The sequence below is a fragment of the Rhizobium hidalgonense genome, from assembly GCF_005862185.2.
GTDB lineage: Bacteria > Pseudomonadota > Alphaproteobacteria > Rhizobiales > Rhizobiaceae > Rhizobium > Rhizobium hidalgonense.
In genome coordinates this window covers 2,809,286-2,865,953 of sequence record NZ_CP054027.1, presented here as the reverse complement: position 1 = coordinate 2,865,953, position 56,668 = coordinate 2,809,286, and the positions used below count along the sequence as shown (strand labels likewise).

The 56,668-nt window shown below is 61.3% G+C and carries 52 protein-coding genes (2 of these 52 cut by a window edge); 20 read left to right on the top strand and 32 right to left on the bottom strand.

The window, feature by feature from the left end; all coding sequences use genetic code 11:
* The 4 genes from FFM81_RS13810 to FFM81_RS13795 form a co-directional block, all read right to left on the bottom strand.
* Window positions 1-1,087, bottom strand: the beginning of a protein-coding gene (locus FFM81_RS13810) for an LPS-assembly protein LptD (protein ID WP_138384824.1). 1,241 nt of this gene lie to the left of the window's left edge; 1,087 of the gene's 2,328 nt are visible here — the first part of the coding sequence; the start codon lies at window positions 1,085-1,087; its stop codon lies beyond the left edge, outside the window.
* The gene (gene lptG / locus FFM81_RS13805) at window positions 1,087-2,175 is read right to left on the bottom strand and encodes an LPS export ABC transporter permease LptG (protein ID WP_003574161.1); all 1,089 of its coding nucleotides are present in this window, start codon (window positions 2,173-2,175) and stop codon (window positions 1,087-1,089) included. The genes FFM81_RS13810 and lptG overlap by 1 nt, the downstream gene beginning before the upstream one ends.
* On the bottom strand, window positions 2,172-3,353 hold the full coding sequence (lptF, locus tag FFM81_RS13800; protein WP_003574159.1) for an LPS export ABC transporter permease LptF: 1,182 nt from the start codon (window positions 3,351-3,353) through the stop codon (window positions 2,172-2,174). The genes lptG and lptF overlap by 4 nt, the downstream gene beginning before the upstream one ends.
* Window positions 3,354-3,453: 100 nt before the next feature.
* Complete coding sequence (locus FFM81_RS13795) at window positions 3,454-4,227, bottom strand: phosphatase PAP2 family protein (protein WP_025415805.1); 774 nt, start codon at window positions 4,225-4,227, stop codon at window positions 3,454-3,456.
* 144 nt (window positions 4,228-4,371) lie between these two features.
* Here FFM81_RS13795 and FFM81_RS13790 point away from each other — a divergent pair, with 144 nt between their 5' ends.
* Both FFM81_RS13790 and FFM81_RS13785 read left to right on the top strand, forming a co-directional pair.
* The gene (locus FFM81_RS13790) at window positions 4,372-5,862 is read left to right on the top strand and encodes a leucyl aminopeptidase (RefSeq protein WP_138384825.1); all 1,491 of its coding nucleotides are present in this window, start codon (window positions 4,372-4,374) and stop codon (window positions 5,860-5,862) included.
* Window positions 5,862-6,311, top strand: coding sequence for a DNA polymerase III subunit chi (locus tag FFM81_RS13785; protein WP_003574154.1), 450 nt, complete (start codon window positions 5,862-5,864; stop codon window positions 6,309-6,311). Before FFM81_RS13790 ends, FFM81_RS13785 begins: the two co-directional genes overlap by 1 nt.
* A gap of 9 nt (window positions 6,312-6,320) precedes the next feature.
* Here FFM81_RS13785 and FFM81_RS13780 read toward each other — a convergent pair whose 3' ends face one another.
* The 7 genes from FFM81_RS13780 to FFM81_RS13750 form a co-directional block, all read right to left on the bottom strand.
* A complete protein-coding gene (locus FFM81_RS13780) occupies window positions 6,321-6,869 on the bottom strand; it encodes a GrpB family protein (RefSeq protein WP_097536830.1) in 549 nt (182 codons plus the stop codon).
* A gap of 167 nt (window positions 6,870-7,036) precedes the next feature.
* A complete protein-coding gene (locus FFM81_RS13775) occupies window positions 7,037-7,960 on the bottom strand; it encodes a Gfo/Idh/MocA family protein (RefSeq protein ID WP_025415806.1) in 924 nt (307 codons plus the stop codon).
* 113 nt (window positions 7,961-8,073) lie between these two features.
* Window positions 8,074-10,107 (bottom strand): prolyl oligopeptidase family serine peptidase, encoded by a 2,034-nt coding sequence (locus tag FFM81_RS13770; protein WP_138384826.1) that lies wholly within the window; start codon window positions 10,105-10,107, stop codon window positions 8,074-8,076.
* Window positions 10,108-10,176: 69 nt separating this feature from the next.
* Window positions 10,177-11,019, bottom strand: a complete 843-nt coding sequence (locus FFM81_RS13765) for a polysaccharide deacetylase family protein (protein WP_097536832.1) — start codon at window positions 11,017-11,019, stop codon at window positions 10,177-10,179.
* Between the two features lie 187 nt (window positions 11,020-11,206).
* Window positions 11,207-13,090: an ABC-F family ATP-binding cassette domain-containing protein gene (locus FFM81_RS13760; protein ID WP_138384827.1), complete on the bottom strand. Its 1,884-nt coding sequence runs from the start codon at window positions 13,088-13,090 to the stop codon at window positions 11,207-11,209.
* Window positions 13,091-13,180: 90 nt separating this feature from the next.
* Window positions 13,181-14,230, bottom strand: coding sequence for a GGDEF domain-containing protein (locus tag FFM81_RS13755; RefSeq protein ID WP_003574144.1), 1,050 nt, complete (start codon window positions 14,228-14,230; stop codon window positions 13,181-13,183).
* A 144-nt stretch (window positions 14,231-14,374) separates the two neighbouring features.
* The gene (locus tag FFM81_RS13750) at window positions 14,375-14,884 is read right to left on the bottom strand and encodes a DinB family protein (RefSeq protein WP_097536834.1); all 510 of its coding nucleotides are present in this window, start codon (window positions 14,882-14,884) and stop codon (window positions 14,375-14,377) included.
* A gap of 139 nt (window positions 14,885-15,023) precedes the next feature.
* Between FFM81_RS13750 and FFM81_RS13745 the strand changes: the two genes are divergently transcribed.
* Together FFM81_RS13745 and ndk are read left to right on the top strand one after the other, a co-directional pair.
* Window positions 15,024-15,713: a glutathione S-transferase family protein gene (locus tag FFM81_RS13745; protein ID WP_097536835.1), complete on the top strand. Its 690-nt coding sequence runs from the start codon at window positions 15,024-15,026 to the stop codon at window positions 15,711-15,713.
* 81 nt (window positions 15,714-15,794) lie between these two features.
* The gene (gene ndk / locus FFM81_RS13740) at window positions 15,795-16,217 is read left to right on the top strand and encodes a nucleoside-diphosphate kinase (protein ID WP_003574140.1); all 423 of its coding nucleotides are present in this window, start codon (window positions 15,795-15,797) and stop codon (window positions 16,215-16,217) included.
* 87 nt (window positions 16,218-16,304) lie between these two features.
* Here ndk and FFM81_RS13735 read toward each other — a convergent pair whose 3' ends face one another.
* Complete coding sequence (locus FFM81_RS13735) at window positions 16,305-16,808, bottom strand: hypothetical protein (RefSeq protein WP_097536836.1); 504 nt, start codon at window positions 16,806-16,808, stop codon at window positions 16,305-16,307.
* Window positions 16,805-17,350: a CGNR zinc finger domain-containing protein gene (locus tag FFM81_RS13730; RefSeq protein WP_097536837.1), complete on the bottom strand. Its 546-nt coding sequence runs from the start codon at window positions 17,348-17,350 to the stop codon at window positions 16,805-16,807. The genes FFM81_RS13735 and FFM81_RS13730 overlap by 4 nt, the downstream gene beginning before the upstream one ends.
* A 66-nt stretch (window positions 17,351-17,416) precedes the next feature.
* Between FFM81_RS13730 and FFM81_RS13725 the strand changes: the two genes are divergently transcribed.
* A complete protein-coding gene (locus FFM81_RS13725; RefSeq protein ID WP_025415811.1) occupies window positions 17,417-18,313 on the top strand; it encodes a branched-chain amino acid ABC transporter permease in 897 nt (298 codons plus the stop codon).
* A gap of 103 nt (window positions 18,314-18,416) precedes the next feature.
* Here the strand turns inward: FFM81_RS13725 and FFM81_RS13720 are convergent, their stop codons facing one another.
* The 5 genes from FFM81_RS13720 to FFM81_RS13700 form a co-directional block, all read right to left on the bottom strand.
* Window positions 18,417-18,878 carry a molybdenum cofactor biosynthesis protein MoaE gene (locus FFM81_RS13720; RefSeq protein WP_097536838.1) on the bottom strand — a complete coding sequence of 154 codons (462 nt, stop codon included), beginning with the start codon at window positions 18,876-18,878 and terminating at the stop codon, window positions 18,417-18,419.
* A 294-nt stretch (window positions 18,879-19,172) separates the two neighbouring features.
* Complete coding sequence (gene moaD / locus FFM81_RS13715) at window positions 19,173-19,427, bottom strand: molybdopterin converting factor subunit 1 (protein ID WP_097536839.1); 255 nt, start codon at window positions 19,425-19,427, stop codon at window positions 19,173-19,175.
* A complete protein-coding gene (gene pgsA, locus FFM81_RS13710) occupies window positions 19,424-20,014 on the bottom strand; it encodes a CDP-diacylglycerol--glycerol-3-phosphate 3-phosphatidyltransferase (protein WP_003574129.1) in 591 nt (196 codons plus the stop codon). Before pgsA ends, moaD begins: the two co-directional genes overlap by 4 nt.
* A 163-nt stretch (window positions 20,015-20,177) precedes the next feature.
* Window positions 20,178-22,220, bottom strand: coding sequence for an excinuclease ABC subunit UvrC (uvrC, locus tag FFM81_RS13705; RefSeq protein ID WP_138384828.1), 2,043 nt, complete (start codon window positions 22,218-22,220; stop codon window positions 20,178-20,180).
* A complete protein-coding gene (locus FFM81_RS13700; RefSeq protein WP_003574125.1) occupies window positions 22,217-22,984 on the bottom strand; it encodes an SDR family oxidoreductase in 768 nt (255 codons plus the stop codon). The genes uvrC and FFM81_RS13700 overlap by 4 nt, the downstream gene beginning before the upstream one ends.
* Before the next feature lie 365 nt (window positions 22,985-23,349).
* Between FFM81_RS13700 and FFM81_RS13695 the strand changes: the two genes are divergently transcribed.
* Window positions 23,350-23,985 carry an outer membrane protein gene (locus FFM81_RS13695; RefSeq protein WP_025415814.1) on the top strand — a complete coding sequence of 212 codons (636 nt, stop codon included), beginning with the start codon at window positions 23,350-23,352 and terminating at the stop codon, window positions 23,983-23,985.
* Between the two features lie 82 nt (window positions 23,986-24,067).
* Here the strand turns inward: FFM81_RS13695 and FFM81_RS13690 are convergent, their stop codons facing one another.
* Together FFM81_RS13690 and FFM81_RS13685 are read right to left on the bottom strand one after the other, a co-directional pair.
* The gene (locus tag FFM81_RS13690; RefSeq protein WP_128399350.1) at window positions 24,068-24,664 is read right to left on the bottom strand and encodes a glutathione S-transferase; all 597 of its coding nucleotides are present in this window, start codon (window positions 24,662-24,664) and stop codon (window positions 24,068-24,070) included.
* A 62-nt stretch (window positions 24,665-24,726) separates the two neighbouring features.
* Entirely contained in the window at window positions 24,727-25,596 is an 870-nt protein-coding gene (locus tag FFM81_RS13685; RefSeq protein WP_138384829.1) for a 23S rRNA (adenine(2030)-N(6))-methyltransferase RlmJ, read from the bottom strand.
* Window positions 25,597-25,612: 16 nt separating this feature from the next.
* On the opposite strand from FFM81_RS13685, the gene FFM81_RS13680 reads away from it, so the two are divergent.
* From FFM81_RS13680 to FFM81_RS13665, 4 genes are all read left to right on the top strand, one after another.
* Complete coding sequence (locus FFM81_RS13680) at window positions 25,613-27,817, top strand: molybdopterin-containing oxidoreductase family protein (RefSeq protein ID WP_097536843.1); 2,205 nt, start codon at window positions 25,613-25,615, stop codon at window positions 27,815-27,817.
* Window positions 27,814-28,404, top strand: coding sequence for an NUDIX domain-containing protein (locus FFM81_RS13675; RefSeq protein ID WP_003574117.1), 591 nt, complete (start codon window positions 27,814-27,816; stop codon window positions 28,402-28,404). Before FFM81_RS13680 ends, FFM81_RS13675 begins: the two co-directional genes overlap by 4 nt.
* Before the next feature lie 148 nt (window positions 28,405-28,552).
* Window positions 28,553-29,722 (top strand): alpha-D-ribose 1-methylphosphonate 5-triphosphate diphosphatase, encoded by a 1,170-nt coding sequence (locus tag FFM81_RS13670; protein ID WP_138384830.1) that lies wholly within the window; start codon window positions 28,553-28,555, stop codon window positions 29,720-29,722.
* Between the two features lie 302 nt (window positions 29,723-30,024).
* Window positions 30,025-30,738 (top strand): hypothetical protein, encoded by a 714-nt coding sequence (locus FFM81_RS13665; protein WP_173883785.1) that lies wholly within the window; start codon window positions 30,025-30,027, stop codon window positions 30,736-30,738.
* Window positions 30,739-30,815: 77 nt separating this feature from the next.
* Here the strand turns inward: FFM81_RS13665 and purN are convergent, their stop codons facing one another.
* Window positions 30,816-31,487 (bottom strand): phosphoribosylglycinamide formyltransferase, encoded by a 672-nt coding sequence (purN, locus tag FFM81_RS13660; protein ID WP_128398456.1) that lies wholly within the window; start codon window positions 31,485-31,487, stop codon window positions 30,816-30,818.
* Complete coding sequence (gene purM, locus FFM81_RS13655; protein WP_025415820.1) at window positions 31,484-32,557, bottom strand: phosphoribosylformylglycinamidine cyclo-ligase; 1,074 nt, start codon at window positions 32,555-32,557, stop codon at window positions 31,484-31,486. Before purM ends, purN begins: the two co-directional genes overlap by 4 nt.
* 247 nt (window positions 32,558-32,804) lie before the next feature.
* Between purM and FFM81_RS13650 the strand changes: the two genes are divergently transcribed.
* From FFM81_RS13650 to ppx, 4 genes are all read left to right on the top strand, one after another.
* Window positions 32,805-33,929 (top strand): AI-2E family transporter, encoded by a 1,125-nt coding sequence (locus FFM81_RS13650; protein ID WP_025415821.1) that lies wholly within the window; start codon window positions 32,805-32,807, stop codon window positions 33,927-33,929.
* A complete protein-coding gene (hdaA, locus tag FFM81_RS13645) occupies window positions 33,922-34,635 on the top strand; it encodes a DnaA regulatory inactivator HdaA (protein ID WP_097536847.1) in 714 nt (237 codons plus the stop codon). Before FFM81_RS13650 ends, hdaA begins: the two co-directional genes overlap by 8 nt.
* A 62-nt stretch (window positions 34,636-34,697) precedes the next feature.
* Entirely contained in the window at window positions 34,698-36,902 is a 2,205-nt protein-coding gene (locus tag FFM81_RS13640; RefSeq protein WP_003578402.1) for an RNA degradosome polyphosphate kinase, read from the top strand.
* Between the two features lie 12 nt (window positions 36,903-36,914).
* Entirely contained in the window at window positions 36,915-38,435 is a 1,521-nt protein-coding gene (gene ppx, locus FFM81_RS13635; protein ID WP_003574103.1) for an exopolyphosphatase, read from the top strand.
* Between the two features lie 258 nt (window positions 38,436-38,693).
* On the opposite strand, the gene FFM81_RS13630 is transcribed toward ppx, so the two are convergent.
* The 4 genes from FFM81_RS13630 to FFM81_RS13615 form a co-directional block, all read right to left on the bottom strand.
* Window positions 38,694-40,052: an esterase-like activity of phytase family protein gene (locus FFM81_RS13630; RefSeq protein WP_128398458.1), complete on the bottom strand. Its 1,359-nt coding sequence runs from the start codon at window positions 40,050-40,052 to the stop codon at window positions 38,694-38,696.
* A 105-nt stretch (window positions 40,053-40,157) separates the two neighbouring features.
* Window positions 40,158-41,219, bottom strand: coding sequence for an adenylate/guanylate cyclase domain-containing protein (locus FFM81_RS13625; protein ID WP_003574099.1), 1,062 nt, complete (start codon window positions 41,217-41,219; stop codon window positions 40,158-40,160).
* A 77-nt stretch (window positions 41,220-41,296) separates the two neighbouring features.
* A complete protein-coding gene (rnd, locus tag FFM81_RS13620; RefSeq protein WP_025415825.1) occupies window positions 41,297-42,442 on the bottom strand; it encodes a ribonuclease D in 1,146 nt (381 codons plus the stop codon).
* A 130-nt stretch (window positions 42,443-42,572) separates the two neighbouring features.
* Window positions 42,573-43,964, bottom strand: coding sequence for a multicopper oxidase family protein (locus FFM81_RS13615; RefSeq protein WP_097535565.1), 1,392 nt, complete (start codon window positions 43,962-43,964; stop codon window positions 42,573-42,575).
* Window positions 43,965-44,218: 254 nt separating this feature from the next.
* On the opposite strand from FFM81_RS13615, the gene aspS reads away from it, so the two are divergent.
* On the top strand, window positions 44,219-46,009 hold the full coding sequence (aspS, locus tag FFM81_RS13610; protein ID WP_128398459.1) for an aspartate--tRNA ligase: 1,791 nt from the start codon (window positions 44,219-44,221) through the stop codon (window positions 46,007-46,009).
* Between the two features lie 135 nt (window positions 46,010-46,144).
* Here aspS and FFM81_RS13605 read toward each other — a convergent pair whose 3' ends face one another.
* Window positions 46,145-47,332 (bottom strand): YdgA family protein, encoded by a 1,188-nt coding sequence (locus FFM81_RS13605; RefSeq protein ID WP_025415828.1) that lies wholly within the window; start codon window positions 47,330-47,332, stop codon window positions 46,145-46,147.
* 234 nt (window positions 47,333-47,566) lie between these two features.
* Here FFM81_RS13605 and parC point away from each other — a divergent pair, with 234 nt between their 5' ends.
* The gene (parC, locus tag FFM81_RS13600; RefSeq protein ID WP_097535572.1) at window positions 47,567-49,822 is read left to right on the top strand and encodes a DNA topoisomerase IV subunit A; all 2,256 of its coding nucleotides are present in this window, start codon (window positions 47,567-47,569) and stop codon (window positions 49,820-49,822) included.
* Window positions 49,823-50,016: 194 nt separating this feature from the next.
* The gene (locus FFM81_RS13595) at window positions 50,017-50,475 is read left to right on the top strand and encodes an SRPBCC family protein (RefSeq protein ID WP_025415830.1); all 459 of its coding nucleotides are present in this window, start codon (window positions 50,017-50,019) and stop codon (window positions 50,473-50,475) included.
* Here FFM81_RS13595 and FFM81_RS13590 read toward each other — a convergent pair.
* From FFM81_RS13590 to hemB, 5 genes are all read right to left on the bottom strand, one after another.
* Window positions 50,465-50,590: a hypothetical protein gene (locus tag FFM81_RS13590; RefSeq protein ID WP_375164745.1), complete on the bottom strand. Its 126-nt coding sequence runs from the start codon at window positions 50,588-50,590 to the stop codon at window positions 50,465-50,467. The two genes, FFM81_RS13595 and FFM81_RS13590, sit on opposite strands and share 11 nt — an antisense overlap.
* A 4-nt stretch (window positions 50,591-50,594) precedes the next feature.
* Window positions 50,595-51,476: a DMT family transporter gene (locus FFM81_RS13585; protein ID WP_128398460.1), complete on the bottom strand. Its 882-nt coding sequence runs from the start codon at window positions 51,474-51,476 to the stop codon at window positions 50,595-50,597.
* Between the two features lie 271 nt (window positions 51,477-51,747).
* Window positions 51,748-52,524: an arginyltransferase gene (locus FFM81_RS13580; RefSeq protein WP_003574082.1), complete on the bottom strand. Its 777-nt coding sequence runs from the start codon at window positions 52,522-52,524 to the stop codon at window positions 51,748-51,750.
* Window positions 52,525-52,729: 205 nt separating this feature from the next.
* Entirely contained in the window at window positions 52,730-53,188 is a 459-nt protein-coding gene (locus FFM81_RS13575; protein WP_003574079.1) for an RDD family protein, read from the bottom strand.
* A gap of 71 nt (window positions 53,189-53,259) precedes the next feature.
* Window positions 53,260-54,273 carry a porphobilinogen synthase gene (gene hemB / locus FFM81_RS13570; RefSeq protein WP_138384831.1) on the bottom strand — a complete coding sequence of 338 codons (1,014 nt, stop codon included), beginning with the start codon at window positions 54,271-54,273 and terminating at the stop codon, window positions 53,260-53,262.
* Window positions 54,274-54,493: 220 nt separating this feature from the next.
* On the opposite strand from hemB, the gene FFM81_RS13565 reads away from it, so the two are divergent.
* From FFM81_RS13565 to FFM81_RS13555, 3 genes are all read left to right on the top strand, one after another.
* On the top strand, window positions 54,494-54,931 hold the full coding sequence (locus tag FFM81_RS13565; protein ID WP_003574074.1) for a DUF6163 family protein: 438 nt from the start codon (window positions 54,494-54,496) through the stop codon (window positions 54,929-54,931).
* 128 nt (window positions 54,932-55,059) lie between these two features.
* The gene (gene ldtR, locus FFM81_RS13560) at window positions 55,060-55,575 is read left to right on the top strand and encodes a transcriptional regulator LdtR (RefSeq protein WP_003574072.1); all 516 of its coding nucleotides are present in this window, start codon (window positions 55,060-55,062) and stop codon (window positions 55,573-55,575) included.
* Window positions 55,576-56,015: 440 nt separating this feature from the next.
* A protein-coding gene (locus FFM81_RS13555; protein WP_003574070.1) for a L,D-transpeptidase family protein crosses the window boundary here: on the top strand, window positions 56,016-56,668 show its 5' portion. Its footprint extends 649 nt past the window's final position; the window shows 653 of its 1,302 coding nt (coding positions 1-653); the start codon lies at window positions 56,016-56,018; the stop codon falls past the right edge of the window.

The following is a 56,668-nucleotide window of genomic DNA, read 5'->3' as shown; positions in this document are numbered from 1 at the left end:
GTCCCGTCAGGTAGATCTGGTTGGTGCGATCCGTGCCGCTGAGGCCGCGCAGCTTATAGGTTTTCGAGAAATTATTGTCGCTCTGCATCATGACGTCCCAGCCGAACGTCCAGCGCGGATTGATGCGGAACTCCGCCTTTGACGCCACCATGCCGCGCTGCTCGGCTTCGGCATCGCTGGTGCCGGAGCTGAAATTATCCGGTTTTGCCTGGTCGATGCCGGCGACGCGCAGGATATGGGTGCCGTTTTCGAAGCGCTGGCGGAATTCGCCTTCGACGAGGAAGCCCTGGGCGGTGTAGCCGGTGGTGGTGACCGTCGCGTCCATGCTCGGCGAGATCACGTAATAATAAGGAATGGAAAGTCCGAAGCCGAGATTCTGCGATAGGCTCATCGTCGGGAAGAGAAAGCCCGACTTGCGCTTCACCGTATTGTCGGGAACTTCGATGAAAGGAAGGAAGGCGATCGGATAGCCGAGCAGCTCGAAGCGCGCACTCTCCAGGCGGATCGTGTGCGTTACGCCGTTCTGGATCACCCGCTTGGCCTTGACCTGCCAGAAAGGCGCGCGCTTCGGATCTTCGGCGCAGGGAAGGCAGGCGGTGTAGACGCCCTTGTTGAGAATCATCATCGTGCCGCCGACACGCTCGCCGCTTTCCGCGACGATACGCGTATTGTCGGCGGTTTCGATGCGCAGCGAATTCAAGAACCCGTCGGCGAAATTGTCGGTCACGTCAAGGTCGTCGGCATAGATGCGATTGCCGTCCGGGCTGACCATCTCGACATTGCCGAGGGCCATCATCCGGCCGGTCTTCTGATTGTACTCGACCTTCTGCGCGACCATTTTGTAGCCGCCATAGTTGATCTGCACGCCGCCGACCGCCGACACCAGGTCGGCATCGCGGTTGTAGACGAGTTCATTGGCCGAAAGCAGAAGCTTGGCCCCTTCAGGAATATTCTTTCCAATCGTTTGGTCGGGCGCGCTGGCCTGGCCGTAGGAGACCGCAGCACTGCCGAAATAGGTACTTAAAGTCGCGCCGACGAGCAGGGCAACCAACTGTTTACTAAAATACTTGCGGTCGCCTGCCGCCACTAGCCGTCCTCCTGATGAAGCAGAATAGTCGCACCCAACGCCAGCGCGACGATCACCGGTATCCACGTCGCCACGAAGGGGGGCACAACTCCACTGCTTCCGAATGCCTTTACAAGCACGGTGATGACATAAAGCATGAAGCCCGAAAGGATGCCACCCAGAATCACGGAGCGGGATTGGTTGAACCGGCTAAATTTTAGGGACACTGTTGCAGCAATGAAAGTCATGGCCACCAGCAGCAACGGCTGGGACAACAGAGAGTTGAATTGCGTCTCCAGCGCCTTGGTCGAGATGCCGAAGGATTTGGCTGCGGCAATGCGGTTGGAAAGGTCAAAGAAACCAATTGTTTCCGGCGCTGTCAGCCGCTCCTGGACGAAGTCCTGTTTCAGATTGGTGCGAAGTTGAACCGAAGCTTTGCGCACGGGGATTTCGCCAGGCTTGCGCTCGACAACGTTGTTAAGTTGCCAGTAACCATCTTCCAATTTTGCCGTCGCGGCGTCCTGTCTCAGAATGACCTGGCCGCGTGAATCGAAATGGATCAACACGGCGTCGATCAGCTTGGTTCCGTTCTCCTGAACCGTCTGGGCGCCGATGATGACATCGTCGCGGCCGCTGATCTGGCGCAGCCACGGAATCTGCGGCGCCTTGCGCAGAACCGCGTTTTCGCCGCGCCAGTCGGACTCGACGAGCAGCGCCTGGCGCTGTCCCCAGGCGGCAAGCGGGTTGAGCGCCGTCATCGTCAGCAGGCCCAGTATCAGCGAGCCGGCAATGAAGGGGAACATGAACTGCCAGACCGAAATGCCGGCTGCGCGCGTGACGACGAGTTCATATTTGCGGTTGAGCCCGATCAGCACCGTCATGCCAACGAAGAGCGCGATGAAAGGCACCGTCTGTTGCAGGATGAGCGGCAAGCGCACGGCGGTCATCATGATGCCGCCGCCGATCGTGTAGCCGGGCAGGCCGGACATGCGGCCCGCCGTCTCGCTGAAATCGAGCAGGAAAGAAATCGCCGAGACGCCGATCAGGAACCAGCCCATCGTCACCAGGTAGCGGCGAAAGAAATAGCGCGACAATGTCCCGAATATCATTGGGCGGCGTCTCCGCCGGTCCTGCCGGTCGCGGCGAGCAGCCATTCCTGCGTCCGTCTCCAGAAAGACGACATCCGGTCGCGAATGAACGACGGTATCGCCAGTCGTTTGTGCAGACCGAGAAAGACGATCGAGATGATGCTGCTGACGATCGGTATGGCATAGAGAACGGCGATATATTCAGGATCGGTGTCGATCTGATTGGCCGCGTAGAATGCCGCCCACCTGAGCGCGAAGGCATAGGCGAGCGCGCTCACCATCGGGTGCAGCCGCGCTTCGCGGTGCGAGCGCGCGTCGCCGGCGATTGCCAGCGAAAACAGCGCAAAGACGACAGGCAGGATCCAGTCCGTCAGCCGCCGATGCAGTTCGGCGCGGTAGCTCTGAGGCCGGATCGTATAATCCTTGTCGGCCGGATCCGGATTGATCAGGAACCACAGGTCGCGGTCACTGGCGCGCAGCGTCGCCTGGCCGCGATTCTCGGTCATGTCCGAGAGGTCGAAGGAGTAGGAATCGAAATTGATCACCGAGACATTGCCGTCTGGCGTTTTCCGGTGCACCTCACCCTCATGCATGATCAGCGTCGTGCCGGTATCGTCGACGGCGCCTTCCTTCGCATAATAGATCAGCTCATACGCCGGATCGCGCTCGTCGGCGACGAAAAGGCCCTTCAGCATACGGCCGGCCATCCGCTTCGAGATCTGCACATAAAGGCCGTCATCAAGTTTGCGGAAGGTCTTTTCTTCGATCACCGAAGACAGCAGATCGGCATAGGTCTCGGCGATCATCTGGCGCACGACGGTTTTTGCGCGCGGCTCGACGACGTTGTCGACGAAGAAGGAAAAGACGCTGACGACGGCGGCAAGCAGCATGATCGGGCGGATCAGCACGCTGCGCCGCGCCCCGGCCGCATCGATGACGGTGAGTTCCGAATCGTTGTTCATCGTCGTCAGCGTCTGGGTAATCGCGATAACGAGAGCAAAGGGCAGGACAACGGGAATGATCGACGGCAGGATCATCGTCGCCAGCTTGGCGAACGAGCCGATCGACTGGCCGCTGTCAGTGACCAGGTTGATGCGCTGCAAAACCTGAGTCGTCCAAATGATCGCCAGAACGGGCAGGAGCGCCACGAGAAACATCTGGCCGACACGCCGCAATATGTATGTCTCGAGTAGTTTCATGCCTGCCCTTGAAAGCACCTGCACGCCCCAACGGCTTTGCAGGAGAAACCCTCTACGCTCTTTGTCGCGGTTTTGCGACAAGCTGGTGTCAAAAATTCATTCAATTTTCAGAATTTTTTTGATGCTGTTGCGACTCAGTTAACGCCAGCAACGCGGCGAAGACGACGAGCGACGAAAGCCATCCGAGAACGACGTCGGAAAGGTAATGCGCGCCGAAGGATAGTCGCATCGCAGGCGTCAGGATCGAGATCGCCGCCACGGGTGCTGCCAGCGCATACCGCATGGATTTGGGAACGAAGAGCAGAAGGCAGAAAAGCCAGCCGGCGCTTGCTGCCTCGCCCGAGACGAACGAGCAGTTCGAAACGCATTTTCCGGCAAGCGACCCTGCCTCGACGAAATGCAGCGCGCCGCCGAAAATGTCCGTCTGTATCGGCCGCGGCCGGCCCCAATGTTCCTTCAGCACGACATTGACGAGCAGCACCGGTCCGATCAGCAGCGTTCCGAGCGCGACTTTCAGCTTGCGCGCCCGTTCGGCGTTGAAGGTTGCGCCATGCTGCTGATAGCATTCGATGAATTTCCACACCATCACGATCGCCACCACATAGGGCAGGCGGAAGAAGATGGTGCGCAGCAGGTCGAAGTTTCCGGAGTCGCGATAGGGAAAGCCGCCGCAAATGCTTCCGGGGCCAGCCGACGCGTCGCAATCCGCATTCGCGAAAAAAAGCTGGGAAAAATAGATGTCGATGCCGGGGAAGGCGCGAAAGACGATCAACAGTGCCCACCACGCCCAGAACAGCAGCATGAATGCACCGAACGTCGTTTTAGGCAGGCGGATTACCGGACCCCGCGGGCGATTTTTCGAGAAAACTGTCAACGCGAATAACTACGAAACCAACGAAAACATGAGGGCCGTGATGGCCGCGGGCGACCATAACAATTGTCGCAAGCCATTGACAGACCCGCCAAACGCGAAATTATCCGCCGGGAACGGATTTCAAAGAATCCCTGCGGAGAAGACATGTCAGCAAAGTTCGAAATCTCATTTTCAAAGTCGGCAAAGCTCACTGGCGGCCTGGCGATCCTGTTGAAGACGGCAGAAGCCGACCGCGCTGCGGGCGCCGACGCAGCCGATCCGGCAGGCGTGATCGCCAAGGCGGCCAGGATCGCCCGATTCTCCGCGAAATCCATGAGCGCGCTGGATATCGTCGCCCCGGAAGGCGCATCCGTCGAGCGTATCGTCGTCATCGGGCTTGGCAAGGCCGCCGACCTCACCGCCTATGATTGGCTGAAAGCCGGCGGTACCGCGGCAGCGAGAATCAAGAATACCGACAAGGCTGCCGTCTTCATCGACGTGCCCGGCCTTCAAATGAGCGCGCGGGCTGCCGCCGATTTCGCGCTCGGCATGCTGCTGCGCGCCTATAGTTTCGATACCTACAAGACGAAGAAGAGTGACGACGAGGAAAAGGCGGCGAAATCCGTCAAGGTGACGATTGTTACCGCCGATCCGGCCGGCGCCAAGAAGGCGGTTTCCGATTCCGAAGCGATCGCCGGCGGCGTCAATCTTGCCCGTGACCTCGTCAACGAACCGCCGAACTTGCTCGGCCCGGTCGAGTTCGCCGCCAAGGCGAAGGAGCTGGAAAAGCTTGGCGTCGACGTGGAGATCCTGACGGAGAAGGAAATGCGCCGTCTCGGCATGGGCGCCCTTCTTGGCGTTGCCCAGGGTTCCGTGCGCCCGCCACGCCTGGCGGTGATGCAGTGGAAGGGCGGCAAAGCCAAGGATCGTCCCGTCGCCTTCATCGGCAAGGGCGTCGTCTTCGATACCGGCGGCATTTCGATCAAGCCCGCCGCCGGCATGGAGGACATGAAGGGCGATATGGGTGGCGCCGCGGCCGTCACCGGCCTCATGCATGTGCTCGCCTCGCGCAAGGCCGCCGTCAACGCCGTCGGCATCATCGGCCTGGTCGAAAATATGCCTGACGGCAACGCCCAGCGTCCCGGCGATATCGTCACCTCGATGTCCGGCCAGACGATCGAGGTGATCAATACCGATGCCGAAGGTCGTCTCGTGCTCTGCGATGCGCTCTGGTACTGCAACGATCGTTTCAAGCCGCAATTCATGATCAATCTCGCCACGCTGACCGGCGCGATCGTCGTGGCGCTCGGCAATGTTCACGCCGGCCTGTTTTCCAATGACGATCAGCTTTCCGCCCAGCTGACGGCCGCCGGCCTTTCCACAAACGAGAAGCTCTGGCGCATGCCGCTCGGCAAGGATTACGACAAGCTGATCGACAGCAAGTTCGCCGACATGAAGAACACCGGCGGCCGGCAGGCGGGTTCGATCACCGCTGCGCATTTCATCAAGCGCTTCGTGCAGGACACGCCCTGGGCGCATCTCGATATCGCCGGCACGGCGATGGGCTCGCCGCAGGACGAGATCAACCAGTCCTGGGGTTCCGGTTTCGGCGTACGCCTGCTCGACGAGCTCGTTCGCGCCCATTATGAATCCTGATGACGGACGTTCTCTTTTATCATCTGACCGAAACCAGGCTGGAAGACGCGCTTCCGCCGCTGATCGACAAAAGCGTCGAGCGCGGCTGGCGCGTCGCCGTCCAGACCCGCGAGGCAGCACGGCGCGATGCTCTCGACGCGCATCTCTGGACGTTCCGCGAGGAGAGCTTCCTGCCGCACGGCACCGACGAGGGCGATTTTGCCGAAAGCCAGCCGGTGCTCTTGACGGTGACATCAGACAATGCCAATGCGGCGACCGTGCGTTTCATCATCGACGGCGCCGAACCGCCGCCGGTCGATGCCTATGAACGCGTCGTCTTCATGTTCGACGGTCACGACCAGCCGCAACTGGAGGCCGCCCGGGCGCAATGGAAGAAGCTGAAAGGCGAGGGGCATAATCTCACCTATTGGCAGCAGACCCCGGAAGGGCGGTGGGAAAAGAAGGCTTGAATTCGGGCCTCAGGCCAAACCGGCCTCGGTCAGAACCTTGTCGATGAAATCCTTCTTTGCGCCGGTATAGGCCGCGCGGCTCTCGGCGAATTTCTGCGCAAGGCCGATCTTCAATTCCTCATAGGCCAGCGCCAGCGGGGGATCGTTTTGCAGCCTGTCGCGGAAGAAGATGTTCCGCCTCCAGTTGAAACCTTGATATTCGACGACATGGGCGAGATGCGTGCGCGTCTCGCCGAGGACGCCTCGGCCGAAGAGGTGGTCGTCAGGCACGATATCCGCACCGGCATAATCGTAACCGATCTCATCCATCGGTCCGATACAGGCAAGCCCATCGTCGAGCCGCGGGACGCCAACCAGGATGTCGATGATCGGCTTTGCTTTGATGCCTGGAATGGCGGTGCTGCCGAAATGCTGGATATCGAGCGCCAGGGGGCCAAGCGCATCGCGAATCCTGGTCTCCTCCAGCAGATTGATCTCGCGCCATTTCGTATTGTGGTCAGAAAGTCTGACCGCCAGATGCGGGACGCCCAATCCAAACGATTCATCCTGCTGCTGCATGGAAACGGCCTTCGAGCGTTAATGCATGACGCCCGGAAGTGTGCAGCGGTTCCGAGGGATAACGATATGCATAAAAGCGTGTCGCATCAATCAAGCGTGATGCGGCACGCCTAGTGTCGCTACTTTAGCGTTGCGCAGAGGCACTGGCATCTGCCGGTGAAGGCAGCTCAGTCGTGGAACGCCTCCACGAATTTCCGCTTGCCGAGCATGAAGGCGTCGGCGACGTGGCGCAGCGGCGCCAGATCGACGTCCGATGTGCCAGCTTTGACGATTTCGGCGAAACGGCGGTAAAGCGAGGGATATTCCTGCTCCGGCTCGGCGAATGTCAGCGTGCCGTCGATGGAAAGCTTGGCGCCGCCTTCGGCGAGCACCATCTGGCCGGCTGCCGTTTCAGCGACGATGTCCCAGCTCTGCTTGCCGGTCTGGCGCCAGTCGAATTCAGCATGAACCGGCAGGCCGTCGGCGTCGCGGAAATGGATGTCGGCAGCGATTGGTGCATCGCGGTTTTCGGGGAATTCGAGCACGGCTCCGGTGATGAAGAGCCGCGGCAGGATATGGGTGACGATCGACAGCGCGTTAATGCCGGGATCGAAAACCCCAAGGCCGCCAGCCTGCCAGATCCAATCCTGGTTCGGATGCCAGTGGCGGACATCCTCCTTCCAGATCACATGCACACTTTTGATCGTCGTCGACCCCAGGAACGCCTTGGCGGCCTCGACGCCCGGCGCATAGCGCGAATGCCAGCTGGCAAACAGCGATGCGCCTTGCTTTGCGGCAAGCGCCTCGAGATCAGCCACTTCGCTCAGCGTTGCGCCGGGCGGCTTTTCCAGAAACACATGCTTGCCGGCGGCGAGCGCCTTGTAGGCCGCTTCGTAGCGATATTGCGGTGGCATGCAGAGCGAGACCGCATCGATCGACGGCTCGGCGTCGAGCATCGCCTCGATCGTCGTATAGCTGTTGATGCCTTCGACCGTGCCATGGCGGCTTGCCGTCGCGACGAGCTTGAAATCGGCGTTCTTGGCAATGGAAGGGAGGTGCTGGTCGCGGACGATCTTGCCGACGCCGACGATGGCGAGGTTGATTGGGGACATGGTTTCGCTCGAGCCTGTGAAAAGTATGATTTATTGCGCTTCTTTTAGCAGAAAGGAGAGCGCCGACAAGCTCTCCCCTTCATTGTCTTCTATCCTACCGCATGATCGCCCATCTACCGCATGATGGTTTGGCGAAGGAAGCTGTAACCCATTGCCGCACGGGCGGCGCGCTCTTGTGAATTACCGTCGCCGCCGTGCCCGCCCGAGCCGAACTCGTGGAAGAACGGCCGGTGCCCGGCTTCCTCCAGCCGCGCGGCGAAGCGGCGCGCATGCGAGGGATGCACCCGGTCGTCATTGGCGGAGCTTTCGATATAGATTGGCGGATAGGTGATCTCGGTCGCCGGCCCGACATTGTGAAGCGGCGAGTAGCCGAGCATGAAATCCCGGTCCGCTGATATCTCCGGATCGCCATATTCGTCCATCCAGGCCTGCCCTGCGCTGAACAGGTGGAAGCGTGTCATGTCGAGCACCGGCACCTGGCACCAGACGGCGCCGAAATCCTGCGGATAACGCGTCAGCATCACCCCGGTCAGCAGACCGCCATTGCTGCCACCCTGGCAGGCGATGCGCGACGGCACGGTGTAGCCGCGGGCGACGAGATCGCGGGCAATGGCGACGAAATCCGCGAACGCCCGGTCTCGCCCCTGCCGCTTGGCGCTGCGATACCAGTCGGGCCCGAATTCGCCGCCGCCGCGGATATAGGCCTGCACATAGGCGCCGCCCTGTTGCAGCCAGAGTCCGGTCACGCCGGAATAGCTCGGCGACAGCGAAACATCGAAGCCGCCATAGCCGTAGAGCAGCACCGGCAGCGCGCCCTTGGTCCATTGCTTCGGCAGGACAAGCCGGTAGGCAACCCTGGTTCCGTCCTCGGAAACCGCCTCCAGCAGTTCGGATGACATATCGGTCGCATCGAAATAGCTGGGCGCTGCGGCGACGAAAATCGGCTCGGCCTCCTTGCTGCGATCCGACAGCTCCAGTCGGTAACAAGCCGGCGGCTGCAGGAAGCCCTGGCCGATGATGCAGAGCGTATCGTCGCCAAGATGCAGATCCGCATAGAGGGGCCTGAAATGGGCCGTCTGCATGTCCGCCGGCAGCGCGATCTCGCGCTGTTCGGCATCAGGCTTCGTCAGGTCCAGCACCATGAGACGCGGACGCAGCCGATCGGAGATGATGAAGACGCACCACTCGTGCATCAGCATCATCTGCGAGATCGACTGTCCGTCGCCAGGTTGAAACAGGATCCGCTCGGGCCCGAGCGGAACTGTCTCCGAGCTTGGATCGAAGCGTTGCAGCACAAGGCTGCCGGTGGCAACGCGCTCATCGGTCTTTGCCCGCCACAGGCAATGATCGTGATTGAACTGGAAGTCCGCTTCCTTTGGCAGATCGATGCGCCGCTGGCTGCCGTCGTCGGCGATCAGGAAAGCGCTTGCGACGCCGATCTCATGGCTGGCGACGAAAATGTCGATCAATCCGGCATCGCCCGACAGGGCTGGGTCGATGACGAGATTGTAGCCATAGACGTCCTCGTCGGCGGCCTCGAACATGATCGCGGCCTCTTCCGGCCGCTGCCCGCGCTTCAATCGCCGCCCGACGCGCGGCCATCCGGAGCGGGTCGCCGAAAATCGGTCGATGGAGCCGAAATAGCAGATCTCGTCGCGGCTCAGCCAATTGGCATGCGATCGTGCGGCCGGCGTATCGAAACCGCCCTCGACGATCTCTTTCCTCTCGGCGTCGAATTCGAGCAGCCGGAGAAGATCGGAGCCGCCGTCCGAAAGCGTGAGCAGCACCCGCGTCGGTTCCCACGGGCAGGTGACGACGCCGCGCCAGTTCCAGCGCTTGCCTTCACTGACGCAGAAGGCATCGAGATCGAAGACCGGCTCCCAATCGCCATCCGGCAGTGGCTGCTGGTCGGCAGGCAGACGGAGCCAGACGCCGAGAGGATTGTCCTTGCTCTGCCGGAAATCAAACAGCCACGCACCGCGGCGCATCGGGACGATCAGCCTGTCCTGCCGCTCGATCAGCGCCTGGATGGCGTCGCGATCCCTGGCGAATTCCGGTGTTCGCAATGCCGCGTCGGAGCGCGCGTTGTGTTCGTCGATGAACTGGCGGGTGCGCGGATCGTCGTCCGCTTCGAGATGAAGGTTCATGTTCGACCTGCCGGCTCCTGTTGACGTCGCAGAGATCTAGGGAGCCGGTCCGGACTTGGCAACCCGGCTTTACCGGGTCGTCACCAAATCGGCCGAGGCGACGAGATTGCTCGGCGCCTGCGTCTTCTTGAATTTCAGTGTCACGACCTTGTAGCCCTCGGCTTCAAGATCCGAAAGCAGGGTTGGCAGCATCGTCGCCGTGCGCTTATGGATGTCGTGCATCAGGATGATGCCGCGGCCGCGCTTGTGCAGCAGGTCCATCGTCCGCTGCGTCACGGAAGCCGGCGTGATGGCAAAATAGTCCTTGCTGTCGATATCGACATCCATGACCACCAAGTTGCGCACGGCAACCGCGGCGCGCAGCCTGTGGCTCTCGGCAAGATAGGGGAAGCGGAAGAAGGAGACGTCGGTTCCCGTCGCCTTGGTCACCGCCAATTCGCCCTTGACCACCTCGGCCATCGCCGCGTCGAAATCAAGCGAAGTCAGGTTGGCGTGGTCATAGGTGTGGCTGCCGATGGTGTTGCCGTCCTCGGCGACCCTGCGGGCCAGCGCCGGATGCATTTCGGCCATTTCGCCGACCATCATGAAGGCGCCCTTGACGCCGAACTGGTCGAGGATTGCCAGCACCTTGTCGGTCCGGCCCGGGATCGGACCGTCGTCGAAGCTCAGGATCACTTCCTTGTCCTGCAGCTTGAGATCGGCAAGCGAGGAAACCTCAAGCGTCCGTCCGGCCAGCTGGTGCCAGCCCGTCATACGCGGCGCCGCATCGTCGCCGGCATAGGCAAGTTTCCGCCCTTCGGGCGCAATCACCGAAGAGGTCTTGATTGAGGTATCTGGGGCCTGTTTGGTGGTGCTGCAGGAAGACAGGATGGCCGTGATGGCCATGCAGGACAGAATGAAAAAGCGATGCATGGAAAGGGCTCAACAAATCGGTAATGAATGTTGAGACAACCTTTCGAATTATGGTTAACGATCGGTTGAGATCGGCAGGAATTGTGCTGATACGCGGCACTTCGCCGCGCTTTCGCCGGAGCATGATGCCGAAAAGTGTGAGCGGTTTCCGGGCGACATCATGCTCTACTTCTTTAAAGGCCTGTGGCTATCCCGCCATCGCTTCTTCGTATTCGGCCGAAAGCGTCAGCCACTCTTCCTCGGCGGCCGCCAGTTTCGCAGCAGCCTCGCCGCGCTGCTTTGCCTTCTCGGCGGCCTTGGCGGGCGTCTTTTCATAGAGGGCGGGATCGCCGAGTTCCGCGTCAAGCGCCTGGATCTGTTTCTCCAGCTTCGCCGTCAAGGATTCGATTTCGTTGATCTTTTTCCTGAGCGGCGTCAGCGAGGCGCGCTTTCCGGCATTGAGCTTGCGCTGCTCCGCCTTGGATGTCGCGTCTTCAACTAGCTGCGGCTTTTCTTCTTTTTTTTTACCCGAAGTGACGATCAGGTCGCGGTATTCGTCCATGTCGCCTTCGAAGGACGTCACCGTGCCGCCGTTGACCAGCCACAGCCGGTCGACTGTCGCCTCGATCAGGTGGCGGTCGTGCGAGATCAGGATGACGGCGCCTTCATAGTCGTTCAGCGCCTCGATCAGCGCCCGTCGGCTGTCGATGTCGAGGTGGTTTGTGGGTTCGTCGAGGATCAGCAGGTTCGGCGCGTTGAAGGCGGCAAGCCCCATCAGTAGCCGGGCCTTTTCGCCGCCGGAAAGATCCTTGGCGGCCGTTGCCATCTTCTCGGTCGCAAGCCCCATCTGCGCGACGCGGGCGCGTACCTTGGCCTCGGGCGCGCCGGGCATCAGCCGGCGCACATGCTCCACGGGGGATTGCTCGGGAATAAGATCGTCGAGCTGATGCTGCGCAAAGAAGCCGATCTTCAGGCTTGGCGCGATTTTCACCTCGCCGCTTTCAGGCGCCAGGCGGCCGGAGATGAATTTGGCGAAGGTCGATTTGCCGTTGCCGTTCGAGCCGAGCAGGGCGATGCGGTCGTCATTGTCGATCCGCAGGTTGAGGTTTTTCAGGATCGGATTGCCGGGCTCATAGCCGACGGCGCCGCTCTGGATGGCGACGATCGGCGAGGCCGGCTGCTTTTCCGGCTCGGGAAAAGTGATCGGCGTGACGTGGTCTTCGATCACTGCGGCGACCGTTCCCATACGCTCGAGCGCCTTGACGCGCGATTGCGCCTGCCGCGCCTTGGAAGCCTTGGCCTTGAAGCGATCGATGAAGCTCTGCAGATGTTTGCGCGCCGCCTCGTTCTTGGCCTTGGCCTTCGTCTGCAGCTCGTCGGCCTCAGCCTTCTGCCGCTCGAACTGGTCGTAGCCGCCGCGATAGAAGGTAAGCTTCTTCTGGTCGAGATGGACGATCGAATTGACCGCATTGTTCAGCAGGTCGCGATCGTGGCTGATGATGATGACGGTGTGCGGATAGCGGCGGATATAGTCTTCCAGCCACAACGTGCCTTCAAGGTCGAGATAGTTGGTCGGCTCGTCGAGCAGAAGCAGGTCCGGCTCGGCAAACAGCACGGCGGCAAGGGCAACGCGCATGCGCCAGCCGCCGGAAAAGGAGGAGGCGGGGCGGGCCTGCGCCGCCTGGTCGAAGCCGAGACCGGCGAGGATGCTCGCTGCGCGCGCTTCGGCCGAATGCGCGTCGATATCGACCAGACGCATCTGGATTTCGGCGATGCGGTGCGGGTCGGTCGCCGTTTCCGCTTCGGCTACGAGCGCCGTGCGTTCCTTGTCGGCGGCAAGCACGATCTCGATCAGGGCGTCTTCGGTTGCCGGCGCTTCCTGCGCCACCTGGCCGATGCGTGCGGCCTTCGGGATCGATACCGATCCGGTCTCGGAGCCGAGATCGCCGGTAATGACGCGAAACAGCGTCGACTTGCCGGCGCCGTTGCGCCCGACGAGCCCCGCCTTGGTGCCCGAGGGCAGCGAGACGCTGGCATTGTCGAGAAGCAGGCGCCCGGCGATACGGGCGGAAATGTCGGTAATCGTGATCATGGCCGGCGTTTTGGCCGAAAGAACCCGTTAAGGCAAGAGCTTGTCCCGCGGCAAGATCACTTGTCTGTCGCAGGCATGCTTGTCCGCGCCTTAGTGGCCGAAAGCCTGCACCGGTCGTCGGGGGTTCGATTGCGCGGCGAGCAGCGCCACCCGGGCATTGGCCTGCAGTTGCCCCGGCGTTGCCGCATCCGTGCTGAGCGCCACGCCGATCGAGATGGTCAGCCTGCCGCGATCGGCCTTGTCCGAGGCCGCAAAGACCAGATTGTCCTCGACGGAGGCGCGCAGCCGTTCGGCGATAGCAATGGCATCCTGCATGCCGACATTGGCAAACAGCACAGCGAATTCGTCCGCCTCGGTACGGGCGACGAAGTCGTTCTTCTTCACCGATTTGCGGAAAAGGCCGGCAAGTTTCTTCAGAAGCCTATTGCCGGCCTGGGTGCCGTATGTGTCGTTGAGCTCAGTGAAATTGTCGATATCGACCATGAACAGCGCGCTGCCGGCCGCCCCCTCTTCGCGCTCATAGAGCGCTGATATCACCCGGTTGAGCGCGATGCGGTTGGGAAGTCCGGTGATCCTGTCGGCCACACTGGCCGATTGCATCGCCGAAATGCCGCGTTCCAGCCTCTCCAGCCGCCTGATGTCATCCTCCAGCCGGGCGCCGATTTCCGTCTCCGCCGATAGCACTGCCGCAAGCGAGGCGGAGAGATAATCGACCTCGCCGATGAAGGCTGCAAGGCTCTGGTCGTCGTGGCCGGAGACCGATTTCAGGATCGTGCTGCAGGCGCGCGCAAAGGCGTCTCTGTGCCGCAGTCCTTCGGCAAGCCGCTCCGCCACCTCGCGCAGCATCCGGCTCGCTTCGTTGCGCGACGCCTCGCCCGCCAGCCCGCAATGGCCGACGAGGCGGTATTTCAGTCCGAGCTCGTCGAGCATTGCCTGTTGCGGCTGGGGCCCAAGTGCGGCGATATCCTGCGCAAGGCCGGCATTGAGGCCGACGATCGCCTCGTGAAACAGTTCGTAATTGCGCGGCAGCGCGGTGACGTTCAGCCGCGCCAGGTGCTGGGCGATCTTCTGAATATCGGCCACATCAGCCGGGCGTGCCGCCTCGCGTGGCACCAGTGCATTTGCGCTTGCATTCTGCATGACGATCCCTCGCGATCCGGCGTTTTCTCCATCTTCCGCTATGCGCGCAAGCTTTTAAGAGACATTGAATTTTTGGTCGGGAAGCGGCGGCTTGGCAGTGGAACTGGCAAAGGCGGTTAATTCAGTCTTGATCGCGACCGCCACTCACATCCACTCGCGACCCTCGCCGCGCAAGAAATAGATGAGGTCCAGCTGGAGGCTCGGCTTGCCGAGCGCCGTCAGCGTCATGTGGCACTGGCCGCGATGATGGGTCTGATGGTTGAAGAGATGCGCCAGCGCTGGCGACAGCGGCTGGGTGATCTCGATCGGCTGCGTCACGGGCGAATAGGTGAAATTGGCGGCAAGGCTTGCGTCGTCAAGTGTGCCCGTCCAGGCAATGATCCGTTCGTCCTCGGCTTTGCGCGCGGCGGCCAGCGCATCCAGTTCTTCATAGAGCACGACATCAAGGGTCGACGGTGCGTCGCCGGTGCCGGTGAAGCGCTTCATCCAGATCCGGTCGGCCACGAGCAGGTGATTGAGCGTGCGATGGAGCGAACCGAAGAAGGCGCCACGGTCGCTGCGGAATTCCGCATCGCTGAGTTCGGCCGCCACCGCATAGACCTGGGCGTTGGCCCAGCGGTTATAAGCGGCAAACATCCGGTAATGTCTGAGCATATACGGTCTCCCTGATCGTCGCGGCAGTCTAACCCGTCTTCCCCGCAACGCGCAGTGATGCGCCCATGAAATTTCCTGATTTGATCACGGGCGTTTTCTGTCGTCGAATGGATGCAGCTTCGATCTCGAAAGGACTGCTATGACCAGAGCCCTCTATTCCCTCTGCGGCGCCGACGAACGGCGCTTCTTCTCGCCCCATTGCTGGAAGGCGGTGATGGCGCTGGCGCATAAGGGGCTCGATTTCGAGGAGATTCCGACGACCTATGCCCGCATCCGCGCCATCGGCGGCGGCGTCTCGCAGACCGTGCCGGTTCTCGACGACAATGGCCGGCTGATCCCCGATAGTTTCGATATCGCCCTCTACCTGGAGGAAGCCTATCCCGAGCGGCCGTCGCTGTTTAACGGCGAGGGCGGCAAGGCGCTGTCGCGCATGGTGGAAGGCTATTCGCAGATGATCATCCATCCGGTGATCATGCGCATCGCCCTTCTCGACATCCATGCGAATCTCGACGAGGGAGACAAGGCCTATTTCCGCGAGAGCCGCGAGGTCAGGCTCGGCAAGCCGCTGGAGGTGGTTGCCGCCGACAGCGAAGCGGAGAAGGCCGCGTTTGCCGTCAAGCTGGAGCCGCTCCGCCACATGCTGAAGTTCCAGCCCTTCATCGGCGGGCAGACGCCGCTCTTCGCCGACTATATCGTCTTCGGCGCCCTGCAATGGCTGCGTGTCTCCGCCGGCCTCACCATGCTGGCCGCCGACGATCCCGTTATGCTCTGGTTCGAACGCTGCCTCGATCTCCACCAATGCCGGGGTCGCACTGTGACAGCGGCGTGAAATTGCCGTCGACCCCTTGTTTTCGGGCGTTGGGGCGGGTAAAGACCGCCCACTTTTCCCGAGAAAACAGAGGATTTGACTATGGCGATTGAACGCACCTTCTCGATGATCAAGCCTGACGCAACCAAGCGCAACCTGACGGGCGCCATCACCAAGATGCTCGAAGATGCCGGCCTGCGCGTCGTCGCCTCCAAGCGCGTCTGGATGAGCCGCCGCGAAGCCGAAGGCTTTTACGCCGTTCACAAGGATCGTCCCTTCTTCGGCGAACTGGTCGAGGGCATGACCTCCGGCCCGACCGTCGTTCAGGTTCTGGAAGGCGAAGGCGCCATCCTCAAGAACCGCGAAATCATGGGCGCGACCAACCCGGCAAACGCTGACGAAGGCACGATCCGCAAGGTTCACGCGCTGTCGATCGGCGAAAATTCCGTTCACGGTTCGGATGCTCCGGAAACGGCTGCCCAGGAAATCAAGTACTGGTTCTCCGACACCGAAGTCGTCGGCTGAGGCCACGCTTCGGCATTGGCTTGCAATGCCTTGAATTGACTCTCGAAAGCCGGGGCCTTGTCCCGGCTTTTTCTATGTCGGGCATGTTTATGCAGGACATTTATCGGTGTTCGAAAAATCGACACTGCCGTCGGGCTTGAAGACCTCCGGGTTCTTGTCATAAAGCGCGCCGACGACGAGCGGCTTGCTCGGCAGCACCGTCTGGTCGAGGTCGGAGCGGAACTGCGTCTTCAATTCCTGCAGCACCTTGCCGTCCTTGTCGACCAGCCGGACGCTGACGAAATAGGGACGGTCCTTGCGCACGCAGTGCAGCTTTTCGCTCTGCAGCGCGATCTTGTCGTCGATCGGATAGATCTTTTGGGTCAGCACCAGTGGATCGCCGCCTTCCGGGTTTTCGAATTCGGCGATGATGACCGACCCATCGGGGATCGGTCCGGTCTTCTTCAACGTCAGCAGATAGGTGGCGCTCGCCACCCGATAATTGAAGACGAAGAGATGGCCGGTGACTTCGACCAGATTTTCCGCCTGACGCTGACAGGCGGACAGCAGGAGGCCGGCTGCCGCCGCCATTGCGATGAGATGTTTCCTCATGGTGTCTCCTCCTTCTTGCGGCGATAGTGCCGGTTCGCCTTGGCGCGATTGCCGCAGACCGTCATGTCGCACCAGGCGCGGCTCCTATTCTTGCTGCGGTCGATGAAGAGCCAGCCGCAATTGCCGCAGATCTTCATGCGCTCCGGGTCGGGCATGGCGAGCAGCCGCAGCACGGAATGGGCGGTGGCCACGGCCACACTGCCGGGGCAAGCTTGGCGCAACGTTCTGGCCATCGCCTCCAGCAGCCCGGCCAGCAATTGGTCGTCACCGCCATCGAGTATACGCTTGCGGAAATAGAGGTCGATTGCCTCGCGCAGCGCGAAGAAATCCCTCTCGTTTTCTGCCGCCACCGGCGCAATATCGCCAAACAGGGCGCGTTCGGCGCAGAATTCGGCGGCCGCTTGCGGAAAATCCCGCAGCTGGTCCCTGATCGCGAAGCGGTCGATCCGCCGCGCGGAATCGTGGCGCAGAACGACGCTGTTGGCGACATCGAGTGCCAGTGCGCCGCCGGCAAAGCGGTGAGGGGTCCAGGAAAAGCTCATGCTGAAATTATAACTGGCTAAATAGGTTTTACCAGTTATAATTTTTGGAAGAGGCGGAGTGTCGAAATGGCCTATCTTCTGCAGCAATTGGCGAATGCGGTTCCGCTGGCCGCCCTCTATGCTGCGCTCGCCTTCGGTTATGCCGTGGCCTTCGGGGTGACGAAGCGGGCCGACATAACCTATGGGGCGATCTTCGCCTTCTCCGGCCAGATCCTGCTGCTGTTTACCGAACTCGCCTATGTCAGGTTCTGGCTGGTGCTGCCGGCCGCCCTTGCCGTCGGCGCCTGCGCGGCGATCGTCTATTCGCTGGCGGCGGGTCTCTGGATCGGCCGCTCGATCATGCTGCCGCTGGTCAGCAAATCGCCGAACACGGTGATCGTTGCTGCCCTCGGCATCATGATCGTGCTGATGGAGACCGCGAGGCTTGCCGCCGATACAAGGGCCATCTGGCTGCCGCCGTTTCTGAACGGCACCGTCGTCTTCTGGACTGATGGTGCATTCCAGGTGACGCTCACCTATATCCAACTGATCGATACGGCGCTGATGGCAGCCATCGTCGCTGTCGGTACGCTGATCCTCAGGCGCACGGCCTGGGGCCGCATCTGGCGCGCCGTCACCGATGATCCGCTGGCAGCCGAACTCTGCGGCACCAGCGCCAACCGCGTCTTTCTCGTCGCCTATGCCGCCGCCGCCCTGGTCGCGACGATCTGCGGCATCCTCGCCACCTTCTATTATGGCTCGATGGATTTCGGCGCCGGCCTGATGTTCGGGCTGAAGGTCCTGCTGATTGCCGCCGTCGGCGGCTATTCCGATCCGCTGCGCTCTGCGGGCGGCGCTGCCGGGCTCGCCGTCGTCGAAACCATGTGGGGCGCCTACGGCCCCTTCGTCTGGCGCGATCTCGTCATCTTCTCGCTGCTCGTCCTGATCTTGGTCATGAGCCGCAGGGAGCGTGTGGTGCTCTAAGAAATTCCAGCAAAAGTGCGCAGCGGTTTTGCGTCCGGAATTTCGTAAGACAAAAAAGGTAGGGCATCTCCGTGCTTCGAAAAAATACGGAGCTGTCCTACCTTTACTTCCACTTGTCGCGCGCCGCATCGTCGGCGTCTTTCGCCGCGACCCAGTCGCCGGCGGCGCCGTCCTTGCCGTGCTCCTTCTTCCAGAAGGGCGCTGCGGTCTTTAGGAAATCCATGACGAAATTCGCCCCATCGAACGCCGCCTGCCGATGCGGCGCGGCTGCAACGACGAGCACGATATTCTCGCCCACGGCGATCTTGCCGTAGCGGTGGATGGCGGTGAGGCCGAGCAGCCCGAAACGGGCAATGGCCAGTTCGCCGATGCGGTTCATCTCCGCTTCGGCCATGCCGGGATAATGCTCGAGCTCAAGAGACGCCAGCGTGCCGCCTTCATCTCGGCAGAGGCCGGAGAAGGTCACGATGGCGCCGACGCCGGCTTTGCCCTTGGAGAGCAGGTCGACTTCGGCCTGCAGGTCGAAGTCTTCGCGTTGGACGCGGATGGTGAGGGTGATGGTCACAGCGAAATCCTCCGCTGCTTTGAAGTTGCTGTGAAGAATGCGGAAAGGCTGTCCCGTGTCCGCCCCCCTCTGGCCTGCCGGCCGCGGGGTCGAGCCGCGGGTCTCGACCCGTCCTTCGGACCCCCACAGGTGGGGAGATCACAAGTGGCGCGCTCTTCTTGCCCATTTACCGCTTCGCCGGGCTGAAACGCCAATTCTTTGAGGAGGCCCGTGCGTCCAGCCAATCTCCCTCCTTGTGGGGGAGGTGCCTGGCAGGGCAGAGGGGGGTAGCGACACTGCACCACCATCACCGCCTCATCCCCCCGTCATCGGCGGAAAAATCCCGATCTCACGGGCGGCGCCGATCGGCTCATCATGCTCGACATGCTCCATGTCCAGCGCCACGCGGATCACCTCGGGATATTGAAGCGCGGTCTCATATTCTTCGCCCAGCGTCTTCAAATGATTCAGGAGATCGGCAACGGTGACGACGGAGGAGGGGAGGTCGATCTCCTCCTCGTCCTTGCCGATGCGCTCGCGCACCCATGCGAAATAGACAAGCCGCGTCATTCCTCGTCATCCACGATATGTTTCAGCCCGGCGCGGAAATAATCATAGCCGGTATAGATGGTCAGCAGCGCGGCGATCCACAGCAGCGCGATGCCGGTCTGCGTCGTGTAGGGGAAAATCTCGTCGCCGGCCGGGCCGGCGAGCAGGAAGGCGATGGCGACGAGCTGCAGCGTGGTCTTCCACTTGGCGATCCGTGTGACCGGCACGCTGACCTTCAGCGCCGCCAGATATTCACGCAGGCCGGACACCAGGATTTCACGGCAAAGAATGGTGATCGCCGCCCAGATCGACCAGCCGGCGATGGTCTGGTCGGCTGCGACCAAGAGCAGGATCGAGGCGACCAGCAGCTTGTCGGCGATCGGGTCGAGCATGCGGCCGATATTAGACGTCTGGTTCCAGATGCGCGCGAGATAGCCATCGAGGAAATCGGTGAGCGAGGCGATAACGAAAATCCAGAGCGCCACCCAGCGCGCCGTGTTGCTGATTGACAGCCTGCCCTCGATGAAGAAACAGAGAACGATCAGCGGCACGGCGAGGATGCGGCCGTAGGTCAGAAGATTGGGAATGCTGTACGCACGCGATGCCATGGGATCGTTTCTCTGAATTGATGCGCCGCTGTAGCGCCGCGCGTCTTGCGAAAATCGATTCCGATTTTCGGGCCGATGCGGTAGATGACGGCTTTGACCGTAAACCGTCAACATTCTTTCTGTCTTTTCATTGCCTTTGCGTGGAATTTGCGACGGACCCCGGTTATTTCGCGGCGTCGTCGTGGAAATGGTTATAGACCTGCTTCGCAACGGCTTCCGAAATGCCTTCCACCGCCATCAGGTCCGAAAGGGCGGCGCGCGAAACCGCCTTTGCCGTGCCGAAATGCTGCAGCAGCGCCCGTTTACGCGACGGGCCGATGCCGCCGATCTCGTCGAGCGGGTTCTTGATCATTTCCTTCTTGCGCCGAGCCCGGTGCGAGCCGATGGCGAAACGATGCGCCTCGTCGCGCATGCGCTGGATGAAATAGAGTACCGGATCGCGCGGCGGCAGCGTAAAACTCTCGCGTCCCGGCGGGAAGAAGCGCTCGCGCCCGGCATCGCGGTCGACACCCTTGGCGATGCCGATCGCCGTCACGCTGTCGGTGATCCCGAGTTCGTTGAGGATGCCGCGCACCGCTGTCATCTGCCCCTGGCCGCCATCGATGAGAATTACATCCGGCCAGGCCGGGAAGGGCATGTCGGCGGCGTCGATAGCGGCCTTTTCTGCCGTCCGATCGGGAATGCCTTCCTCCTTGATCAGCCGTGAGAAGCGCCGCGTCATAACCTCCTTCATCATGCCGAAGTCGTCTCCGGGGGTGATGTCGGTCGATTTGATGTTGAACTTGCGGTACTGGTTCTTGACGAAACCTTCCGGCCCCGCCACCACCATGCCGCCGACGGCGTTGGTGCCCATGATATGCGAGTTGTCGTAGATTTCGATGCGCTGCGGCGCATAGGCCAGCCCGAACGTGTCCTTGAAACCTCCGAGCAGCCGCGACTGCGACGCCGTTTCGGCGAGCTTTCGCCCATGCGCCTCGCGCGCATTGCCGACGACGTGATCGACCAGATCGCGCTTCTCGCCGCGCTGCGGCACCAGGATGGAAACCTTGTGAGCGGCCTTTTGGCTGAGTGCGGCCGCGAGCAGTTCCATCTCCTCGATCGTTTCCGACAGCATGATCTGCTTAGGCACCGGCTTGTCGTCGTAGAACTGGGCGAGGAAAGCGTTCAGCACTTCGGCGCCGGAAAGCTGCGGATCGGCCTTGGGGAAATAGGCGCGGTTGCCCCAGTTCTGGCCGGTGCGGAAGAAGAACACCTGGATGCAGGAAATGCCGCCCTCGTGGTGGATGGCGAAAACGTCCGCTTCCTCGACGCCGGCCGGGTTGATGCCCTGATGGCTCTGCACATGCGACAGGGCCGCCAGCCGATCGCGATAGATCGCCGCCCGCTCGAAATCGAGGTCCTCGGCCGCCTGGTTCATCGCCTCGGCCATATGCGACTTCACCTTCTGGCTCTTGCCGGAGAGGAAGTCCTTCGCCTCCTGCACCAGTTCGCCATAACCTTCGTCGCTGACCTCGTGGGTACATGGCCCGGAACAACGCTTGATCTGGTAGAGCAGGCAGGGGCGTGTGCGGGTTTCGAAGACACTGTCCGTGCAGGTGCGGATCAGGAAGGCGCGCTGCAGCGAATTGATCGTGCGCCCGACGGCACCCGCCGAAGCGAAAGGCCCGAAATAGTCGCCCTTTCGCGCCCTCGCACCGCGATGCTTGAAAATCGCCGGCGCCCGGTGGTCGCCGGTGATGAGGATATAGGGAAAGGACTTGTCGTCACGCAGCAGCACGTTAAAGCGTGGCCGCAAGCGCTTGATAAGATTCGCCTCCAGGAGCAACGCTTCGGTCTCCGTGCGCGTCGTCACGAATTCCATGTTTGCCGTCTGGCGCACCATCTGGGCGATGCGGTTGGAATGCACGCGGCCGACGGCATAATTGCCAACGCGTTTCTTCAGGCTGCGCGCCTTGCCGACATAGAGCACGTCACCCTCGGCATTGAACATGCGGTAGACGCCGGGGCTATTCGGCAGCCGCTTGACGAATTCGCCGATCAGATCCGCGCCGATCAGCCCAGTCTCGTTGATGCTGCCCGCGTTCCAGTCGACCGCAGCCGCAAGCGGGGCTGCGGCGGAAAGGTCGCCTTCCACCTCGATATCGTCTTCGCTCTCATCCGTATCGTCGTAGAGAACGCCGCCATCCGGCAGCTTTCGTCCGTTCATTCCGTAATCTCCGCCACATCGGGCGTCTGCCAGGCGAGGTGCTGGCCGCCGTCGAGGGCAATCATCTGGCCGGTGATCGAGGGCGTGTCGTAAAGGAAGCGAATCGTTTGTCCGAATTCCTCCAGCGCCGGCCCTCGCTGCAGGATAAGGGCTGAGACCTGCGCTTGGAAGTCCTCCTGCGACTGCCGCTCGCTCGGCATCGCGGGGCCGGGGCCGATGGCATTGACGCGGATGCGCGGCGCCAACGCCTGGGCAAGCGTCTGCGTCGCCGTCCACAGCGCGGACTTGGAGAGTGTATAGGAATAGAAGCTGGGTCTTAACGCCCAGACCCGCTGGTCGATGATGTTGACGATCAGTCCCGCGGTCTCGGCGGGCATCTGCTGCGCGAAGGCCGCTGCGAGGATCGATGGCGCACGCACATGCAGGTCGAAGTGCAGCGCCCATGTGGCGGCGTTGAAACCACGCGCGGAATCATGCTGGAAAACCGACGCATTATTGACGAGCAGATCGAGTGGCCCGAGCGCTTCCGACGCCTTCGCTACCAGCTCGGCCGTTTCGCCGATATCGGTAAGATCGGCCTGCAACGCGATCGCTCGTTGCCCCTTCTGCCGCAATTCCGCCGCCAGCTCTTCGGCTTCGCCGATCGAGTCGTTGGCGTGGATCGCAACGGAAAAGCCATTTGCAGCAAGGTCTTCGGCGATTGCCCGGCCTATTCTTTTGGCGGCCCCGGTTACAAGGGCCGAGCGAAGTCTTTTGTGGTTCAAAATCCTGCCTTCTGATCCCGCGAGTCTGTCTGTCGACTATATAGGCGCGGGCGGAGATTATATAAATAGGCTGTGGCGGTTGCGTCGGCGGACGGGATATTCTATGTATTATTTAAGAATGCGATTTGATAAAATAAGTATTTTCAGTTTAACTCTTCAGTAGGGTTAATGAATTGTATGTTGCGTCAAAGCAACATCGAATTTCGGCCATGCGGCAGCCACAATGATATCACAATTTGGCTCTTTCAAATCCGCATTTGAGTTCCAATTTCAGTCTCGATCCGGAAGGGACATCTGGCAATATCCCGCCGATGCTTCACTGATAGACAGTGATCAAGCGACGCGGGACTGAAAGGAGACTAAGTATGCGTGTACTCATTGCTGGCCTCATGGCCTCCGTTTTTGCAATTGCGGGCGTCTCGGCAGCTCAGGCGGCCGATGCCGTCGACCAGGTTCCGGAAGCACCGGTCGCCCAGGACGCTCCGGTCAAGCCGGCCGGTAACTGGGAAGGCTTTTACCTCGGCGGCGCCGGCACCTACAACATGGGTGACTTCGGTTCCGACCGCCACACCTATGGTTTCGGCGGCCAGGTTTTCACCGGCTACAATTGGCAGCAGGGCCAGATCGTTTACGGCGTTGAATCCGATCTCGGCTACAGCGGCGACGACGTCTCCTCGGGCGGCGTCAAGAACAAGTACGGCTGGAACGGCTCTGTCCGTGGCCGCGTCGGTTACGACATGAACCCGTTCCTGCTCTACGGCACGGCCGGTCTCGCCCTCGGCGACGTCAAGGTTTCCGACGGCACCTCGGACGAAAGCAAGACCAATTACGGTTATACCGTCGGCGCCGGCGTCGAAGCCTTCGTGACCAACAACATCACGACGCGCTTGGAATATCGCTACACCGACTACCAGAGCAAGGACTACAACCTCGACTCCGGCAGCTTCTCGCGCGGTTACGACGAAAACAGCGTCAAGCTCGGTATCGGCGTCAAGTTCTAAGCCGAGAACAATCGTTCAAGCATGAAAAAGCCGGGCACATCGCCCGGCTTTTTTGCGGCCTGCTCGATGCCGATTTAACGGACTATGCTGTCGGCTTGAGCTCCTGATGGGCAGGGAATTTCTTTTCGAACTGCGCCAGCCAGTCGACCAGCGGCGCATGATCGGCTTCCCACTGGCCCTTGAAGCGCAGGTCGAGATAGTCGAGCGTGGCGGCCAAGGCGAAATGTCCGCCATTGAGCTTCTTGCCTGATTTCGGCGGATTGGCGCTGAGATGTGCAAGCCCGCTCGTCGCCTTCTTCCATTGCCGATCGATCCAGGGCTGGTGGATCTTTTCCTCATCGCGAAAGCGCCGCTCGTAGATGATGGCGAGCAGGCAGTCGCAGATGCCGTCGCAGAGCGACTCGAGGACCTCCGCATCGGTGCGTTTGCCCTTCTTGGCGGGATAGAGCTTGCCCTTCGCCAGCCGGTCGAAATAATGCATGATCGCCACGCTGTCGAAGACCGAGGCGCCATCATCGGTCAGAAGCGTCGGGATCTTGCCGAGCGGATTGTTGTCCACCAGGATCGCCGGCCCGGCATTGGTGTCGACCCGGATGGCATTCAACTCCAGGCCCAGGAAATGCGCGGCCATCCGCACCTTGCTGGAATAGGGGGAGGCGGGCGACCAAAGCAGCTTCATGGGGACACCTGATGAGATTGTAAAACGACGGGCCGGGACTATTCCCGAAGCCGATTTCCAGGTCAATCGTCCTTGACCGCCTTTGTCTCGCCGCGCAGCCAGAAGGCCCGGTGCGAGGCGAAACGGTCCTGGGCCAGATGGTCTTTTAGCGCTGGCAGCAACTGGTGCAACTCGTCCTTCAGCGTGAAGGGCGGATTGACGATGACGAGGCCGGAGCCGGTCAGTCCCGTGATGCCGCGGTCACTGCGAACAATGAGCTCGGCGCAGAGCATCTTCGGGATATCGAGCGCCTGCAGCGTCTCGTGGAATTCCTTGATCGGCGCCCCCTTCTTCAGCGGATACCAGAGGCAATAGGTGCCGCCGGGAAAGCGGCGATAGGCTTTTTCCAGTCCTTCGGCCAGGCGCTGATATTCGTCCTCTTCCTCGAAAGGCGGGTCGACGAGCACGATGCCGCGCTTCTCCTTCGGCGGCAGATGCGCGCCGAGCGCCAGCCAGCCGTCGAGCTCGGCAATGCGGGCGTGGTGATCGCCCTCGAACAGCCGGTGCAGCCTGAGGTAATCCTCGGGATGCAGTTCCATTGCCGACAAGCGGTCCTGCGGCCGGAACAGTAGCCGCGCGAGTTTCGGCGATCCGGGATAGAAGCGGATGCCGCCCTCAGGGTTGATTTCGCGGATGGCTGCGAGGTAGGGCTCTAGCAGCTCGGCAACCTGAGGTCCGAGATCGGCCTCCATCAGCTTGCCGATGCCCTCGAGCCATTCGCCTGTCTTCTGCGCCTCCTCGGAGGAGAGGTCGTAGAGCCCGATGCCGGCATGCGTGTCGAGCACGCGGAATGCCCCATCCTTCTTCTGCATGTAGCGGATCAGCCGCGCAAGCACGGCATGTTTCAGCACATCGGCAAAATTGCCCGCATGGTAGATGTGGCGGTAGTTCATTTTCGCTGATGTCCGTATGAATTCGCGTCATGGGGAGTTTTTGTGGCTTTTGGCCGTGCAAGCCTTGCAATATACAAATGCCATGAACATTGCGACCCCCATCCACGCCAAATCCTCGAAGCAGGACACCAGGGTTGGCCACACGGCCTGTCCGCACGACTGTCCCTCCACCTGCGCGCTGGAGGTCGAGATATCAGAGGATGGCCGCGTCGGCCGTGTCCGCGGCGCACACGATCACTCCTACACATCAGGCGTCATCTGCGCCAAGGTCGCCCGTTATGCCGAGCGGCTCTACCATCCCGAGCGCTTGATGCATCCCTTGCGCCGCACCGGCGCCAAGGGGGCAGGGCAGTGGCAGCAGATTTCCTGGGACGATGCGCTGGATGAGATCGCCGAAGCCTTTGTGAAGGCCGAAGCGAGCGACGGCAGCGAAGCGATCTGGCCCTATTTCTATGCCGGCACGATGGGCTGGGTGCAGCGCGATTCGATCGATCGCCTGCGCCATGCCAAGCGCTATTCCGGTTTCTTCTCGTCGATCTGCACCAATCCGGCCTGGACCGGCTTCACCATGGCGACCGGCACCCTGCGTGGTCCCGATCCGCGCGAGATGGGCCGCACCGATTGCGTCGTCATCTGGGGCACCAATGCGGTGTCGACGCAGGTCAATGTGATGACCCACGCCATCAAGTCGCGCAAGGAGCGCGGCGCGAAGATCGTCGTCATCGACATTTACGACAATCCGACGATGAAGCAGGCCGACATGGCCTTGATCGTCAAGCCGGGCACCGATGCGGCACTCGCCTGCGCCGTCATGCATATCGCCTTCCGCGACGGCTATGCCGACCGTGAATACATGGCGCGATATGCCGACGATCCCGAAGGTCTCGAAGCGCATCTGAAGACGAAGACCCCGCAATGGGCGGCCGATATCACCGGCCTTTCGGTTGAGGAGATCGAAGCTTTCGCCCGCCTCGTCGGCACGACGAAAAAGACCTTCTTCCGCCTGGGTTACGGCTTCACCCGCCAGCGCAATGGTGCGGTCGCCATGCATGCGGCAGCCTCGGTCGCCACCGTCCTCGGCTCCTGGCAATATGAGGGCGGCGGCGCCTTCCATTCGAACAGCGATATCTTCCGCATGAACAATGCGGAACTGACCGGCAGGTCGATGAAGGATGCCGATATCCGCATGCTCGACCAGTCGCAGATCGGCCGGGTGCTGACCGGCGATGCGGTGGCGCTGCGCCATCGCGGCCCGGTGACGGCGATGTTGATCCAGAACACCAATCCGGCAAACATCGCCCCCGAGCAGCGGCTGGTCAGACGCGGTTTTGCCCGCGACGACCTCTTCGTCGCCGTCCATGAGCAGTTCATGACCGAAACGGCGGAGATTGCCGATATCGTCATTCCCGCGACGATGTTCGTCGAGCACGACGACATCTACCGGGCCGGCGGCCAGAACCATATTCTGCTGGGGCCGAAGCTGGTCGAGCCGCCGCCAAGCGTGCGCACCAATCTCTTCGTCATCGAAGAACTGGCCAAGCGCCTCGGCGTCGCCGATCGCCCGGGCTTCGGTTTTACCGCCCGCGAGATGGTCGACCGGGTGCTCGAATCGAGCGGCCTGCCGGATTACGATCATTTCCTCGAACACAAATGGTTCGATCGCCAGCCGGCTTTCGAGGAGGCACACTTCCTGGACGGTTTTGCCCATCCGGATGGCAGGTTCCATTTCCGCCCGGACTGGATCAACCAGCCGGCGCCTAACAAGCCGCCGGCCGCCGTCGGCGTGCTCGGGCCGCATGCAGAGCTTCCGGCCTTCCCGGATCAGGTCGATGTCATCGAGGTCGCCGATCCCGAGCATCCCTTCCGCCTCGCCACATCGCCCGCCCGCAACTTCCTGAATTCGAGCTTCTCCGAAACCAAGACCTCGCGTCAGAAGGAAGGCCGCCCCGAAGTGATGATCAATCCGGCCGACGCCGAAGCCAATGGCATCGCTCATGGCGATCTCGTCCGCATCGGCAACAGCCGCGGCGACCTGCGCATCCACGCCCGCATCACCACCGAAGTGAAATCAGGCGTGCTGATTGCCGAGGGACTCTGGCCGAACAAGGCGCATATCGACGGCGAGGGGATCAACGTCCTGACCGGCGCCGACCCGGTCGCGCCCTATGGTGGGGCCGCCGTGCACGATAACAAGGTCTGGCTTCGCAAGGACGCAGCATGATGCAGCCGAAATCACGGGTGAAGATCGTCAGCGAGGAAACGCTGTCGAATGGGTGGACGCGGTTGAGCAGCTATTTGCTCGACTATATCGACCGTAGGGGCGCGACCCAGCAGCTGAAGCGGGAGGTCTACCACCGCACGCCGGCCGCCTGCGTCCTGCTTTACGATCCGAAACGCGATCTTGTCGTTCTCGTCCGCCAGTTCCGGCTTGCCGTGCATCTCAATGGCGACCCCGCCTGGATAATCGAGGTGCCTGCCGGCCTTCTCGACGACGATCATCCCGAACAGGCGATCCGCCGCGAGGCGATGGAAGAAACCGGTTACCAGCTGCGCGATGCGCGCTTCCTGTTCAAATGCTACACGTCGCCGGGCGCCTTTGCCGAAGTCGTCCACTTCTTCGTCTCCGTGATCGACATCGCCGACCGCGTTGCCGAGGGCGGTGGCCTAGACGAGGAGCACGAGGATATCGAGGTCCTGGAAATCCCGCTCGACGAAGCCGCCCGGATGATCGAAACCGGCGAGATCTTCGACGCCAAGACGATCATGCTGCTGCAATGGGCGTTGTTGAACAGGAATAAACTTCGATAGCGGATGAGCGGTCTCGGGCAAGCCGTTGGGTTGGGCTCAAGACGGTTTCGCTATCGCGGTTGTGGCGTTCGAAAATTTCATACGTTTGTCACGAAGCGGTTCTATCCGCTGCGGTCTGTCAATCATCGATGCGGTTAGGAGAAAGCCCATGTGGCTCAGCAATTTCACCCTCGTTCTCCCAAACGAGGTCGTGAGTGAAGGTTCCGTGCGTGTTGAGGATGGCGTCATCGCCGAGATCCGGCCCGAGCCGATAGCGGCTGCGGCCATCGATGGCGGCGGCCGGCTGCTGATGCCCGGTTTCGTCGATCTCCACGGCGACATGATCGAGCGCGAGATCGCGCCGCGGCCGAATGCGACGATGCCGATCGATTTCGGCATCCACGAACTCGACAAGAAACTTGCCGCCGCCGGCGTCACCACGGCCTTCGCCGCCGTCTCTTTCGCCACCGAAAGCGTCTACGGCCACGTCCGCTCGCTGGAGACGACTGCGGCGGTGATCGAGGGCATCAACCGCCTGCGCGACGACCTGCTGATCGACCACCGCGTCCACGCCCGCTACGAAATCACCAATGTCGGCGCTGCTCCGGCGCTCGAGCGCCTATTGAATGCCAACCAGATCGACATGGTCTCGCTCACCGACCACACGCCGGGGCAGGGCCAGTACAACAACCTGCAAAGCTACATCCTCAGCATTTCCGAGCGCCGGGCCATCTCCGAGGAAATGGCCGCCGAAATCGTCGCCAAGCGCATCGCCATGCGCAGCAATCCCGAGATCGAAGCCAAGCTCAAAGACATCGTCGCGCTGTCGCTGAAGCACAAGCTGTCGCTCGCCTCGCATGATGATGACAGCGTCGAGAAAGTCGCCGAAATGCACGATCTCGGCGTCACCATCAGCGAGTTTCCGGTGACCGCACCTGCAGCCGAAGAGGCGCGCCGCCGCGGCCTCTGGACGCTGATGGGCGCGCCGAACGCGCTGCGCGGCCAGTCGATGTCGGGCAATCTCAGCGCCCTCGATGCCGCCAGGGCCGGCCTGCTCAGCGTCATTGCCGCCGATTACCACCCGGCCGCCTTCGTGCCCGGCATCTTCAAGCTCGCCGATATGGTGGAAGGCGGTCTCCCGGCTGCCGTCGCTATGGCGACCGCCAACGCCGCCCACTCCGCCGGCCTCTCCGACCGCGGCGAAATCGCCCTCGGCCAGCGCGCCGATCTGGTGACTGTCGAACCCGGCGACATCAACCGCATCCGCGCCACCTTCCGCGCCGGCCGCTTCGTCTACAGCGACGGCACGCTGCATCCGCTGCGGGCGATGGCGGCTTAGGTCGAAAAAACGTGATTGTCATCTCAGCAAGCAGCATGCCTTTCATCTTGTGTCGAAGGTGAAGGACTTGGCATGCTTCGGTGGGGCTGACAGTCGACGCTTTCCTAACTAAATTCAGGTCTAAGTTGCGCCAGAGCCGCTTTACTTCCTTGCGGCGCTTATGATGATGTCCACCCGCGAACCGCTATGGCAAATGGAGCAGGCAGATCCGTGGATGTGTGCAAAAAGAGGGCGAACGGTGAAGGTCACGGGTATTTTGGCGGTTGGAAGCTATGCTCCCTTCCGCAATGGGATATTTTCGATTGAGTATCGGACAGCCAATGAAGCGTAGGTCGTTCCTGTCGTCACTGTGCGCATTGCTCCTCTCGTCTTGCCAAGGCGAGAGTGCGGCCGTCCGTTTTAAGGTCATTGCTTCCGCGACGGTTGATGGCCGACCGGTCGAAAGTTCATCAGTGATGGAAATCGGCTATTCCAAGGTAACGCACAGCCTGATCGGAAATGGTGGAGCAACACGTCTCTACGGCGAGGCTTTGATTTTCGAACTTGGCGGCAAAGGTACAATTTACATCTTGCCAATTCAGCATGATCCCAACAACAGCCTCACTCAAGTTTACGAGTATGCAGTTCTGACAACCTTGGGCATAAAGAATAGCGTCGGCTCTCTATCTGAAGCAGATTTCGCCGTGCTACGCAGCGCAACTGGGCGGTATCCCTTCAAGCTTAAAACGACGCGACTGCCGGTAATAGTATCGTTCAAGAACGAGAGCGATCCAAAAACCATCTATGAGATTCGGCCGAGCGAGATTGGCCGATACTTTCCAGGTGTTCAGTTTGCAGGCTTAGATTTGGAAATTACGACCGACCGTATCAGCTATAAGTTGCGAAAACGGCTTCCCTGGCTCAACACTACTGTTGAACCAAGAGAGATTTTCCCCCGCGACCCTCCAGGGGTCTCACGCCCCAGAGATGAACTGCCCTTTAGCTATATGATTACGCCAGCGGACTTTTTTGGGTAGCTGACGATAGACATGCTTTCCGCTCCGAAAGGATCGGCTGTGATAGTAGATGGTAACGATATTGCTGTGAAGTTTACTTAAGCGCGGTCACCAATCAGCGAAACCAGCTGGGCCTTGGGCATGGCGCCAGAAGCCTCAGCACCCACCGCCTTACCACCGTCCATCGTCACGCGGCCTTCGGCGAAGAGCCGCAGTGCCTGCGGATAGATTTGATGCTCCACGGTGAGCACCCGCGCCGCGAGGCTTTCGGCCGTGTCGCCGGAAAGGATCGGGACCGCCGCCTGGCCGATCGTTGGCCCTTCATCCATGCCTTCGGTGACGAAATGTACCGTGCAGCCGGCGATGCGCATGCCGGCGTCGATGGCGCGCTGATGGGTATGCAGGCCCGGAAACAGCGGCAGCAGGGAAGGGTGGATGTTGAGCATCCGGCCTTCATAACGCTGGATGAAAGTCGGCGTCAGCAGCCGCATGTAGCCTGCGAGGCAGAGAATATCGGGGGAAAGCGTATCGAGGGCGGAAAAGATCGCCGCCTCGTGTGCATCCTTGCTGTCATAATCCTTGCGGGGGAAGGCGAAGGTGGCGATACCCTCGGCGGCCGCCTTGGCAAGCCCGCCGGCATCCGCTTTGTCGGAGACCACGCCGACGATTTCGGCTGGGTAGTCGCTGGCCTTGGCCGCCGCGATCAGCGCCATCATGTTGGAGCCGCTGCCTGATATGAAGACGACGACGCGTTTGCGCGGCGTGCTCATAGGGCAAGCGTGCCCTTGTAGACCGTGCCGGCAGCGCCTTCGTCGCGGGCGATCATCCGGCCGAGGGTAATGACCTTTTCGCCTTCGGCCTCCAGTGCTGCGGAAACCGCGGCGACGTTCTCTTCAGCGACGACGACGATCATGCCGACGCCGCAGTTGAAGGTGCGCAGCATTTCTTTCGCCTCGACGCCGCCGGATTGGGCGAGCCACGAGAAGACCGGCGGAGCCTTGACGGCATCAAGATCGATCTCGGCCGCCAGATGCTTCGGCAGCACGCGCGGAATATTTTCCGGGAAACCGCCGCCGGTGATATGGGCGAGCGCCTTCAGCGCACCTGTCTCGCGGATCGCCTTCAGGAGCGGCTTCACATAGATACGGGTCGGGGTGAGCAGGGCTTCGCCGAGCTTCTTGCCTTCGAGGAACGGTGCCGGCGCATCCCAGCCGAGGCCGGAGAGTTCGACGATCTTGCGCACCAGCGAGAAGCCGTTGGAATGGACGCCGGAGGAGGCGAGGCCGAGGATCACGTCGCCCTCGGCGATATCGCCGGAAGGCAGCAGCCTGCCGCGTTCGGCGGCACCGACGGCAAAGCCGGCGAGATCGTAATCGCCAGAGGAATACATGCCGGGCATTTCAGCCGTCTCGCCGCCGATCAGCGCGCAGCCGGCTTCGCGGCAGCCGGCAGCGATGCCGCCGACGATCGCCGCGCCCTGGTCGGGGTCGAGCTTGCCGGTCGCGAAATAGTCGAGGAAGAACAGCGGCTCGGCGCCCTGCACGACGAGATCGTTGACGCACATGGCGACGAGGTCGATACCGACGGTGTCGTGATAATCGGCATCGATGGCGATCTTCAGCTTGGTGCCGACGCCGTCATTGGCGGCGACCAGAACCGGATCGGTAAAGCCGGCGGCCTTGAGATCGAAGAGCCCGCCGAAGCCGCCGATTTCGCCATCGGCGCCGGGACGGCGGGTCGAGCGCACCGCCGGTTTGATCTTCTCGACAAGGAGGTTGCCGGCATCGATGTCGACGCCCGCATCGCTGTAGGTCAGGCCGTTTTTTCCAGACTGGCTCATGCTGGTCTCCGATGGCTATTTCAGGCGGCAGACGCGCCGCGTCATCTGCCGGTCGCAATTGCATGACAGGGGCGTTTATGCAAGCGCTGCATGGCAAAAGCCCCCAATTTCCCGCGTCTTCCCTGGGGCCTTTCCGGGATTTGCCGCCACAGGGTTGACCATCTTTGCGCCTGCACCCTATGTGCTGAATGGCTGCGTCGGTTCGGATGCGGCGTTTGGCGGCGGAAAAGCGATCAGCGGGGAAGCGATGCCACAGCAAGTCAGCGGCAACAGTCTCAAGCGTCAGATTTTCTTCTGGCTGATCGTGCTCGTCTTCTTCATCGCCTTTCTCTACGTCTTCAGCTCGATCCTGCTGCCCTTCATCGCCGGCATGGCGATCGCCTATTTCCTCGATCCCGTGGCCGATCGGCTGGAGCGGCTGGGTCTGAGCCGCATGATGGCGACGGTCGGCATCCTCATCGCCTTCGTCATCGTCTTTGCGCTGGCGCTGATGATCCTCATTCCCGTGCTGATCAGCCAGTTCAACGATTTCGCCGAGCGGCTGCCGGGTTATATCAGCCAGCTACAGCAGTTCATCGACAATTCGAAAAACTCGCTGCTGCCCGATTGGGTCAGAAGCCAGGCCGGCACGATCAAGGATAATTTCTCCGGCATCCTCTCCGAAGGCATGGGCTTCTTGACCGGGCTCTTCGCGCAGATCTGGAATTCCGGCAAGGCGATCGTCGACGTCATATCCCTGCTCGTCGTCACCCCCGTCGTCGCTTTCTATATCCTGCTCGATTGGGACCGCATGGTCGCCAAGGTCGATCAGTGGATCCCGCGCGACTATATCAGCGACGTCCGCCAGATCGCCAGCGAGATCGATCAGGCGATCGCCGGCTTTATCCGCGGTCAGGGCTCGCTCTGCCTCATCCTCGGCATTTATTATGCCGCCGGTCTGTCTCTCGTCGGTCTGAATTTCGGCCTGCTGATCGGGCTCTTTGCCGGCATGATCAGTTTCATTCCCTATGTCGGCTCGCTGGTCGGCCTCGTTCTCGCCATCGGCGTGGCGATCGTTCAGTTCTGGCCGGATTATCCCTGGATCGGTCTGGTGCTCGCCGTCTTCTTCAGCGGCCAGTTCCTGGAAGGCAACATTCTGCAGCCGAAGCTCGTCGGCTCCAGCGTCGGCCTGCATCCGGTCTGGCTGATGTTTGCGCTGTTTGCCTTCGGTGCCCTCTTCGGTTTCGTCGGGCTTCTGGTCGCGGTGCCGGCGGCGGCTGCCGTCGGTGTGCTTGTCCGTTTCGCGCTTTCGCGTTACCTTCAGAGTGATCTTTATTTTGGCGGGTCATCCGGTGGCCGCGCCCGGAAGACGAAATCAGTTCCCAATGAATGACGTGAAGAACGCTGATCCGAAGCGCAAGGCCGGAGAGCAGCTGCCGCTGGTCTTTTCGCACGATGCCGCAAGCGGACGTGACGATCTCCTGATCTCGGACCGTCTCGCTGCCGCGGTGTCGATCGTCGATGCCTGGCCCGCATGGCCGTCGCAGGTTGTTGTGCTCGCCGGCCCGGTCGGTTCGGGAAAATCGCATCTGGCCCGCATCTGGCGGGAGTTGAGTGGCGCCGTCGAGATCCATCCGGAACTCGGCTCGGACGCTGCTATTGCCGCCGCCGCCGGCCCGGTTTTATTCGAGGATGCCGATCGCCTCGGTTTCGACGACAATGCGCTGTTTCACGTCATCAACAGCGTGCGCGAAAACGGCACCAGCCTGTTGATGACAAGCCGTCTCTGGCCGATCTCCTGGCCGGTTTTGCTGCCGGATCTGCGCTCCCGCCTGAAAGCTGCCACCGTCGTCGAGATCGGCGAGCCCGACGAGGCGCTGTTGTCGCAGGTGATAGTCAAGCTCTTTGCCGACCGGCAGGTTTATATAGATGACAAACTCGTGCTCTATATCGTCAACCGGATGGAGCGATCGCTGAACGCGGCCCAGATGATCGTCGAAAGGCTTGACCGGCTGGCCCTGTCGCGAGGCACAAAAATCACCCGGTCTCTTGCTGCTGAAGTATTGAATGAATTGGGAAATTCGGAGCCGGCCGATTGACTGTCACAGTTCCGTCGTGAAACTGATATAATTGCCTTCGGCGATTGAGAACGGGGTGGACCATGGATAGCGCAGTCGCAGAACATCAGGAACTTACTCCGGAAACCAACGACAACACTCCCCCGCTGGAAGAGCTGCTCAAGAGCCCCGAGCGCTTCATCAACCGAGAATTCTCCTGGCTGCAATTCAATCGCCGCGTCCTGGAAGAGACTTTGAATACCGAGCATCCGCTGCTCGAGCGCGTCCGCTTCCTGTCGATCTCGGCTGCCAACCTCGATGAATTCTTCATGGTGCGTGTCGCCGGCCTCGAGGGCCAGGTGCGCCAGAACATTGCCATCCGCAGCCCCGACGGCAAGACGCCGGCCGAGCAGCTCGACTCGATCCTGCAGGAGATCGACCATCTGCAGATGGAGCAGCAGGCCTCGCTTGCCGTGCTGCAGCAGTATCTCGCCAAGGAAGACATTCTGATCGTGCGTCCCGGCGCCTTGAGCGATGCCGACCGCCAGTGGCTGGCCGCCGAATTCGAACAGGCAATCTTTCCAGTCTTGACGCCGCTGTCGATCGATCCAGCCCACCCGTTCCCGTTCATTCCGAATCTGGGCTTCTCAATCGGCCTGCAGCTCGTCAGCAAGAACGGCCGCGAGCCAATGACGGCGCTGCTGCGTCTGCCGGTGGCGCTCGATCGTTTCGTCCGTCTGCCGGACGATGGAAACACCATCCGCTACATCACGCTCGAAGATGTCGCCAACGTCTTCATCCACCGGCTCTACCCCGGTTACGAGGTGCAGGGCTCCGGTACGTTCCGCGTCATCCGCGACAGCGATATCGAAGTCGAAGAAGAGGCCGAGGATCTCGTGCGCTTTTTCGAAACGGCGCTGAAGCGCCGCCGCCGTGGAAAGGTCATCCGCATCGAGACCGATTCCGAAATGCCGGCCTCGCTGCGTCAGTTCGTCGTTCAGGCGCTGAATATTCCTGATAATCGCGTCGCCGTTCTGCCGGGCCTTCTGGCGTTGAACACCCTATCGGAGATCACCAAGGCGCCGCGCGACGATCTCAGATTTCTTCCCTACAATGCGCGATTTCCCGAGCGCGTCCGCGAACATGCCGGCGACTGCTTCGCCGCCATCCGCGAAAAGGACATGGTCGTCCATCATCCCTACGAATCCTTCGACGTGGTGGTCCAGTTTCTTCTCCAGGCTGCGCGCGATCCTGACGTCCTGGCAATAAAGCAGACGCTTTACCGCACCTCCAACGATAGCCCGATCGTCCGCGCGTTGATCGACGCCGCCGAAGCCGGCAAGTCGGTGACGGCGCTGGTCGAACTCAAGGCCCGCTTCGATGAAGAGGCGAACATCCGCTGGGCGCGCGATCTCGAGCGCGCCGGCGTGCAGGTTGTCTTCGGCTTCATCGAGCTCAAGACCCACGCCAAGATGTCGATGGTCGTCCGCCGCGAAGAAGGCAAGCTCCGGACCTATTGCCACTTGGGAACCGGCAACTACCACCCGATCACCGCGAAGATCTATACGGACCTGTCCTATTTCACCTGCAATCCGGTCATCGCTCATGACATGGCCAACATCTTCAATTTCATTACCGGTTATGGTGAGCCGGAACAGGGCATGCAGCTTGCAATCTCGCCCTATACAATGCGCCCGCGCATCCTGCGCCACATCGAAGAAGAGATTCAGCACGCCAAGAACGGCGCTCCGGCGGCGATCTGGATGAAGATGAATTCGCTTGTCGATCCTGACATCATCGATGCGCTCTATCGCGCCAGCCATGCCGGCGTCGAGATCGATCTCGTCGTGCGCGGCATCTGCTGCCTGCGTCCGCAGGTGCCCGGTCTCTCGGAGAAGATCCGCGTCAAATCGATCGTCGGCCGCTTCCTCGAGCACAGCCGCATCTTCTGTTTCGGCAACGGCCACGGTCTGCCGTCCGACAAGGCACTGGTTTATATCGGTTCGGCCGACATGATGCCGAGAAACCTCGACCGCCGCGTCGAAACCATGGTCCCACTGACGAACCCGACCGTTCATGAGCAGGTTTTGTCCCAGATTATGCTCGGCAACGTGATTGACAATCAGCAAAGCTACGAGATATTGCCCGACGGTACGTCGCGGCGCATGGAAGTGCGCAGAGGCGAAGAACCGTTCAATGCGCAGCAGTATTTCATGACCAATCCGAGCCTGTCGGGCCGTGGTGAAGCTCTGAAGTCCAGTGCGCCGAAGCTGATCGCCGGCCTGCTCGAAGGCCGCAACAACAAGTAATACTGGACCTAAATGGTTGAATCTGAAGCCCAGGGGCGCCTTCCGGGGATCGCCCCGGTCTCCGTTGTCGACATCGGATCGAATTCCATCCGTCTCGTCGTCTACGAAGGCCTGTCCCGCTCGCCGACCATTCTTTTCAACGAAAAGGTCCTCTGCGGCCTCGGCAAGGGCATTGCCGTCACTGGCAAGATGGATGAAGACAGCGTCGGCCGGGCTCTGGCAGCGCTGCACCGTTTCAAGGCCCTGTCCGACCAGGCGCGGGCCGCCACCATGTATGTGCTGGCGACCGCCGCCGCCCGTGAGGCGAGCAACGGCCCCGATTTCATCCACCAGGCGGAAACCATCCTCGGCCGCAGGATCCGTGTGCTCTCCGGCGAGGAGGAGGCGAAATTCGCCTCGCTCGGCATCATCAGCGGCTTCTTCAATCCCGACGGCATTGCCGGCGACCTCGGCGGCGGCTCGCTGGAGCTGATCGATATCAAGGGCAAGGAGTTCGGCAAGGGCATTACGCTGCCGCTCGGCGGCCTGCGCCTGTCTGAATATACAGGCGGGTCGCTCGCCAAGGCTCGCACCTTTGCCCGCAAGCAGGTGAAGACGGCAAAGTTGCTGTCGAAAGGCGAGGGGCGCACCTTCTACGCCGTCGGCGGCACCTGGCGAAACATCGCCAAGCTGCATATGGAGATGACTCATTATCCGCTGCATATGATGCAGGGTTATGAGGTCTCGCTTGAAGCGATGATGCTGTTCCTCGAACAAGTGGTGACCGCCCGCGATTCCAAGGAGCCGGCGTTGCAGGCCGTTTCCAAGCACCGTCGTTCGCTGCTGCCCTTCGGCGCCGTCGCCATGAAGGAAGTGCTGAGCGCGATGAAGCCGTCGGTGATTTCCTTCTCGGCGCAAGGCGTGCGCGAGGGCTATCTCTATTCGCTGTTGTCGGAGGCCGAGCGCCGCCTCGATCCACTGCTTGCCGCTGCCGGCGAACTGGCGATCCTGCGTGCCCGCTCGCCCGAGCATGCCCGGGAGCTCGCGGAATGGACCGGCCGCATGATGCCCTTGTTCGGCGTCCAGGAAACCGAAGAGGAAAGCCGCTATCGTCAGGCCGCCTGTCTGCTCGCCGATATCAGCTGGCGAGCCCATCCCGACTATCGCGGCCTGCAGGCGCTGAACGTCATCGCCCACTCCTCCTTCGTCGGCATCAGCCATCCCGGCCGCGCCTTCATCGCGCTGACCAATTATTACCGTTTCGAGGGCCTGCACGACGACGGCGCCACCGGCCCGCTGGCGCAGATCGCCACCCCGCAGTTCATCGAACGCGCCAAGCTGCTCGGCGGCATGCTGCGCGTCGTTTACCTCTTCTCGGCCTCGATGCCCGGCATCGTCAAAAGCCTGAGCTTCCGCAAATCCGCGAACCCCGACCTCGACCTCGAATTCGTCGTGCCGCCCGAATACCGCGATTTCGCCGGCGAACGCCTGGACGGCCGCCTGCAGCAACTGTCGAAGCTGACGAATAAGAGGTTGGCGTTTCGATTCGAGTAGGCCGATTTGCGGCCGTTGTCTTGCGCCGCCGCCCCTCCCGCTCTCCCTCATTCCTGTGCTCGTCACAGGAATCCAGCTACCGCGCGTCCGCGTGGTGAATGACTCTTCCCGACAAAGGTAGTTTCCCGCGCCCAAGGACTTGGGCGCCCTGGATTCCTGTGACGAGCACAGGAATGAGGGAGAAACTTGGATGTGCTCGACCCAAATAAAAAGGGCGGCGCTCTCGCACCGCCCTCTCAATCTCACATCAACCCCGAATTACTTCGCGTTCAAAAACTCACCAACCTCGAGCAGGCTGAACTCGTTATTATCGGCCTTGTCGACCGCACGGCCGGCCGAGAAGGGCAGGTTGTTGTCGTTGCCGATGATGATGTGGGTGGCATCGACGCGGTCGACGTTTTCGATCGTCACGAAGGGCATGTCGTAGACCCCGTCCTTGCTGCCGGCCTTCTTCTTGTTGTCGGGGTCCTGGATGTTCAAGAGGTCGATATAGCCGATCTTGCGGACGGCCTTGCCGGCATTGGCGTCGTTGAACTCGATCTTGTAGACGCGCTTCAGATCGGCAGGCGCCTCGAAGCAATCCGGTTTCGGCTGCTTCGGGTCGGCGCAGACCTTGTCCTTGGTGCCGGCGCCACTGTCGCGCTCGATGACGAGAGCGGTCGTGTCGTCGAGCATGTTGAAGTCGCCGATCGAGACGCCCTTGTCTTCGAACGGATAGAGCCAGCTGCGGCCGGTCCACTTCTTGGCGGCGACGTCGAATTCGATCACGCGGACGGCGGTGTGGCCGTCGACGTTCTCCATCTGCCCGTCATCCTTGTAAAGGGCGCCTTCGAGCAGGCCGTAGAGCTTGGCGCCGTCCTTCGACATGGCGAGGCCTTCGAAGCCGCCGGAGCGCTTCAGGTTGAAGACCGGCATCTTCGCGGCCGGGTTGCCGGGAAGCTGGATCAGCGGATTGTCGGGTGAAAGCACCGGCTTGCCGTCGAGCGTCGTCGCGATGACGTCCGTCAGGTGGCCTTCGCTGTCGATTTTCAGGATGTAGGGGCCGAATTCGTCGCCGAGCCAGAAGCCGTCGGCAACCGGCTGGATCGATTCGATGTCGAAGTCGGCGCCGGTGAGATAACGCGTGTCGGTGCCTTCGAGCACGATCGGGAACGGAGCGATCTTGTTCGGATCGGAAAGGAAGAGGTTCTTGACGATTTCAGCCCTGTCGCTGGCCCAGTCGAATTTCATCTGGTGCAGGAGAAGCATGGCGTCCGAAGAGTTGGCTTTCGAGCCGAAACCGTTGTCCGTCAGCGTCCAGAAGGTGCCGTCGGCCATCGTTTTGATGCCGGAAAAGCCCTGGACCGGCTGACCGTCGAAGGGAAGCTTCAGGTCGGTGACGCGGGCGCCGTCCTTGCCGGGAACGGTGCCGAGCGCTTCGGTGCGCTTGCGGTTCGGCGTCGTGAACTTGCCAGAATGCTTGAGGAATTCAGGAGCGTCGGCCGGGGCCGGAACCATGGTGTTGGCAGGCAGGATCGCCTGGCCGGCGAGCTTGGCCGGGAACTGCTGTTGGTCTGCTGAAGCGGGACCGGCGATCAGGATGAAAAGCGATACGGAAGCAAAAAGGACGTTCTTCATAATATCCCCCTGGAACGGAAGCGAATGCCTTCCGCTTAGCAGGGGTTTAATGTCAGCGAATTGACGGTTGGGTGAAGCTTTGGTGACGCGCGGCAGAACGTTTGCTCAGCCGTGCAGAATGACCGCGGGTGTGTTCAGCACGGTGACGGCGCGCGAGGAAAGCGCCATGACGCCGAGCGCCTGGCCGCGCCCCCTGACGGCATGGCTGCCGAGATCCTCGCACGATATGTCATCGGGAAACTGCATCCGCCGGGCAAGTTCGGCGGAGATCAGCACCGGCCGGTTCAGGCTGCGGCAGAGCGCCTCCAGCCGGGCGGTGGTATTCACCGTGTCCCCGAAATAGCTGATCTTGTGGTGGTCGACGCCGATTTCGGCGGTGATGATCTCGCCGCCGTGAAGGGCGGCCCGCAGCTTCGGCACCTGGCCGTAGCTTTTCCGCCAGCCGGCGGCATTGGCTTCGATATCGGCGAGGATATCGAAGATGCAGCGCACGCAGCGGGCATTCTTGACGCCGCGGGCAAGCGGCCAGGTGATGATCGCCGCATCGCCGACATAGTCGTTGATCATGCCCTTGTGGCGCCGGACCGGCTCGGCGAAGGTCGCAAACAGCGAGTTCAGCAGTTGCTGCGCGCGGAGGTCGCCGTGTTTTTCGGCAAAAGCCGTCGAATCGACGAGATCGATGAACAGGAAGACACGCTCTTCCTTGACCGGATTACGATACCGGCTGATGAGCATACTCAGAAATACCTCGCGGCCGAGCAGTTCCCGCACGCGCAGGATGAAGATCATCGCCGAGCAGACGGCAAGCGCATAGAGGAAGACCTCATACGGCATGATGATGAGATCGACGAGCGACGACGGCTTCACCATGCCGATCGACCAGAGCAGCAGGCCGCCGCAGGCAAAGCCGATGCTCATCAGGATCTCGTAGATCACCAGTTCACTGATGATGAAGGCGAAGGTCGGCAGCTTCTGAATACGCCTGTACAGCCCGCGAAACAGTACCTTGCGCTCGAAGGCGATGATCGGCATGCCGATGAACAGCGCGAAGATGGCGCCGATAACGGGCGTCTGATTGGAGTAGAACATCAGATCATAGACGACGCCGCTGGCGGCCAGAACGAGCGTGATCAAGATCCAGTTCTGCGTCGGAGATATTTCCCGCATGCGGCCCTTCGCCGATGATGTTTCTTCCAGCCATTGTTTCAGCTGGGAAAAAAGCGTCAAGCGATTTTAAATCCGACTCAGAGGCTGACCGTTTCGACCTTCCGGCCGACGAAGCGCAGAGCGATCTGACCCTGGATCAGCTGCAGCGCCGGCTCGCCGAAAAGATCGCGCCGCCAGCCGTTAAGGGCGGCGACTTCGGCCTTCTCTCCCTCGGCGGCGATCCTGTCGAGATCCTCGCTGTTGGCGATCACCTTCGGCGCCACGCCGTGTTTTTCCGAAATCAGCTTCAACAGCACCTTCAGCAATTCGACGGCGGCAGCGGCCCCTTCGGGCGCCTGCGCCTGGCGCGGCACATGTGGCATATCGGCTTTCGGAAGAGCGAGCGCGGCGTTGACGGCCTCGATGACGGATGCGCCGGAGGTCGAGCGCTCCCAGCCTTTCGGAATGGTGCGCAACCGGCCAAGCGCTTCGGTATCCTTGGGCTGCTGTTGGGCGATCTCGTAGATCGCATCATCCTTCAGCACCCGCGAACGCGGCACGTTGCGCGCCCGCGCCTCGCGTTCGCGCCAGGCGGCGACATATTTCAGGATCGCGAGTTCCTGCGGCTTGCGCAGCCGCATCTTCAGCCGCTGCCAGGCATCGTCGGGATGCATGTCGTAGGTTTCGCGTGCCTCGAGAATGTCCATCTCCTCGGAGAGCCAGGAGGTGCGGCCTTCGCGATCGAGTTCCGCCTTCAGCGACAGGTAGACGTCGCGCAGATGGGTGACGTCGGCCAGCGCATATTCCAGCTGCTTGTCGGAGAGCGGCCGGCGGCTCCAGTCGGTGAAGCGCGACGACTTGTCGATATGGACGTTCTTGATGCGGCTGACCAGCTGATCATAGGAGACGCTGTCGCCGAAGCCGCAAACCATGGCGGCGACCTGCGTGTCGAAGATCGGATGCGGAATGAGATTGCCGCGATTGAAGATGATTTCGATGTCCTGGCGCGCCGCGTGAAAGACCTTCAGCACCTTCGTATCGGCCATCAGCTCGAAGAAGGGGGCGAGGTCGATGCCCTTGGCCAGCGGATCGACGAGAACTTCGGTCGTCGGACTTGCCATCTGGATCAGGCAAAGCTCCGGCCAGAAGGTCGTCTCGCGCAGGAATTCGGTATCGATGGTGATGAAGTCGGACTTGGCCAGCTCTTTGCAGGCGGCCGCCAAATCGGCGGTGGTTTCGATCATATCATTTCATTCGCAAGGAAAAGGTCGGTTGAACCTTCCTTCTCCTTTCGCTTCGATATGTCAATACAACAGCATACGCTTCGAGCATTGCTGGCTAAGAATCACGTCCAAACTGTGGCAGCTGAGCGCCTCAGCCGACACGGACATAGCTGGTCATTCCGGTCTTCTGGTGCTCGATGATATGGCAATGCAGCAGCCAGTCGCCGGGATTGTCGGCGACGAAGGCGAGCTGCACCTTCTCGTCCGGCTGGATGAGATAGGTATCGGACACCAGCGGCATCACCTCTCTGGTCGAGGAGGAGATCACCGTGAAGCTCATCCCGTGCAGATGGATCGGATGCGCGTGCGGCGTGGTGTTCTCCAGATTGAAGACATAGCTCTTGCCGAGCGTCAGCTCCGCCAGCGGCGCCGTCGGATCGGGCGTATCGCCCGGCCACGGCACCTTGTTGATCGCCCAGAAACTGTAGCCGAGCGTGCCGCAGATGCTTTCGGCGGCGGTATTCTCCGCCGTGGCGCTCAGCACCAGCGGGATCTCTTCGGCGGCGGAAAGGTCGGCCCTTGCCACCGGATTTTCGACAAGCGGCCCGAGATCGCCGATCTCGCGCTTCAGCGATGACCCGGTGGCGCGCAGGCTGGCGATCGTCTTCGGCGTCGTGCCGCGGATATCTTCGAGCGTTGCGACGGCGCCCTCGCTGTCCGGCATACGCACGGCGAGATCGAGCCGCTGACCCGGTCCGATCTGCAGAAGATCAAGGGGGAAGCGCTTCGGTACCGGATTGCCGTCGATTGCAATCACGCTCGCATCGGCATCTTCCATCTTCAGCGAGAAGATCCGCGTCACGTCGGTCACCGCAATGCGCAGCCGCACCAGCCCGCCGGCGGGCGCGTCATATCGCGGCTCCTGGTGCCAGTTGGCTGTGCGCACGGTGCCGTAGGTGCCGGACTTGGCGGCGTCACGCGGCCGGAAAGGGGCGATGAACTGTCCGTCGCCGCCGAGCCGCCAGTCGCGCAGGTTCAGCACCACCTCTGCATCGAACTCCGGATCGGCCGGATCTTCGACGACGATGACGCCGGTCATGCCATGCCCCATCTGCGTCAGCGTGTTGCAATGCGGATGATACCAGAAGGTGCCGGCATCGGGCGGCGTGAAGGCATAGTCGAAGCTGTCGCCGGTATAGATGTAGGGCTGCGTCATGAAGGGCACGCCGTCCATGCGGTTGTCGATGCGAAGCCCATGCCAGTGGATCGTCGTCGGCTCGTCGAGCCCGTTTTTCAGCCGCGCTGCATAGGGTCGCCCCTTCGTCATCCTGAGAATCGGCGGCATGCCGTCATGGCCCCAGCTCATGATCTCCCGGGTCGGTGCCGCCTCGGTCAGCATCGCCTCTGTCTTCACAGCTGTCAGCAGTTGCGGCTCGGGTGCCGCCTCGGCAAGCCCGAATTTGCCGCCAATGCCCATGCCGACACCATAGGCGCCCGCGACGGCGGATGCCTTGAGAAGGTTGCGGCGGGTGAGCAGAGGCATGCGGAGGCTCCGGGATGAGAATGCCGATCCTTTTAAAGTTGACAGGCATCTTCATCAATACCGGAAACGCGGCCAAACTGCCGCAGCATACGCGCCGTGGCCTCGCCACAAACGCGTGCCAATCGCGCGGGCAGGGCGCGCCAAGCCTTGACAAATCGGAGCGTCCGTGCGCTTTTCCGCCCGATTTTCTTGTCGGCGCTTGAGGGTCTTTGAACCCTTGCTGCCGTCTTAAGCCACATCCAGGATTTGAGATCATGCATCGCTATCGCAGCCACACATGCGCCGCCCTCCGCAAGACGGATGTCGGCTCGACCGTCCGTATCTCCGGCTGGGTCCATCGCGTCCGCGACCATGGCGGCGTTCTCTTCATCGACCTTCGCGACCATTACGGCATCACCCAGGTCGTCGCCGATCCCGACAGCCCCGCCTTCAAGACGGCGGAGACCGTGCGCGGCGAATGGGTCATCCGCATCGACGGCCTCGTCAAGGCCCGCACCGAAGACACTGTCAACAAGACCATGGCAACCGGCGAGATCGAGCTCTACGCCCAGGAGATCGAAGTGCTCTCCGCCGCCAAGGAACTGCCGCTGCCGGTCTTCGGCGAGCCGGACTACCCCGAAGACGTCCGCCTCAAGTACCGCTTCCTCGATCTTCGCCGCGAAACGCTGCATAGGAACATCGTCAAGCGCACCCAGGTCATCTCGTCGATGCGCCGCGAAATGGGCGATGTCGGCTTCACCGAATATTCCACGCCAATCCTGACGGCCTCCTCGCCGGAAGGCGCGCGCGACTTCCTCGTGCCCTCGCGCATCCATCCCGGCACCTTTTACGCCCTGCCGCAGGCGCCGCAGCAGTATAAGCAGCTGCTGATGGTCGCAGGCTTCGACCGCTACTTTCAGATCGCGCCGTGCTTCCGCGATGAAGACCCACGCGCCGACCGTCTGCCGGGCGAATTCTACCAGCTCGACCTTGAAATGAGCTTCGTGACCCAGGAAGACGTCTGGGACACGATGGGCCCGATGATGACCTCGATCTTCGAGGAATTCGCCGAAGGCAAGCCGGTGACCAAGGAATGGCCGCGCATCCCTTACGATGAAGCGATCCGCAAGTATGGATCCGACAAGCCTGATCTTCGTAACCCGATCGTCATGGAAGCGGTGACCGAGCATTTTGCCGGCTCCGGCTTCAAGGTCTTCGCCGGCATGATCGCCTCCAACCCGAAGGTTGAGATCTGGGCGATCCCGGCAAAGACCGGCGGTTCGCGCGCCTTCTGCGACCGTATGAACGCCTGGGCGCAGAGCCAGGGCCAGCCCGGTCTCGGCTACATCTTCTGGAAGGAAGAAGAGGGCAAAATCGCCGGCTCCGGCCCGCTTGCCAAAAACATCGGCGAGGAGCGCACCGACGCAATCCGCACGCAGCTCGGCCTCGAGGTTGGCGACGCCTGCTTCTTCGTCGCCGGCGAGCCGTCCAAGTTCTACAAGTTCGCAGGCGAAGCCCGTAACCGCGCCGCCGACGAATTGAACCTGATCGACCGCGACCGTTTCGAACTGTGCTGGATCGTCGACTTCCCCTTCTTCGAGTACAACGAGGAAGACAAGAAAATCGACTTCGCCCACAACCCGTTCTCGATGCCGCAGGGCGGCCTCGACGCGCTGCTGAACCAGGATCCGCTTGGCATCAAAGCCTACCAGTACGACGCTGTTTGCAACGGCTTCGAAATCGCCTCGGGTTCGATCCGCAACCAGTCGCCTGAAACCATGGTCGCCGCCTTCGAGAAGGTCGGTCTCAGCCAGCAGGATGTCGAAGACCGTTTCGGCGGCCTCTACCGCGCCTTCCAGTACGGCGCGCCGCCGCATGGCGGTGCTGCCTTCGGCATCGACCGTATCGTCATGCTGCTCGTCGGCGCCAAGAACCTGCGCGAAATCTCGCTGTTCCCGATGAACCAGCAGGCCCAGGATCTTCTGATGGGCGCGCCGACCCCGGCAACCCCGACGCAGCTGCGCGAACTTTCGATCCGCCCGATCCCGCCAGTCAAGAAGGACTGACATAGGGGCTGCGCGGCAGCCCCGTCCTTCGAGGCCCCTTCGGGCGCCTCGGGATGAGGCTGGAGAGAGTCGCGCTCAGAAAGATAAAAGGCCCGGCAGTGGAACTGCCGGGCCTTTATTTTAATGTCGAAACGATCAGTCGTTGGCCGAAACCTTGACGCCGAGCACCTGCGGCAGCGTGTTCGGAGCGCCCATGGCAGCACCGACGATCGTCGGGAACGGTACCGGCTTTTCGGGAGCGGCCTTGACGGTCAGGCTCTTCGGGTCGTCGAGGAAGGTATTGACCGCTGCCGAAACAGCGTTCTGCAGTTCCGGGATATTGAGCTGCGCCAGCATGATCGGCGTCATCGCCTTCAGCGAATCTGCCATCTGCTTGCCGGACATGTTCTGCTGCGAACCGGCATAATCGAGCGCGCGCTTGGTGATCGAGGCATCTTCGAAACGCACCTGTGCGGCCTCGAAGGACAGCTGCTGCATCAGGCCGAGCATGGCAAGGCCGAGTGCCTGCTGCGACTGTTCCTTATTCGGGTTGGCTTCGGATTCCTTCATCGCATCCTGCATCGATTTCATGAAGGCCATCGTGTAGCCGGAGATCTTGAAGCCGAGGTTCAGCTTGCCGACATTGGTAAAATCGAAGGCGAATTCCGAAATGTCGATCGTGCCGGGGGCGAGCTCCCAGGCGCCCTTCATGGTGATGTCGCCCTGGATGTGCTGCAGGGCGAGCTTCTCGATCGCATCCTTGCTCTGCGCATCCTCGGTCTTGGTGAGGTCGGCCTTCATGCTTTTGAAGGCGCCGTCGAAATCGAAGCCGGATTCGTCTTCGCGCAGCGTCAGGTTCATGTTGCTTTCGAGCAGCGAGAACACTTCCGCGCCGTCCTTGACCACTTTCAGCGGCCCAATATGGGCGCTTTCATAGAGCATCATGGTGTCGAGCGTATCGCCGCCCGGCGTTGCCGGCACGGAAATGCCGCCGAGCGTCAGCTCCTGCGCCGTCACGGTCACGCCGTCTTGGGTCTTGTTGATGTCGGGGAAGGCCGCTTCTTCGATGTAATAGCCGCCGTCCTCGTCTTCCTCGACGCCGGAAAGGGTGATTTGGCCGATGGGCAGGCTCTCGCCGCCGGTCGGCTTGACGGTGACATTCTTCAACGTCACGGTCGTGCCGTCGATGTCGACGCTTTCCGCGGCAATCGTCCCGCCCTGTGCGGCATAAGCGGCATTGATCTTGTTCAAGAGATCGGTGCCATCGAGAGCGAAAGCTGAGCCGGCGAGCGAGAAAAAGGCGGCGCCCGACAGCATCAGCCGCGTTGTCCGGTAAAAGTTCATGGGTGATTCCTCTGGTGGCGTGTGGCGGTTCTGAAATCTGCAGTTACGCTACTACGGATTGGGCCCGCTTTATATTTACGGACTTCTAAATTTCCGTTGAAAGGAACGGCAAACGAAGTCCGAATTGCGGCCGAACGTTTGTCTCATCCTTTGATGTCGGTGCCAAGACTTCATCCACAGCTGCAATGGCCTGGATTCCTTGCCCGCCAGCCTCTTCTGGGCTAGTCAGAAGCTATGGGACAAGAGATTTTGCCGCCCTCCGGCGGAGACGACGACAACATCCAACCGGTCGACCTCAAGGCGGCGCTCGAGCAGCGCTATCTCGCCTATGCGCTGTCGACCATCATGCACCGTGCTTTGCCCGATGTGCGCGACGGGCTGAAGCCTGTGCACCGCCGCATAGTCTATGCGATGAACGAGATGGGGCTGCGGCCGACGTCGGCCTTCAGGAAATGCGCCAAGATCGTCGGCGAAGTGATGGGTAACTACCATCCGCACGGCGACCAGTCGATCTACGACGCGCTTGCCCGTCTCGCTCAGGATTTCTCGCAGCGCTACACGCTGGTCAACGGCCAGGGCAATTTCGGCAATATCGACGGCGACAGCCCCGCCGCCATGCGTTACACCGAATCGAAGATGACGGCGGTCTCCGAACTGCTGCTCGAGGGCATCGATCAGGATGCCGTCGATTTCCGCGATACCTACGACGAATCGAATTCCGAACCGACCGTCCTTCCCGGCGCCTTCCCCAACCTGCTCGCCAACGGCTCCTCCGGGATCGCCGTCGGCATGGCGACCTCGATCCCGTCGCACAATGCCCACGAGCTTTGCGACGCCGCGCTGCACCTGATCAAACATCCGGATGCCACCGTCGAAAAGCTCGTCGAATTCATTCCCGGGCCGGACTTCCCGACAGGCGGCATCATTATCGACAGCCGCGACAGCATCATCGAGAGCTACCGCACCGGCCGCGGCGGTTTCCGCGTCCGGGCGAAATGGCAGACGGAAGATCTCGGCCGCGGCGGCTACCAGATCGTCATCACCGAAATTCCCTTCCAGGTGCAGAAGTCGCGGCTGATCGAAAAGATCGCCGAGCTGCTGATCGCCCGCAAGCTGCCGCTCCTGGAAGACATTCGCGACGAATCGGCCGAGGACATCCGTGTCGTCCTGGTGCCGAAGACCCGCAGCGTCGATCCGACCATCCTGATGGAATCGATGTTCAAGCTGACGGAGCTCGAAAGCCGCTTTCCGCTCAACATGAACGTGCTGTCCATGGGCCGCATCCCGCGGGTCATGGCGCTGAACGAAGTGCTGAAGGAGTGGCTGGATCACCGCCGCGAGGTGCTGCAGCGCCGCTCGCGTTTCCGCCTGGCCGCGATCGACAGGCGTCTCGAAATCCTCGGCGGTCTGCTGATCGCCTACCTCAATATAGATGAAGTGATCCGGATCATCCGCGAGGAAGATGAGCCAAAGCCGGTCATGATGGCGCGCTGGGATCTGACAGACATTCAGGTCGAGGCTATCCTCAACATGCGGCTGCGCGCCCTGCGCAAGCTCGAAGAGTTCGAGATCCGCAAGGAATTCGACGAACTCACCAAGGAAAAGAGCGAGATCGAGGCGTTGCTCGCCTCCGATGACAAGCAGTGGCAGACGGTCGCCTGGGAAATCGGCGAAGTGAAGAAGAAGTTCGCCAAGGCGACCGAGGTCGGCCGCCGCCGCACCCAGTTTGCCGACGCACCCGAAGCCGACGAGGAAGCAATCCAGCAGGCGATGATCGAAAAGGAACCGATCACCGTCGTCATATCGGAAAAGGGCTGGATCCGCGCGCTGAAGGGCCACATCGCCGACACGGCGACGCTGACCTTCAAGGAAGGTGACGGCCTGAAGATAGCCTTCCCGGCGCAGACGACGGACAAGATCCTGATCGTCACCACAGGTGGCAAGGCCTTCACCCTCGGCGGCGACAAGCTGCCGGGCGGTCGCGGCCATGGCGAGCCGCTGCGCATCATCGTCGACATGGATAACGACCAGGCGGTGCTGACCGCTTTCGTCCACGACCCCTCGCGCAAGCAGCTGATCGTCTCCACAGCCGGCAATGGCTTCGTCGTTGCGGAGGCGGAGCTGGTCGCCAATACCCGCAAGGGCAAGCAGATCATGAACGTCGCTCTGCCCGAGGAAACCCAGCTGCTGGTGCCGGTGGGTGGCGATCATGTCGCCGTCGTCGGCGAAAACCGCAAATTGCTGGTCTTCCCGCTGGCGCAGGTGCCGGAAATGTCGCGCGGCAAGGGCGTGCGTCTGCAGCGTTACAAGGATGGCGGCATCTCGGACGTCCGCTGCTTCGCGATATCAGACGGCCTCGTCTGGGAAGACAGCGCCGGCCGCACCTTCACGAAGAACAAGGACGAGCTTGCTGAGTGGCTGTCCGACCGCGCGACCGCCGGTCGCACCGTGCCGAAGGGCTTTCCGCGCAGCGGCAAATTCGCCGGTTAATGCATTTCGCCCGGACATATAATTCGGGGATACGCCATGCATAAAAATTCCGCGCTCGTCTCTTGGCGGGCGCCGGAACTTCTCTATCTCTTTGCTGTTACCCAAAAGAAGAGAAGGCCGATCCGTGGGCGGACGGAACGGCTGTGGCCCGTGCGCTTGGAGAAGGTGCGCGCCGTTTACCGGAGGAAAAATCGATGCCCGCCAGCACCATCAAATTGCATGTCAGCCACACCTACAGGGTGCCGCCTGCTGTCGTGTACGACGCCTGGCTCAATCCTGAAATCGCCCGCCGCTTCCTGTTTGCCACCGATGACGGTCACGTCATCCGCGCCGATATCGATCCGCATGTCGGCGGCCGTTTCTTCATCGTCGACCGCCGTCCCACCGGCGACGCCTTTCACCAGGGGGTCTTCCTGGAACTGAAGCGCCCGCAACGCATGGTCTTCAGTTTTTCCGTCGAGGACCATGATCACAATTGCGACCGCGTCGAAATCGACATCGAGCCGCTCGGCGGCGGCAGCCGCCTGACGCTGACCCACGAAATGTGTGCCGAATGGGCCGAACACGAGGAAAAGACCCGGCGAGGCTGGGCGCATGTGGTCGAAGGGCTTGGCAAGGAGCTGGAACAGCAGCAGATGAAAGCTACCGGTTGAGAGGTGCGCTGAAATCGCGGAGGAAGCGGGCAGCACCTCCTTCGTCGATCTCGCCGGCTGCTACGACAAGCACGAAGGTGTTGAGATTGGCGCCGGTCGTTGCAGGCGACAACATCGCCTCAGAAGAGTCGCTTGATGCTCTTCCCCCGCGTCATCCAAAGGGAATGCCCGCCGATTGTCGCCACCAGGATGCCGCCGCCGACGAGTGTCATCGTCGCAGGCGTTTCGGCAAAGATCAGCCAGACCCAGATGGGCGCGAGCACCGTTTCCAGCAGATAGAACATGCCGACTTCAGGCGCGGAAAGATAACGCGGCCCGGTCGCAAGGCACCAGAAGGCGACCGGCATCACGATGGCACCGTTGAAAAGGATCCAGCCTGGATGGGCGATGGCAAGCCCTGAGGGCAGGGCTTGCGCGAGGCCGAGCGCGGCCGGCAGGAGGGCGGCCAGCAGCGGCACGAAGCCCATTTCCCGGCGCGAGGCACGTCCGACCGTGATGGCTGCGGCAAGAATAAGCGCGCTGAGAAGCGCCATGGCGTCGCCAAAAACATGGCCGCTCGCAAGCCCTTCGCGCACGATCAGTCCAACGCCCACGACCATGGATAGCATGGCGATCAGCGTTGCTGCGGGTGGCTTCTCCTTGAGGAAAATCCAGCAAAGAAGCGCCCCAAACATCGGATTGAAGGCGACGATGAAGACGACATTGGCCGTGGTCGTATTGAAGACGGCCAGCACGAAGGTGAGGGACGAGATGCCGTAGAGCAGGCCGGCGAACACGCCGGCTCGCCCGGGAATGAGGATCGGCCATTTGCCCGAGGTAAGGCGCATCGCTCCAAGGATGACGAAGGTGGCGAGAACCGTTGCAGCGCTTCGCACTCCCAGGACCGACCAGATGTCGCCATCGCCAAGACGGACGAGCGGGATATCCATGGAAAGCGCCAGCCCGCCGATCGCCGTCAGCAGCAGACCCTTCCGATGATCGGAAAGAGCGGTGGGAGGCATTTAGAGCCTTTCCTGGACAGATTGAAGTATTCTGCCGGAGCAGGTTTTCGTCAGGGCAAAGGCGATTGGCGACGGGCATACCCCAAGGTACGTCCGAGCCGATCGCCTTTGATCCTGGCGGAAAGATGCCCGGCCCTTCGGGTTGGCTGAAACGGGCCGGCTGATCGACCGGCCGGCTTGGCCGTAGAGCTTTGCTACGACGCGCGCCGGCCGGTCGACCGTCCGACTCCGTTTGAGCCAACAGAATGCTTCAATCTGACCAGGAAAGGCTCTAATCGTGGGGGCTTTCGGGCTTGGATGAGGGATCGAAACGTTCCCAGCCGCGCGGGGTCAGATGTTCCTGCGGCTGGAAGCGGGTCTTATAGTCCATTTTTCGCGACCCTTGCACCCAGTAGCCGAGATAGACATGCGGCAGGCCCAGCGCTTTCGTGCGCCTGACATGGTCGAGAATCATGAAGGTGCCGAGTGACCGCCGCTCGAGATCGGGATTGAAGTAGGAATAGACCATCGACAGCCCGTCGCTCATCGTGTCGGTCAGCGCGGCACCAAGCAGTTCGCCCTTCGGCCGCTGCTCCAGTCCGGAGCCTTCTTCACGCCGGCGGTACTCGACGATTCGCGTGTTCACATGCGTGTCTTCCACCATGATCGCATAGTCGAGCACGGTCATGTCGGACATGCCGCCCTGCTGGTGGCGATAATCGAGATAGCGGCGGAAAAGCGAATATTGCTCGCTGGAAGGCTGGGCCGTGAATTCGGTGGCGATGACGTCGGAATTGGCGGCAAGCACCCGTTTCATCGATTTCGTCGGCTCGAACTCCTGGGCGAGAATTCTGACGGAAACGCAGGCGCGACAGGATTCGCAGGCCGGCCGGTAGGCGATGTTCTGGGAGCGGCGGAAACCGCCCTGGGTCAGGATGTCGTTCATCTCGGCGGCGCGCGGGCCGACCAGATGGGTGAACACCTTACGCTCCATCTCATGCGGCAGATACGGACACGTAGCCGGGGCCGTCAGATAAAACTGCGGGGATGGCGTTGTCTGCGTATTCATCTGTCGCGGAAATTTCCTTGTCGAGATCGTGCCGTTTCTTGACAGCATGACCTAAGAATAAAAAACGTCAACAGCGGGGCGGTTCTCGCCCTTCATTTCGGTCTTCTAATTTTAGATATGGAGCGGCGGCGCTCCCGGGCAAAGAGAAAGCGGAGACTTTATTTCGTCTCCGCTTAATGGTTTAGCCGTGGTCTCTATCCAACGCTCAGGCGGTGCGGACCGTCGCTGTGCCGACAAGCAGGTCGTGGATGAGACGGCTGCGCTCGGTAAACAGGCCGGCAAGCAGGATGAGCGGCGTCAGCACCGAGTTGAGGATCCAGAATAGCGCCAGATGCACGATCGCCGTCAGGAAATCCATCGGCCGCCCATCGACGCGCACGATGGCGATCCCCATCGCGCGCATGCCGAGTGAGGCCTGGCTCCGCCCGCCGACAGTCAGGCCGAAATAGATGCCGGCAACGATGACGAAGAGGGCAGGGTAGAGCAGGAAACCGAGCCCGAGCGTGACGATCGACAGAAAAAACAGCACGATCCCCGCGGGGATGCAAAGCAGCAGGACGATCAGATAGTCGAGGATGAAGGCGAAGACACGGCGGCTCAACACGCCGCTATAGGCGCGCCAGTCCTCCGGTGCGGCATAAAGCGGATTGGGGTTGTAGCTCATCTCAATCTCCTGCGGAAAAGCGATGCCGCAGATATGGTATCGGCAGAACAAAATACAATATTCTGTCGGAATCAGCGTGTGCCGAGAATTTTCGCCACCTCGACCGCGAAATAGGTGAGGATGCCGTCGCATCCCGCCCGCTTGAACGACAGCAGCGTTTCGAGCATCGCCCGCTCGCCGTCGATCCAGCCGTTCATCGCCGCCGCCTTGATCTGGCTATATTCGCCGGAAACCTGGTAGGCGAAGGTCGGCAGGCCGAAAGCTTCCTTCATCCGCCAGCAGATGTCGAGATAGGGCAGGCCGGGCTTGACCATCAGCATGTCCGCGCCTTCCTCGACGTCGAGAGCGGCATCGCGGATCGCCTCGGTACCGTTGGCCGGGTCGATATAATAGGTCTTCTTGTCGCCTTTCAGCAGCCCGCCGGTCGAGATCGCCTCGCGATAGGGGCCGTAGAAGGCGGAGGCGAATTTCGTCGCATAGCTCATGATGCCGACGCTCTGGTGACCTGCCGCATCGAGCGCCATGCGGATTGCGCCGATGCGCCCGTCCATCATCTCCGACGGCGCGATGATATCGGCGCCGGCATCGGCCTGCATCACGGCGGCGCGGGCAACCTGGTCGACCGTCTCGTCGTTGACGATCTCGCCGTCTCTCAAGATGCCGTCGTGTCCGTGGCTGGTGAAGGGATCGAGCGCGACGTCGGTGATGACGCCGATATTGGGCACAGCCTTCTTGATCGCCACTGTTGCCTGATTGATCAGATTGTTGGCTTCGAGGCTGTTCGAGCCGGTCTCGTCGCGCAGCTCCATCTCGATGTTCGGAAAGGTTGCGAGTGCGGGAATTCCGAGGCCGGCGGCTTCCCGTGCCGCCTCGACCGCCTCGTCGATGCTCATGCGGTTGACGCCGGGCATAGCCTGGATCGGATCGACGATGCCGGAGCCGGGCACGATGAAGATCGGCCAGATCAGGTCGTCGACCGTCAGCCGGTTCTCCTGCACCAGCCGGCGTGTCCAATCCGCCTTGCGGTTGCGCCGCATCCGGCGATGGCCGGTGATGTCGTCGACGAGATGCGTCCTATCCTGCATGATATCTGCCCTGGCCCATTCCATTTATCGGAGCGCTCATTATCATGCCCCTCGAAAAATCCAAACCGGACGATCGGCCGCGGCGGAAAAACCTCAAGCGTCTAACCCGAAATTGATTTTCGGCGTTACGCGCCAACGCGATGTGATAGAGCGTCGTTAGCGCGTCGTCAGACGCACGGCGCTCTTCAAGAAGATGCAACCCCGAACCGATGTCTGCGCTATGGAAACCGATTCCCCGACGATACCGAAACGCACGCTGGCGGATATCCTCTTCATTCTGTTCCTGAGACTGGTCGCCATATCCTGTTTCTGGTTCGGCCTGCAATATTGGGCGATGCTCGTCGGCTATTCGCTGGTCGGCGCCGGCCGCTTCGATCTTTTGAGCCTGCCGTGGAAGGTGGCGAGCACCAGTCTCGCCGTGCTTTTTCCTGTCGCTTCCCTCGGTCTTTGGCTCACTGTCTCCTGGGGGCCGGTCATCTGGGTGCTGGCCGCCGGCGGGCAAATCCTGATGTATGGATTGCTGCCCAATATTTTCGGGCCCAACAAACTGATCATCCTGCTGCATGTGATGGTCGCAGCCGTCTACTGGATTTTCCGCCTGCTGCTCTGGCTGGAAAAGCGCCGGCACCGCCGCCAGGTAAGTGTTGATTTACCCTGAGACAACGTGGGGTTTCCAGTAAGGCTCCGTTAAGCCTGCGGTTTAAGTCGAATTTTATATGTATTCGATAGGGTCTCACTCAAGGCGGGAAGAAAACACACCGCCAATCAAACAGTGAGGCAGTCAATATGAACACGAAAATTAAGCCGCAGGCGGTATCGAACTTCCGTGACCAGCAGGATCAGGGCATCCGTGATCTTTACATGGAATCCCTTCATCTTGTTGAACGTCTTCACCGCCGTCTTCTCGACGTCATCAAGGACGAGTTCGACCGTCAGGGTCGCAGCGACGTCAACGCCATCCAGGCGCTGCTCCTTTTCAACATCGGCAATTCCGAGCTGACCGCCGGCGAGCTGCGCTCGCGGGGCTACTATCTCGGCTCCAACGTTTCCTACAACGTCAAGAAGCTGGTCGACCTCGGCTTCATCAACCACCAGCGCTCGCGCATCGACCGCCGCTCGGTCCGCATCAGCCTGACCGAAACCGGCCAGGACATCGCCGAGACGGTGGCAAAACTCTACGAACGCCACATCACCTCGATCGACAAGGTCGGCGGCATCGGCACCGACGAGTTCACCCAGATGAACAAGCTGCTCCAGCGCCTGGACCGCTTCTGGAACGACTCGATTATGTATCGCCTCTAAGACCCTCGACCTCCTTTCAGGGTTGCAGAAAATCGGACGTGTCCCTGCACGTCCGATTTGCCGTTTGCTCTCCGTGGCATCTTTGCAACGCAAGGCGGGCAAGCATTATCGCCCGTATCCAAGCCGTTTTTTAGCCGTTATTAACCGGCACGGTTTAGCCCGTCACATGGTTCGTTGTGTCGTGTTTCCGGTAGCCGGGTCATCCGTCTTCCGGCCCGATAACACGAATTGGCCACATTGGTGTGGCAGCGGAAGGCTTAACAACCGGCGCTTTCAACAGACCGATCAATTGGTCAGCCTGTCGCATCGCAATCTTGTGATGGGGCAAGCGGAAAGTTTTGATGTGCCGGGACAACAAATGCACAGAGATCTGCGTTAGAGCGCTGTGATATCGCAAAGAGCCGCGGCTTCTCTTTTCGCCGCATTCAGTGGTTGGGACTATGTCGAAGAAAAACGGAAATGAAGCTCTCTCGCGCCGCGCTTTCCTTGCGTCCGCGGCAACAGTTGGCGCCAGCGCGATTGCCGCGCCGGCCTTTGCGCAATCGGCGATCGATACGCTGATCAATGCACCGCGCCGCGGCAACTGGGACGACCAGTTCGACGCCAAGGCGGCTTCGCGCACGGCAAGCGCTGTCGTTTCCAACACGCCGATTCTTGGCCCCCAATCGGTCGCCAGCGCCCAGCAGGCGATCATGCAGTATCAGCAGATCGCGGCCGCCGGCGGCTGGCCCGAAGTCAATCCCGGTGACCAGCGCCTGCAGCTCGGCGTCAGCCACCCCGCAGTCCAGGCGCTACGCCAGCGCCTTGCGATTACCGGCGACCTGCCGCGCGAAGCCGGCATGTCGAGCGCCTTCGATTCCTATGTCGACGGTGCCGTCAAGCGCTTCCAGGCCCGCCACGGCCTGCCGTCTGATGGTGTGCTCGGCGAATTCACGCTGAAGGCGATGAACATCCCCGCCGATGTCCGCCTGCAGCAGTTGAACACCAATATCGTCCGCCTGCAGACCTTCCCCGAGGACCTCGGCCGCCGCCACGTGATGGTCAACATCCCCGCCGCCTACGTGGAAGCCGTTGAAGACGGCAGCGTCGCGAC

Excerpts from the sequence above, each read along its gene's own strand:
- FFM81_RS13575 (WP_003574079.1), bottom strand. The coding sequence starts at position 53,188 with ATGAGCTACAACCCCAATCCGCTTTATGCCGCACCGGAGGACTGGCGC.
- lptF (WP_003574159.1), bottom strand. The coding sequence starts at position 3,353 with ATGAAACTACTCGAGACATACATATTGCGGCGTGTCGGCCAGATGTTT.
- aspS (WP_128398459.1), top strand. The coding sequence starts at position 44,219 with ATGCATCGCTATCGCAGCCACACATGCGCCGCCCTCCGCAAGACGGAT.
- FFM81_RS13625 (WP_003574099.1), bottom strand. The coding sequence starts at position 41,219 with ATGCGGGAAATATCTCCGACGCAGAACTGGATCTTGATCACGCTCGTT.
- FFM81_RS13615 (WP_097535565.1), bottom strand. The coding sequence starts at position 43,964 with ATGCCTCTGCTCACCCGCCGCAACCTTCTCAAGGCATCCGCCGTCGCG.
- purM (WP_025415820.1), bottom strand. The coding sequence starts at position 32,557 with ATGAGCCAGTCTGGAAAAAACGGCCTGACCTACAGCGATGCGGGCGTC.
- ppx (WP_003574103.1), top strand. The coding sequence starts at position 36,915 with ATGGTTGAATCTGAAGCCCAGGGGCGCCTTCCGGGGATCGCCCCGGTC.
- FFM81_RS13585 (WP_128398460.1), bottom strand. The coding sequence starts at position 51,476 with ATGCCTCCCACCGCTCTTTCCGATCATCGGAAGGGTCTGCTGCTGACG.
- FFM81_RS13690 (WP_128399350.1), bottom strand. The coding sequence starts at position 24,664 with ATGAAGCTGCTTTGGTCGCCCGCCTCCCCCTATTCCAGCAAGGTGCGG.
- FFM81_RS13685 (WP_138384829.1), bottom strand. The coding sequence starts at position 25,596 with ATGAACTACCGCCACATCTACCATGCGGGCAATTTTGCCGATGTGCTG.
- FFM81_RS13755 (WP_003574144.1), bottom strand. The coding sequence starts at position 14,230 with ATGCAGAATGCAAGCGCAAATGCACTGGTGCCACGCGAGGCGGCACGC.
- hdaA (WP_097536847.1), top strand. The coding sequence starts at position 33,922 with ATGAATGACGTGAAGAACGCTGATCCGAAGCGCAAGGCCGGAGAGCAG.
- moaD (WP_097536839.1), bottom strand. The coding sequence starts at position 19,427 with ATGACGCGGCTTGTCTATTTCGCATGGGTGCGCGAGCGCATCGGCAAG.
- ndk (WP_003574140.1), top strand. The coding sequence starts at position 15,795 with ATGGCGATTGAACGCACCTTCTCGATGATCAAGCCTGACGCAACCAAG.
- FFM81_RS13775 (WP_025415806.1), bottom strand. The coding sequence starts at position 7,960 with ATGTCCCCAATCAACCTCGCCATCGTCGGCGTCGGCAAGATCGTCCGC.
- FFM81_RS13695 (WP_025415814.1), top strand. The coding sequence starts at position 23,350 with ATGCGTGTACTCATTGCTGGCCTCATGGCCTCCGTTTTTGCAATTGCG.
- FFM81_RS13675 (WP_003574117.1), top strand. The coding sequence starts at position 27,814 with ATGATGCAGCCGAAATCACGGGTGAAGATCGTCAGCGAGGAAACGCTG.
- FFM81_RS13785 (WP_003574154.1), top strand. The coding sequence starts at position 5,862 with ATGACGGACGTTCTCTTTTATCATCTGACCGAAACCAGGCTGGAAGAC.
- FFM81_RS13730 (WP_097536837.1), bottom strand. The coding sequence starts at position 17,350 with ATGAGCTTTTCCTGGACCCCTCACCGCTTTGCCGGCGGCGCACTGGCA.
- FFM81_RS13680 (WP_097536843.1), top strand. The coding sequence starts at position 25,613 with ATGAATTCGCGTCATGGGGAGTTTTTGTGGCTTTTGGCCGTGCAAGCC.
- FFM81_RS13590 (WP_375164745.1), bottom strand. The coding sequence starts at position 50,590 with ATGTTGTCGCCTGCAACGACCGGCGCCAATCTCAACACCTTCGTGCTT.
- hemB (WP_138384831.1), bottom strand. The coding sequence starts at position 54,273 with ATGCAGGATAGGACGCATCTCGTCGACGACATCACCGGCCATCGCCGG.
- FFM81_RS13780 (WP_097536830.1), bottom strand. The coding sequence starts at position 6,869 with ATGCAGCAGCAGGATGAATCGTTTGGATTGGGCGTCCCGCATCTGGCG.
- purN (WP_128398456.1), bottom strand. The coding sequence starts at position 31,487 with ATGAGCACGCCGCGCAAACGCGTCGTCGTCTTCATATCAGGCAGCGGC.
- FFM81_RS13670 (WP_138384830.1), top strand. The coding sequence starts at position 28,553 with ATGTGGCTCAGCAATTTCACCCTCGTTCTCCCAAACGAGGTCGTGAGT.
- FFM81_RS13790 (WP_138384825.1), top strand. The coding sequence starts at position 4,372 with ATGTCAGCAAAGTTCGAAATCTCATTTTCAAAGTCGGCAAAGCTCACT.
- FFM81_RS13765 (WP_097536832.1), bottom strand. The coding sequence starts at position 11,019 with ATGCATCGCTTTTTCATTCTGTCCTGCATGGCCATCACGGCCATCCTG.
- FFM81_RS13760 (WP_138384827.1), bottom strand. The coding sequence starts at position 13,090 with ATGATCACGATTACCGACATTTCCGCCCGTATCGCCGGGCGCCTGCTT.
- FFM81_RS13605 (WP_025415828.1), bottom strand. The coding sequence starts at position 47,332 with ATGAACTTTTACCGGACAACGCGGCTGATGCTGTCGGGCGCCGCCTTT.
- FFM81_RS13750 (WP_097536834.1), bottom strand. The coding sequence starts at position 14,884 with ATGCTCAGACATTACCGGATGTTTGCCGCTTATAACCGCTGGGCCAAC.
- pgsA (WP_003574129.1), bottom strand. The coding sequence starts at position 20,014 with ATGGCATCGCGTGCGTACAGCATTCCCAATCTTCTGACCTACGGCCGC.
- FFM81_RS13580 (WP_003574082.1), bottom strand. The coding sequence starts at position 52,524 with ATGAATACGCAGACAACGCCATCCCCGCAGTTTTATCTGACGGCCCCG.
- ldtR (WP_003574072.1), top strand. The coding sequence starts at position 55,060 with ATGAACACGAAAATTAAGCCGCAGGCGGTATCGAACTTCCGTGACCAG.
- FFM81_RS13735 (WP_097536836.1), bottom strand. The coding sequence starts at position 16,808 with ATGAGGAAACATCTCATCGCAATGGCGGCGGCAGCCGGCCTCCTGCTG.
- lptG (WP_003574161.1), bottom strand. The coding sequence starts at position 2,175 with ATGATATTCGGGACATTGTCGCGCTATTTCTTTCGCCGCTACCTGGTG.
- FFM81_RS13770 (WP_138384826.1), bottom strand. The coding sequence starts at position 10,107 with ATGAACCTTCATCTCGAAGCGGACGACGATCCGCGCACCCGCCAGTTC.
- uvrC (WP_138384828.1), bottom strand. The coding sequence starts at position 22,220 with ATGAACGGACGAAAGCTGCCGGATGGCGGCGTTCTCTACGACGATACG.
- FFM81_RS13595 (WP_025415830.1), top strand. The coding sequence starts at position 50,017 with ATGCCCGCCAGCACCATCAAATTGCATGTCAGCCACACCTACAGGGTG.
- FFM81_RS13640 (WP_003578402.1), top strand. The coding sequence starts at position 34,698 with ATGGATAGCGCAGTCGCAGAACATCAGGAACTTACTCCGGAAACCAAC.
- FFM81_RS13745 (WP_097536835.1), top strand. The coding sequence starts at position 15,024 with ATGACCAGAGCCCTCTATTCCCTCTGCGGCGCCGACGAACGGCGCTTC.
- FFM81_RS13630 (WP_128398458.1), bottom strand. The coding sequence starts at position 40,052 with ATGAAGAACGTCCTTTTTGCTTCCGTATCGCTTTTCATCCTGATCGCC.
- rnd (WP_025415825.1), bottom strand. The coding sequence starts at position 42,442 with ATGATCGAAACCACCGCCGATTTGGCGGCCGCCTGCAAAGAGCTGGCC.
- FFM81_RS13565 (WP_003574074.1), top strand. The coding sequence starts at position 54,494 with ATGGAAACCGATTCCCCGACGATACCGAAACGCACGCTGGCGGATATC.
- parC (WP_097535572.1), top strand. The coding sequence starts at position 47,567 with ATGGGACAAGAGATTTTGCCGCCCTCCGGCGGAGACGACGACAACATC.
- FFM81_RS13725 (WP_025415811.1), top strand. The coding sequence starts at position 17,417 with ATGGCCTATCTTCTGCAGCAATTGGCGAATGCGGTTCCGCTGGCCGCC.
- FFM81_RS13650 (WP_025415821.1), top strand. The coding sequence starts at position 32,805 with ATGCCACAGCAAGTCAGCGGCAACAGTCTCAAGCGTCAGATTTTCTTC.